The organism is Synergistaceae bacterium (assembly GCA_021372895.1).
Lineage (GTDB): Bacteria > Synergistota > Synergistia > Synergistales > Synergistaceae > JAJFTP01.
Genome location: JAJFTP010000027.1, coordinates 1 through 57671, shown reverse-complemented (window position 1 = coordinate 57671; position 57671 = coordinate 1). Strand labels below are relative to the sequence as shown.

Genomic DNA, 57671 nt, shown 5'->3' with positions numbered 1-57671 from the left:
GATCGGAGCACAGATCGTAGGCTTTGATGGTGTGGATAAAAGAATAGATGTTTTTGTGACCGCAATTACCTTCAAAGCTAAGGCAGAAGATCTATTCCATCTTGATTTGGCCTATGCTCCACAGTTTTCAACGACGAAAGACCCTGTAATGTACACTGGCATGATACTGGATAACGCTATCAATAAAAACAGGCCGTTGATCACGGCACAGGCTTTGGATACTTTGATGCGATCCGGTGAAAGTTATACACTCATCGACGCGAGGGATGCAGTCCAATATGAAAAAGGCCATATAGAAACAGCAAAGAGCGTCTCCCAGGAAAAACTCAGGAGTGCCACTGATATTCTTGATAAGGAAACTGTTGCGGTAACCTACTGCAACAAGGGGACTACAGGAAACGCTGCCCAGAACATATTGGCTAATAATGGATTTAATAAGGTATATAACCTTTCCGGCGGGTATAAGCAATACATGATAACGCATGAAAAACAAGATTGATTTTAGCTGATATTTGACTGTTAAAATTATCTATGTGCATAATTATATAATTACAATCTTAAATTAAACTATGAAGGTCTGATTATTATGATGGAACGGAGTAAAAAACAAAAAATAAAGGTAACAAAGGATGGACCATATATTGTCTTTGGAAATGTGCCGCTGTATGAGACAATAATAACCCCTACCGGGGATGGCGGTTATGAATTTCAGGATGGGCGCAAACTGCCACAGTCTGAGGAATATGCACTGTGCCGCTGCGGAAAATCAAAAAACGCACCATTTTGCGACGGGACCCATAAGAAGGCAGGATTCGTCGGTACGGAAACAGCAGAAAATACAAAATACGAAGACAGGGCAGAATTGCTTGAAGGTTTTGCAATTGATTTGCTGGATGATAATCGGTGTGCCTTTGCCCGTTTCTGTCACAGAAATAAAGGAAATGCATGGGAACTGACGGAGAACTCATACGATCAGGAAAATAAAGAAGAAGCAATAAAAGCAGCCTCTGATTGCCCTTCCGGCAGGCTTACTTCTGTAGACAAAAAAGGCAAAATGATCGAGCCTGTATATGAGCCAGCCATTGATATCATACAGGATCCGGAAGAAGGAGTAAGCGGGGGGATTTTTGTAAAAGGCAATATTCCGATCGAATCATCGGATGGCTTCGAATATGAGATCAGAAACAGAGTAGTCCTCTGCCGCTGCGGAGAATCAGACAACAAACCGTTCTGCAATGCGACCCATGTTTCAATAAAATTCATCGACAAGCATATATAAATATAGATCACACCTGAATATGAATAGGCGCTCCGGCGGGTCTTTCCGGAGCGCCTATTCAGCTGCACATGTCGCTACTCGACATCAATAGCTATAGTAGTGGTGCCTGGTTTTTCTTCTTTCGGGACAGTGATGCGCAACAGCCCGTTTTCCAGCTTTGCTTTTATTCCCTCATTCTTTGCGTCTGCCAAATAAATTGACCTGCTCATTGAAACCTGCCGTCTCTCTCTGTGGATGAAATTCTTATTTTTCTCTTCGGTTTTCTCATCCCTTGTGACAGAAATCAACAGCTTACCCTCATCGAGCGCAACGTTGATGTCTTTTTTGTCCACTCCTGGCATTTCAGCTTCTATTAGATACTCATTGTCGTTATCCTGCACATCGACCTTGAATGTGTCATTCGCAAGACTCCGCCTAAATGGCCAATCGTTAGAAAAAAAGTCATCAAGCACGTTGTAAAAGTCACCAAAACCGGTACTTGCCGCAACATCCTTGCTTCTCCTGTTGAAGGGTACTAATCCAACCATGATCAACAACTCCTTTTCAATAGTTTTTTCGTTTTTTTTGTTAGCACTCATGACCCTTGAGTGCTAAATAATATTTAGCATATGTTTTCATATTTGTCAAGGAGGGGAGAAAATATTTTTTTGTTTTTTTATTGCGGTTAAAAATTAGGCAAGACTAACGAAAATGTAAAAGCCTGGGCAATGATATAATTGCGCTATGACAAAAATGAAACGGTTCATGGTTTTCATATCGGCGACACTTTTAGTGCTGATAATTTCCAATATCTATGTCTGCTTTAAATATCTGATGCTGCTTGATTACTTTATGGTTCCGATGCCAAAGTGGGGCACTATGGCAGTTTTTTCCCTTTCAGCCGCAGTATTCCTCTCTTCTATATTTTTTCAGTCATGGCTGTCAGAGCACCGGATGATCGATTGCCTTGCGGCTTATACAGGGGCAATGTATCTTGGAATGCTTACCTATTCTCTCCTCCTTTTTTTGGCAGCAGATATTGTGGGTATAATGCTTAATTTTTCCCCTGACACCGGACCTCTGATAAGTTTTTTTCATAGATGTTACGCAGGGGGAATACCGGTCCCGGCAATAGCTGCCGCAATAACTGGTTATGGTTTTTATAACGCCCGGAATTTTGTCGTCAAGAACTATGAAATCACTATAAACAAACAATCTCAGCTTGATTCGCTTAATATCGTTATGATATCCGACCTGCACCTAGGTTCGTCGATAAAGAAGGGCGAGATTGATAAATTGAGGATAAAGATAAAATCTTTGGAGCCTGATATTATATTTATCTGCGGAGACATGTTTGACCATGGGTCGCATGCAGACCTTATTGACTATGCAGTTAAATGTCTGGGCAGTATCAAAGCTTCTCTCGGGACTTTTTTTGTAACTGGCAATCATGAAGATTACCTAGGAGGGATCCAGCAGACTCTGTCTTATTTCAAGGGTTCTAAGATCAGAGTCCTTGCCGATGAGACAGTTGCGGCCGCAGGAATTTACATAACAGGAAGAAAAGACAGAAGATCCTCAACTCGTGCTCCGCTGTCAAAGCTACTTGCTTTCGCAGATAAAAATAAACCGCTCATACTGCTTGACCACCAGCCCAATGATATCCTAGAAGCGGAAAGGTGCGGCGTGGACCTCCAATTATCAGGACATACACATAATGGGCAGATATTTCCATTTAACTTTCTGGTTGGTATGGCAAACGTGGCAACTTACGGTCTGATTGCCTCAGGCAGTTATAATGCGGTTATAAGTTCAGGCTGCGGTACATGGAAATTCCCCGTCCGCACAGGGAGTCATTCTGAAATAGTCAATGTGAGGCTTCATTTTGGGGAACATATCAAGAAATAGATCATATACACCTGAGTAAAAAAATTTTAACCACGTGCAGGACTATAGCCGGAATATTAATCGAATTTCCTAAATCCGTATATTTTTTCCATTTGTCTTCTGGCGCAGATAGAAAAAATGTGATAATATGCTTCATGTTGCCGATATTTGGCATGTAAGGCGGACATAGCTCAGTTGGTAGAGCATCAGCTTCCCAAGCTGAGGGTCGCGGGTCCGAATCCCGTTGTCCGCTCCAGAATTTCTTACGGACTTGCGGGTCATCTCGCAGGTCCGTTTTTTTCAAAGCAGATCAGGGACTACTGATCCGGCTAAACACGCGCAGTTAGGTATGATCTGCCGTAACTACTTAATTTTACCAATTTCACAGAAAGTTACATACTTTATAGACTATAATAGCTGTATATTCAGTCAACCTATGATAGAATATTACGGCTATTGTCATTACAAGGCAAATTTTGAAAGGGGTAGTAAAATTGAAAACAGAAGTCGTTTCTCAGGAAAAGAATGTTATCGTCTTCAAGGCAGAAATCGACACCGAGCAGGTGAACAGTGCCATTGAGAAGACGTATAAGAACCTTTCCATGAGGTCAAACATAAAGGGTTTCCGCAAAGGGCACGTTCCACGCAAGGCCATAGACCTCTATTTCAGCAAAAAAGACATATATGCCGAGGCCATGGAGAACATTATCCCTGATGTCATAGAAAAAATAGTCGAGGATTATGACCTTAAGCTTATTGCAGAACCAAATATCAAACCATCCGGGATAGAAGCGGGTAAGCCGTTAAATATCGAAGTAACTTTTGAAGTTACTCCGGAAGTAGTACTCCCTGAACTCGAATCCGTCGAAGCAGAGAAGACTATATACGTTCCGACGGAAAAGATGCTCGAAGATAATATAATGCGTCTGCTGGATACACACAGCGAACTTGTCCCCACCTACGAGGAACGGGAAATTACCAAGGATGATTATGTCTCCGTCAAATACAGCTCAAGTATAATAGAAAAAGACGGCAGCATAAAAACTGTTGAAGATGGAGAAAAAACAGAGATCGATCTCGGACATGAGGACATGCGTCCTGAATTGAGAGAAGCCATCGTGGGGAAAAGACCGGGGGATACCGCCGTTGCGGAATTCCTTGTTGAAGATGACATGGAAAACAAGGAAATTGCAGGAAAGAAGATGCGCTACGATATAGAGATACTGGGGATCATGAATAGGAAGGTCCCTGACCTCACTGACGAGACGGTCACTGAGATCACCCAGTCCAGGCACAAAACAGTCGACGAGTTCAAGGCTGCCATAATGGAGCAGTTAAACGCAGCGGCAGAGAGAGAAAGCAATGAAAGCCTCAAAAATTCAGCTGTTTCCAAAATTTGCGATCTTGCGGAAGTAGAAATCCCCGAGTCTCTTATCAAGAGCCAGAAAGATTCTATAAGGGCTCTTCAGGCAGAGAGAATAAAAAGAGAATCCGGCTTGACTTTCGATGAATTCCTTGAAAAGAGCGGCATGGATAAGGATAGCTACGAGACAGAACTGGATACGGCTGCAAGACAGATAGTAAAACGCTCTCTGGTGCTTGAGGCTATAGCAGAGGCTAATGACATAGAGTGGACACAAGATGAGCTTAATGCGGAAATACAGCGCATAGCCATTACATCTCGCATCGATCCCAAGAGATTCAGAGATTATGTCTACAATGACCGCGAGCGTCTTTTTGAAATTGCAGAAAAGATACGCAACCGAAAGACCATGGATTTCATTATAACCAAGGTCAAGTTTGCGGAAGTGGCGGAAAAGGACCAGGAAGAGACGGCAGAAAAAGCAGCCGATTAACGTTGCTTGTGCCTTTCTGAAATGAGGTTATGGGATAAAATTTTGAGGGAGGAATATTATGTCTTACCTTATTCCTATGGTAATTGAACAGACCGGAAGAGGAGAACGTTCTTACGACATTTACAGCAGGCTTCTTAAGGACAGGATCATCTTCCTGGGAACGGCAATAGACGATAATGTCGCAAACGTAGTTGTGGCACAGCTTCTTTTTTTAGAGAGCGAGGACCCCGAGAAGGATGTTTATCTGTACATAAACAGCCCTGGGGGAGTCGTAACTGCAGGACTTGCCATATATGATACTATGCAGTACATAAAGCCCCCTGTATCAACTATATGCACAGGACAGGCAGCCAGCATGGCAGCCGTGCTTCTTGCGGCAGGCGAGGAAGGAAAACGTATAGCGTTGCCAAACTCGCGCGTTATGATCCACCAGCCTCTCGGCGGAGCGCAAGGGCAAGCTTCGGATATAGAGATACAGGCAAAAGAAATATTAAAGACACGAAAGGCGCTGAACGATATCCTCTCAAAACACACGAAGCAGCCAATTGAGAGGATAGAGGCTGACACTGACCGGGATTTCTTCATGTCAGCGGACGAAGCCATAAAATACGGAATAGTGGACAAGGTAATTGAAAAACGTTAATGCAGCCTTAGGGGATTCCGTCAGGAATCCCCTAATTTCAACAAAATAAAGTTCCAAGGAAAACGTGATAAGATCGAGGTGTATTTAAATGTATGAGCAGAACTCCCGACGCGGAGACAATAATAACAAGCGGGCCCCTCGCTGTTCTTTCTGCGGGAAGACTCAGGCAGAAGTCTCAAAACTTATAGCCGGACCGGCGAACATATTTATTTGTTCGGACTGCATCCAGCTTTGTAATGTCATACTTAAAGATGAAATTATTGAACCCAGATTTGAGCGTAGTCCAGACAAGAGGATTGAGCCGGATTATTCTTCACTGCCAATAATAGAAGAACTGCCCAAGCCAACAGACATCAAGCAATTTCTAGACCAGTATGTGATAGGACAGGATCAGGCAAAGAAAGTACTGTCTGTCGCAGTCTATAATCATTATCAGCGCATTATGAACCCTGCGACAGACGACGATGATGTTGAACTGCCAAAAAGCAACGTCCTTCTGGTTGGTCCTACCGGAAGCGGCAAGACCCTGCTGGCTCAAACGCTTGCAAGGAGGCTCAACGTACCTTTTGCAATGGCTGACGCAACAACGCTCACGGAAGCCGGGTATGTCGGGGAAGATGTAGAGAATATCCTGCTCAGGCTCCTGCAGGCGGCAAATTTTGATATAAGCGCAGCCCAGCGCGGGATAATATACATTGACGAGATAGATAAGATATCACGTAAATCTGAATCGGTCTCCATTACAAGGGATGTCTCCGGTGAAGGGGTCCAGCAGGCACTTCTGAAAATAATAGAAGGCACTGTTGCAAACGTCCCACCAAAGGGTGGCCGCAAACATCCGAACCAGGATATGATAGCGATCGACACCAGCAACATATTGTTCATCTGCGGCGGGGCTTTCGACGGATTAGAGAAGATCATCGCGCAGAGGACAAATGAAAAGCTGCTGGGCTTCGGAGGCGACATCACTGTAAACGTCAAGAAACGCGATTCCTATGAACTGCTCAAACAGATGCAGCCGGATGACCTCAGAGCCTATGGATTTATACCGGAATTCATCGGGCGACTGCCGGTGCTGGTAGCTCTGGAATCTCTTACAGAGGATGCACTGGTCCGCATATTGAACGAACCGCGTAACGCACCATTGAAACAGTACAAGAAGCTCTTTGCGCTGGAAGGGATAGATCTTGAATTTACCGATGATGCAGTACTTGCGATCGCGAAAAAAGCATCCAAGCTCAACACAGGAGCACGCGGACTCAGGACGATACTTGAGTCTCTGATGCTTGACATGCAGTACGAGCTCCCTGAAAAATCTGCTGAAATTGGCAGGCTTACGGTGACAATGGAAGTCGTCGAAGGAAATGAAAAACCCAAACAGACGATCAGGCTTGGAAAAGAGGCCGTTTAATGTTCCTGTACCCTGTAGTCCCTGTTCGCGATATTGTTCTGTTTCCGGGGGTCATTACGCCTCTTTTTGTAAACAGGCCGCGCTCTGTACGTGCAGTTGAGGAGGCCAACGCAAAGGGGCGCCTCCTATTTATCACTGCGCAGCGCGACCCTGGATTAAATGATCCGGAGCCCGATGACTTGTATACAATAGGAACTCTCTGTAAAATACTTCAGACTGTGCGCCTTCCTGACGGTACGATAAAAGCCGTGCTGGAAGGCGGATGGCGCTGTAAGGCTGTGCATTTTATCTCAAATGATAATTTTCTGGAGGCTGAGACCGAAAAAATTCCATCCATGAATTCTGCACAGACAAATAAAACTGAGGCTCTCCGCAGAAGTGTTTTTTCTGAATTTGAAACATATGTGAGCCTTCACCCTAAAATGCCGGACGAGGTTTCAAAAGCAATAGAGGACATACTTGACCCTGACGTCTTTGCCGACATAACCGCGTCGCACTGCTATCTTAAAATAGCAGATAAACAGGATATACTGGAAACGGCAGATGTTGTTGAACGCCTGCGCAAACTGCTTTCTATGCTTATGTACGAAAATGAGCTTCTTGCGATGGAGCGGGATATACATGAAAGAGTCCGTAGTGAGATGGATAGGGGACAGCGCCAGTACTATCTCAGAGAACAACTTAAGGTTATTCAACAAGAGCTTGGTGACGACAACCCTTTATCGGACATAGAAGAGTTGCGGAGCAAAGCTAAAGAGGCAGGCATGCCGGAGGAAACAGAACAAAAGGTCCTTCGTGAGATCGACCGCTATTCTCGCATGGCTCCAATTTCTCCGGAAGCTACCGTTGCCAGGACATATATAGAATGGCTTATCGAACTTCCTTGGCAGAACTCATCAGAAGATCACCTTGACCTGAAAGACGCCCGCAGGATACTCGAAGAAGACCATTACGGACTTGAAGAAGTCAAGGAGCGTATATTGGAGTTTCTTGCGGTCAAGAAACTTGCGGCAAATAATATGCGTGCACAGGTAATATGTTTTGTAGGTCCTCCGGGAGTAGGCAAGACGTCGCTTGGAAAATCTATTGCCAGGACTATGGGCAGAAAATTTGTCAACATGTCTCTGGGCGGACTTCGCGACGAGGCTGAAATACGCGGGCACCGGCGCACTTACGTAGGTGCTTTGCCGGGAAGGATAATACAGAAGATAAAGCAGGCTGGAACAAACAACCCTATACTGCTTATGGATGAAGTGGATAAAATCGGGAATGACTTCAGGGGGGATCCGGCAGCTGCGCTGCTGGAGGTCCTTGACCCTGAACAGAACTTCAGCTTTACTGACAATTTTTTGGAAGTACCCTTTGACCTGAGCAAGGTAATGTTTATTACGACGGCCAACAGTACAGCCACGATTCCGAGGCCGCTCCTTGACAGGATGGAAATTATCTCTCTGCCCGGGTATGTTGCAGAGGAAAAGGTGAAAATAGCCAGAAAACATCTTCTCCCGCGCATTCTTATAGAACACGGACTGACAGAACAGGATATAAAGATCCCTGATGCGGTCCTGAAGACAGTTATCAGCTCCTATACAATGGAAGCAGGAGTTCGCGACCTTGACAGGCAACTATCGAAGATTGCGAGGAAAATAGCTGCAAAGATGATGGAGAACGGTCGATCAGTGATAACCGAAAAACCTCAGATCATCACAAAGGAAACGCTAAAATCCATGCTCGGCGCACCCAAACTGCACAAAACGCGCATTCCAAAAGAAAACCCGATCGGGACGTCTCTCGGTCTTGCATGGACAGAGGCAGGAGGAGCGGTGATACTTATCGAGTCTGCCGTAATGGCCGGCAACGGACAGGTCTCATACACAGGCAACCTTGGAGACATCATGCAGGAATCAGCCCAGACGGCTCTGGCATATCTCCGCTCAAACGCTGAAAATTACAACCTTACGGAGTTTGAATGGCAGAAAAAAGACATACACATACACATACCTGAAGGTGCTGTTCCCAAGGACGGACCGTCTGCCGGGATAACGCTTGCCCTGTCTCTCTGCTCGTCGCTTACGGGACGTCCTGTTGACATCTCCTATGCAATGACCGGAGAGATGACACTGCACGGCGATGTTCTTCCAATTGGAGGGGTAAGAGAAAAAATCCTTGCGGCAAAGCGCCTTGGTATTAAAAAACTTATACTGCCCGAAGACAACAAGGCCGACGTAGAGGAACTCAACGCCTGGATGACCAGCGGCATGGATCTGCACTATGTCTCGAGGATCACAAAAGTATTTGAGCTTGCTCTGAGACCCGGGAAATAGATATGTGCGCGTGGAAATCAGAGCTTTACTGCACCGCTTTCAATAAACAGCAGCTTCCTCCGACGGCAAATAGCGAGGTCGTATTTGTCGGACGTTCGAACGTGGGCAAATCGACCCTGATAAACGCCCTCCTTGAAAAAAAAGTTGCAAAGATAAGTTCAAAACCCGGCAAGACAAGAAGCATAAACTTCTACAATGTTGAGACAGACAAACGGACATTCTGCCTTGTCGATCTTCCCGGGTATGGCTACGCCTCCAGAGGCCTTGATGAACGAAAGACATGGTGGAAGCTGATAGACGACTATTTTAACTCTGACCGCAACATATCCTTTGTGATCCACCTTATGGATTTCAGACACGGTCCTCTGTCCAACGACAATGAATTGACTGACTGGCTTGACAATATGGGGCTCCCAAGGCTTGTGGTTTTTACAAAAGGGGATAAAATTTCTCCAGGCAGGAGAAAAGGGCTTTATCAGCAGCACATGTTGACCGGCATAGACTCAGTGCTTCCGCCGTTTATCACCTCAGGTGTCAATGACAGGGAGATGGAGGCGCTTCGCCGCAGCATAACAGAAATTATTGATGAGATGGCTCGCATCGATAAATAAAAATTGGATCGCACGTCGTTCAACACCCGGTTTTTGGCCGGTATATCAATCATAGCCCGCATACCCGAGGAGCCGGAACGGCCGGACTGTCGGGATGGGTATATAGATTTGGATGCAGCCACCAGGTAGTATCCAACGAGGAGGAAGACCGGATGGATTCCGAAAAAACAGTTTTAGGCAAGAGCTACGACCCTGTACCAATTGAGGACAAATGGTATATGAGATGGATCGAGAAGGGGCTTTTTAAAGCAGACCCGGATTCCCCCAAACCGCCGTTTTCAATTGTGATCCCGCCGCCCAACGTAACCGGCTCCCTGCATGTCGGACATGCGCTTGACAATACGCTTCAGGATATCCTCTGCAGGACAAAAAGGATGCAGGGCTACAGCGTGCTATGGCTGCCCGGAACAGATCATGCCGGCATCGCGACTCAGAATGTAGTTGAGCGTTCACTTGCAGCGGAAGGCATTTCCCGCCATGACCTCGGCCGTGAAGATTTCGTGAAAAGAGTTTGGAAGTGGAAAGAACAGTACGGAAGCACCATCATCAACCAATTAAAAAAACTTGGCGCATCCTGCGACTGGGACAGAGAACGCTTCACTATGGACGAAGGCCTTTCCGTGGCTGTCCGCAAAATATTTGTCGACCTCTACAAAAAAGGTCTGATTTACAGGGGCAAGTATCTTATCAACTGGTGCCCGAGGTGCCACACTGCACTCTCCGACCTTGAGGTCGAACATCATGAGACGGAAGGCAAGTTTTATGAAGTTGCGTACAAGTTCGCAGACGGCAAAGGACAGCTCACCGTAATGACGACGCGCCCTGAGACAATTCTCGGAGACACTGCGATAGCGATACATCCAAGGGATGAGAAAAACCTCCGCCTGGTTGGCAGGAATGTCATCGTTCCCATAACAGGCAGGATCATTCCCGTCATCGAAGACAACATGGTGGATCCTGAATTCGGTACGGGCTGCGTAAAAATTACCCCCGCACATGACCCTAATGACTTCCTGGTCGGACAGAGACACAACCTTGAACAGATACAGGTCATTGACGACAACGGCACAATGACGCCGGAATCAGGCAAATATACCGGACTGGACCGTTTTGAGGCACGTAAATGCATCGTAGGGGATCTTGAGAAAGAGGGCTCTTTGATCAGCGTTAAGGAAATAACGCACTCTGTCGGAGAATGTTATCGCTGTCACACGGTCATTGAACCGTATCTTTCGGAACAGTGGTTTGTCCATACGCGCCCGCTTGCGGACGCAGGAGTTGCAGCGGTACAGGCCGGAGATATCCGTTTTGTGCCTGATCAGTGGACTAACGTATATTATCAGTGGATGGAGAACATCAGGGACTGGTGCATCTCGCGGCAGCTCTGGTGGGGTCATCGCATCCCGGCATGGTACTGTGACAAATGCGGAGAGATCATCGTTGAAACGGAGGCCCCGGGATCATGCCCGAAGTGCGGCAACACAGAGCTGAGGCAGGATGAAGACGTACTGGACACATGGTTCTCCAGTGCATTGTGGCCCTTCTCGACCATGGGCTGGCCGGAGAATACCAAACTGCTGCAAAAGTACTACCCGACCTCCGTCCTCGTAACCGGTTTTGACATTATTTTCTTCTGGGTAGCCAGGATGATAATGTTCGGGCTTGAAGGGATGAATGGAAAAGTTCCGTTCCGAGACGTTTATATCCATGCTCTTGTGCGGGATGAAAAGGGACAGAAGATGAGCAAATCACGCGGTAACGTCATAGACCCCCTGACGATAGTCAGGGACTACGGTGCGGATGCATTACGGCTCACGCTTGCGGCTCTCACAGTGCAGGGACGAGATATCTTCCTCTCAACGGAGAGGATAGCCACATACCGTCTATTTATGAATAAGCTGTGGAACGCCAGCCGCTTTGCCCTTATGAATCTTGAGGACGCGGAGATGGGACAGCAGTGGGAAGAGGCCGAACTGCGCATACAGGACAAGTGGATACTGAACAGAATATCCCAGGTTTCTGCCGAGATGACGCGTCTTCTGGACGGATATTTCTTCGGCGAATCAGCGAGGCTTATGTACGACTTCACATGGGGCGAACTCTGCGACTGGTATCTTGAACTGTCGAAACCGGCCCTGAGAGGTGAAGAGGGCGATGCAAGGCGCAGAACGACACAGGCAGTACTGCTTGCGGTATTTGAGGATGTGCTGAAATTACTACATCCGTACATACCGTTCGTGACTGAAGAACTTTGGCAGGCATTCCCGTTCGGAGGGGACATTATAGAGCACAGCTCGTGGCCCGAACCACGCCTTGCCGAAATAGACGAGAGGCTCATATCAGACATGGGCTTTATTCAGGACATAGTACGCTCAGTGCGTAACCTGCGCGCAGAGGCCAGGATCACTCCTCAGATTGTTATTCCAAGAGTAGTGCTCTCAGTTCATAACGCTGATAAGCTCGGCATCCTTAAATCATCTGAAGCTCAGATACTCCTACTGACCAAGGTCGAGTCACTCCTGCTGACCGGAGACGGATCAGTCAAACCGGAGCACAGCCTGACTGCGGTTCTCGATGATATCCAAATCTATCTGCCAGTCGGAGATCTGCTTGATGTAGATAAAGAAGTCCTGAGGCTAAAGAACGATCTCGAAAAACTGGAAAAAGATATCGATAAGAGCAGAGCAAAACTTTCGAACGCCCAGTTTGTCGAAAGAGCGCCTGAAGAGGTCATTACCAAGGAAAAGGCCAATCTTGCATTTAATGAGGCAAAGAGAGACCGGATCATAGAAAACCTTGATAGCCTTACAGAGTAGCGATGCATATTCAAAAATATTTTGAAGAAATAGAAAGTGAACTTCAATCACTGGCAAGTCCCGGGATACGCCCCGGGCTTGCCAGGCTTTCCAAGCTGCTGTCGCTCGCAGGGGATCCTGAACGCGCGTTCCCCGCCGTCCATGTCGTCGGCACAAACGGGAAAGGCTCAACAGCCGCGACCATCGCCTCCATTCTCAGAGAATCCGGGTACAGGACCGCTCTCTATACGAGTCCGCATCTTGTTTCGTTTGGAGAAAGGCTTGAAGTTGATGGAATTTATGTTTCGCCTGAAAAATGGTATGCATGCATTTCAAAAATAAAAAAAATGATAACCGAATGCACTTTCTTTGCTGATAATAATCCGACATATTTTGAGCTCATAACGGCAGTTTCGTTTATGATCATCGCCGAGGAGAATGTAGACATAGCGGTAGTGGAGGCCGGGCTTGGCGGCAGGCTGGACGCGACAAATATCCTTAAGAATGTCTTTTTGACACTTATTACGCCAATCGGCATGGATCATACGGAATACCTGGGAGATACGATACAGGAGATAGCACACGAGAAATTCTCCGTAATTCGCAAAAACACTCCTGCTATATTTGCCGGAGGAAATACCGAATTAGAGGCATACTTCCTGGAAATGGCTGCAAAACGCGGCGCATACGCGCTGCTGATGCCGGAATCGTGCAACATATGCGAAGTCGAGACATCACTGAACGGGACTGCGTTTACTTTAAAAACGCAAAAGAGAACAAGCACAAGATATATAACGCCGCTTATAGGGCACTATCAGGCAGAGAATGCGGCGCTCGCCATTATGGGTGCGTGCGTGCTCAAGGATAAATTTCCTGCGTTGACTGAAGCTTCAATAATGGCGGGAGTCAAAAAAACGTCATGGCAAGGCCGGCTTGAAAAGCTGGCGGATGATCCTGTGCTTCTTGTTGACGGGGCCCATAATCCGCATGCAATGAAACGCCTCGTCGAAACACTTTTGATAATATCGATAAAGGGCGGTTTAAATATTGTACTTGCAATGATGAAAGACAAAGATATACGTATGTCATTAGAGATACTAAAACAGCTCGATCCGCTTATTTACTGCACTCAGGTTCCCGATATGGAGCGCTCCATGAAAGCAGACGGACTCTGCGCTCTGGTTCAGGAATGCGGGCTAAGGACTGCAGGAGTCTGGCTTGACCCCATCGATGCCGTCAACAACGCACTTTTAACCTCTTCTGTCTCCGTATGCTGCGGCAGTCTTTACCTTGTTGGTTACATAAAGGCCCGCATCGATGGAATTCGAGGGCTTTAATTCTTACAATAAAAACGGGCAATTTGTCATAGACCTGGTATTGCCTGACGAAATAAGGGATGTATTTTTTGCGTCATTGTACGGCAGGGGATGGATCAACGACGCCGCAGAGGGTGATCCACTCAAGGTATGGGATTTTATGTCACATAATTTTAATAACGTTAATTTAGTTGCGCCTCATCAGGTACATGGAACTGATATAATACCTGCGGAGCGTAGATATTCCATTCCTTTGAGACCTGAAGCCGATGGCGTTTTTTTAAATGGATCCTCAGATTGTTTTGCCAGTCTGCGTTTTGCAGACTGCGTACCGGCAGTCATTGCCGGAATCACACCTGAACCGTGGATGCTGCTGCTGCATTCAGGATTTTCCGGAACTGTGAAGAATATTATTTCCTCCGGGATATCGGCAGTCATAAAACACTTTGATACAAACCCGGCAGGCAGGATGTGGGCATGGATAGGTCCGTGTATATGTAAAAAATGCTATAGCCGCAGAAAAGAAGATCCTAACACCGCAAGAGCGGTAGAATCGTTCTCCGTGTCCAATACATTTGAAAGCAGCGGGCTGGTTCATTTCGACATACAAAATCAGATAAGAGACCAGCTGATAGAGAGCAATATTGCGAAAGACAGCATCTATATGTATAAAAGCTGCACTCTATGCAATCGTGATATTTTCTACTCATATCGCGGAGGGGACGAGAAAAACAGGATTTTCCTTCTGGCCGGGAATGCCACAAAATGCCGTAAATAAGTGACAATGCTTTAAGGCTGAGTGAGATATATTCCATGCGCGAGGTGAAATAATAATGGACAATATAAAAGTCGGCGTTATTGGAGTCGGCCATCTTGGAATGCACCATGCAAGAGTTTATACAGAGATATTTGGCACACATTTAGTCGGAGTTATGGATATCAATGAAGAGAGAGCCCATGCGGTTGCAGACCAACTCGGGGTGGCTGCGTTCAGCGATATTGAATGCTTCGTCAGGGAGACAAGGCCCGATGCGTTGAGTATAGTGGTACCCACAAGTCTGCATTTCCAGATCGCTAAGACAGCGATGGAGCAGGGGATACATGTTCTCATAGAAAAACCTGTTACGACAAGTGTCGATGAGGCGGAAAAGCTTCTCCGCCTTGCTGTGAAAAGGGATCTGATCCTGCAGGTCGGGCATATTGAACGTTTCAACAGTGCGGTCCAGCATGTAAGGGAATTTATAAACGATCCGTATTTTATACAGACACAAAGGATAGGGCCGTTTTCTCCCCGCATCGGCGATGTCGGCGTGGTTCTTGACCTTATGATCCACGACATAGATATAATTCTCTCAATGATAAATTCAGAGCTTGTATCGATTTCTGCCATGGGACGCTGCATCCGCACAGACCACGAAGACATAGCTTCCGCACAGCTTACTTTCGCAAACGGCGCAATGGCACAGATACTGGTAAGCAGGGTCTCGGAAAAGCGCATGCGCCAGATGGAAATAACTGAGGCCGAGCGTTATATAACAGTCAACTACGAGACACAGGATATTTCAGTACAGAGAAGCGTAAGAAACAGCACTGGAAATATCGTTGAAATTATGGAACATCCGGTATTTCCGAAGACAGAACCTCTAAAAATGGAGCTGCAGCACTTTGTCTCCTGTGTAAGGGAAGGCAGACAGCCAATGGTAGGCATAAAGGATGGTAAACGCGCACTGGAAGTATGTGTTGCCGCCCTCAGGCAGATACATGAGGAAAAGGCTGACTCAAATGCACTGTTTTCGGCAATTTAGACAAATAACAAATGACATTCAGGGCAACAAGAGTTATCATCTAGAGAGGATGTTTCTCCTCTCTTTTTTATTGTCATAGAGAACATTCCTAAATGAAAGGGTGTTTCTTCTTTGTTCGAATTTTTAAAAACAGTCCCACCTGTGAATCTTCAGGCTATTGTCGCGCTGGCTCTGTTTGGAGTATCGCTTTTTCTTGCTCGCATGGTAGTTAATATCCAGTCGGGAAAGTGGCCTGGAAGCCCTCTTTTTGTAATATACTTGAGATGTCTGTTGGGCTTTACATTCGCTGCATCGATAGGGCTGGGTTTTTATTGTTTTGCCGGCATTGACATCATTTTTAATAAATAATCAAGGAGAGCTGATGTATGCATAATTTGCTTAGCCGTGGCTTTGACGGAGATTTCAGAGCGATCGGCCGTCTGATCAGTCTGATAGAAGCTGACTCTCCTATCGCCAAGGACATTATGAAGCAAGTATACCCGAGGACCGGCAAAACGCAGGTGATCGGAATTACCGGAAGCCCTGGCGCAGGTAAAAGCACCTTTGTGGACAGGTTAATTTCTCAATTCAAGTCCGATGGTAAAAAAATCGGAGTTATAGCGATAGACCCCTCAAGTCCATTTACAGGCGGAGCTATATTGGGTGACCGGCTGCGCATGCAGAGCCATACTTTGGACAGTGGTGTCTTTATCCGCAGTATGGGTTCAAGAGGACATCTTGGAGGAATAAGCCGCGCAACTCACGAAGCTGCCCTTATACTTGACTCGTGCGGTTTTGATGTGGTTCTGATAGAGACAGTCGGAGTTGGTCAGTCAGAGGTAGACATCATAAAGATCGCCGACACTGTCTGTCTTGTGCTCGTTCCGGGAATGGGCGATGACGTACAGATAATGAAGGCGGGAATCATGGAGATAGCCGATGTTTTCGTAATAAATAAGGCTGATAAAGATGGAGCGGACAAGGTAGCTTCAGATGTACAGCTTATGCTGAAGATGCTTGGGGAAAAAGACTGGATACCTCCTGTCTGCCTTGTCTCATCGCAGAAAAACACAGGAGTCGGCGAGGCAAAAGAAGCTCTGGACAGACACTGGGATTACCTGCATTCCACCGAGGAAGGCAAGAGGCGCCGCTATTCTCAGCTTGAGATGGAGGTAGAAGATGTTCTCAGGGAAGAGATATCGCGAATCGTCGAAAAAACATGGAACAAACGCAAGTCGGCTGGCATCTTCGATGAACTCGCCGAACGCAGGATTGATCCATACACGCTTGCCAATGAGATAATTACAAAGATAATAAAAGACCATAACACCGTTTGATGATCAATGAGAACTATTAATCAAGTTTGGAGGAATTTAAATTATGAAGATCGCCGTCGGCGCCGACCATGCCGGATTCAGCCTCAAGGAAGAAATAAAAGAATATCTTAAAAGCAGCGGGCACGAAGTTATTGACTGCGGAACATCATCATGCAGCCAAAGCGTGGACTACCCTGACAATGGGATCCTGACTGCTGAAGCAGTCGCTAAACACGAAGCAGACAGAGGGATGCTCTTCTGCGGCACAGGCATAGGTATGAGTATAATTGCAAACAAGGTGAAAGGGATCAGGGCAGCCCTCTGTCACGACCATTTTACCGCCGCAATGAGCCGCAGACACAATGACTCGAATGTGCTTGTCATCGGCAGCAGAGTAACAGGATCAGGACTTGCAAAGGACATAATAGACACATGGATAAGCGAGGAATTTGAAGGTGGCCGCCATAAATTGAGGCTTGATAAAATAACGGCCTATGAACAGGAGCACCCATCAGATTTACAGCGGTCTTCATGCGCTTCCGGCCTGAGCGAGGGACGCACTATAGTCATAGACCATCCTCTCGTCCTGCACAAACTTGGTCTTATGCGCAATAAGGATACATCATCAAAGGATTTCAGGGATCTCGTACAGGAAGTTGCGGGACTCATGGTCTATGAGATAACAAGGCATCTTTCCCTCGAAGAGATGGAGATAGAGACTCCAATTGCAAGGACAAAGGTTTTCACTCTTTCAGGCAAAAAACTAGCAATCGTACCAGTTCTGAGAGCAGGGCTCGGGATGGTCGAAGGCATACTCAAACTCATACCTAATGCAAAAGTTGGTCATATTGGCCTTTACAGAGACCCTGTGACACTTAAACCCGTGGATTACTATTGTAAACTGCCCAATGACATATCTGAACGGGATATTTTCGTAGTCGACCCGATGCTTGCGACAGGCGGCTCAGCTGCCGCTGCAGTCAGCCATATCAAGAACAAATGCGGCAAAAGGATATCACTTGTCTCTCTGCTCGCTGCGCCTGAGGGGATAGCAAAATTCCATGGAGAACATCCGGACGTCGATATTTATACAGCCGCAATAGACAGCCATCTGAACGAGCACGGATATATCGTGCCTGGCCTCGGCGACGCCGGAGACAGACTTTTTGGTACAAAATAGCTGTGACTCTCTAGGGGTACGATAGTGCTTCCGATGTACCTTTTTACCCTTGTAATGTTTTTATGGGGGCTTATAGCGACTCCGGTCTCGATCGGCCTGGCACAAAAGTTCAGGCTCCTTGATATACCCGGAGGAAGGAAGAGACACCGCAGCATTATGCCGCGAGGTGCAGGGATTGTTTTATGGAGCGGATATCTTCTCTGGGCCCTCTTCACAGGTAATCCAGGAGTTGAAGTCCCTTATGTGGCCACAGGTGCAACTGTTGTCTTTATCATAGGCTATATGGACGACATGCATCCTCTGCCGCCGCTTTTCAGGCTCTTCTTCCATCTCGCCGCAGCTGCGTGGGTGGCGTATCCGCTTCCGATACCTTTGTGGCAGAGGATGCTTTTTATCCTGTGGATATCAGGCACCACCAATGCCTACAACCTGATAGACGGAATGGATGGTCTATGCCTGACTGTGACGCTCATAACTTCAATTGTGGCTCTGTATGCCGGAAATGCAGGTGTCTGGATGCCGGTAGCCGGTCTCGTATTCGGTGTTCTGCTCTGGAATTTTCCACAGCCAAGGACATTTCTGGGGGATGGGGGAAGCACTCTTCTCGGCTACATCTGCGCATCACATCTTGCATGGAGCATATTCCCAGACATTTTCGGCAACAGCTTTGTTCATCTTGTCCTGATACTCCTTCTGATAGGAGGAGTGCCGGTCATAGACACTCTCGTGGCAATGACACGCAGGGTGCTTACTAAAAAATCACCTCTCTCCCCTGACAGGGGGCATGCACATCACAAACTGCAGGATGCCGGATTATCAAAGTTAAGCACCCTTGCGGTTCTGGGTTCGTTACATTTTTTTCTGATGGTCTGCGGGCTCCGCCTCATGGGAGTACGGATATTTAATTTGTTTTGATCAGTGACAGACGGAGGACATAAAAATGGATAAAAAAGTTATCGTATGCGTATTAGGCACACGGCCCGAGGCAATAAAAATGGCTCCGGTCGTCATTGCATTGCGCGACCAGAACTATTTCGACACGAAGATTCTGGCCACAGGCCAGCACGCGGCAATGCTTGATCAGGCGCTCGGACACTTTAAGCTTAATGCTGACCTCAATTTACACATCATGAAGGACCGCCAGACACTTGATCATATAACTTCATCAGTCCTGACAGGTGCCGGTGAGTATTTTGACAGCTTATCTCCCGCCGCTGTACTTGTACACGGGGATACAACCACTACATTTGCCGCCGCCCTTGCGGCGTTTTACAGAAGGATCCCGATAGGACACGTCGAAGCAGGACTGCGCAGCGGTAACATGCACCTGCCTTTCCCAGAAGAAATGAACCGAATACTTACCGATAGGATAACAGACTTTTCATTCGCACCTACAGTTCTGGCTAAGGAAAACCTGCTGCGCGAGGGAACGCCGGAAAAGAACATTATTGTTACCGGCAATACGGTAATAGACGCGCTCTTTTATACTATAAGCAGTATAACTAAACCTGAATGTGAAGAATTGCGCAGGCTGCCGGAGAATGCCCCGTTTCTCCTCGTTACGGCACATAGGAGGGAATCATGGGGGCAGCCTCTCGAAAATATCTGCTCCGCAATGAGTGAACTTCTGGACAGCTACCCTGAGTTGTGGATGGTCGTACCGATGCACAAAAATCCGGCGGTAAGGGAGATAATCAGGAGGCATCTCGAACATAGAAAACAGGTTATTCTTTGTGACCCGCTTGATTATCCTGATTTTGTCTGGGCTATGAATAAATCCAAGTTTATACTGAGCGACAGCGGAGGAGTGCAGGAAGAGGCATCCTCAATAAAAAAACCGGTACTAATACTCCGCGATGTCACTGAGCGCCCCGAAGCAGTCGAACACGGCAGCGGCATACTTGTAGGAGTGGACAGGGATAGGATAATTTCACAGGCAAAAGAACTCATGCAGGACAGTGAAAATATCATTAGAATAGAAAAAAAATGTATGGATCAACCTTTCGGCGATGGCAAAGCATCAATAAAGATAGCAGAGGCACTGAAAGAATATTTTGAAGGGTAGGGGATTATTCCTGCCTCGCACAGCAGACAGGAGTGAAATCAATTGCAGGATAAAATGCTAATCAGGGGCGGGAAACCATTAAATGGCACTGTGGATGTACAGGGGGCTAAAAATGCAGCTCTGCCTGTCATGGCTGCATCAATTCTTCTCAGAGGACAGAGTCTTACTATTGAGAAAGTTCCCGACCTGTATGACATCCACACGATGTGTGACCTATTAGGTCATTTAGGAGCTAAAATAGCCTTTCAAAACAACCGTATGACAATAGATGTCCCTGAAGAACTAAGATGGGAGGCTCCTGCAGACATTGTCCGCAAAATGAGAGCTTCTTCTCTTGTCCTGGGACCGCTGGTTGCAAGATGCGGGAAGGCGGTGCTCCCTCTTCCCGGCGGTTGTGTCCTCGGCAGCAGGCCTATCGATTTTCATCTTAAGGGACTCGCTAAGATGGGTGCCGTGATCGACCTGAACCACGGATCTGTTTATGCCACCTTTGCCGATCGCCTTAAGGGAACTACAATTACCCTTGATTTTCCGTCCGTTGGCGCGACCGAAAACCTTATGATGGCCGCTGCTCTGGCTGATGGAGTGACCAATATTGAAAACGCCGCTCAGGAACCTGAGATAGTCAATCTAGCAGAGGTGCTTAGACTGATGGGCGCCCCTATCAAAGGGGCCGGCACTCCTAATATCAGAATTACTGGACAGAAATCTCTACACTCCGCACAGTGCGAAATAATACCGGACCGCATCGAGGCCTCAACGTACCTTATAGCCGGAGTCATAACAAAGGGTTCTGTCACTGTGCGCGGCATCGACCCATCGTATATGGAGGCGATACTTTCAAAGCTCAAAGAGAGCGGAGTCTCAATAGATATATTCAACAACGAGATAACCGCCAAATGGGTCGCACCTCTTAAGGGTATATCTGTAAAGACCATGCCGCATCCGGGCTTCCCTACTGATACACAGCCGCAGCTTATGGCAGCTCTGTCCCTGGCAAACGGGACAAGCGTAATCAACGAAAGTATATTTGACTCCAGACTGCTTCACATCAACGAATTTAAAAAAATGGGAGCAAAGATAGAGGTACAGGAAAATACCGCAATAATAACCGGTGTAAGCAAGATCACCGGCACAGAAGTTCATTCGTCCAACCTGCGCGCCGGAGCGGCTCTGATACTTATGGGGCTTGCCGCAGAGGGAGAGACTCTCGTATGTGACCTTCAGCATGTTTGGCGCGGCTACGAAGGCCTTTTTGATAAAATGAGATCCTTAGGCGCGGATATTGAGATGGTTGATTAGCCATGCTTTGTATTTGAGGCAGAGATGACCGAATCTACAGTATTTATTCCGGGCGTAAAAACCTTCGCCTTTATAGGTGCGGCAGGAACAGGCAAGAGTCAAAGAGCACAGCTTGTCTCCTCTATGGTCGATGCCGATTATATAATTGACGATGGGCTGGTGATAAGCAAGGGCAGCATCGTATGCGGCAAAAGTGCAAAATCAGAACGAAATCAGGTCAGCGCTATCAGGAGGGCCCTGTTTGAGTTCGAAGATCACAGAAAGGAAGTCGCAGCTTTTTTCCGTGAGAATTCTCCCTGTTCAGTTATGATAATCTCAACATCAGACAACATGGTCGAACGCATAATTCACAACCTTGGCCTGCAGGAGCCCTCGAAAATCATCAGGATAGAAGAAGTGGCAACACCGGAAGAGATAGCAAAGGCACGCCGTGAACGTTTCAGCAAAAGACAGCATGTAATACCGGTATCTCACGTTCTGGTCAGAAAAAACTTTGCAGGAAAATTAGCCGGACAGCTGCGTGTTTTCTGGAAGTCAAAAGATAACCGTGAAGGGGAAAAAACGATAGTCAGGCCCCCGTTTAGCTTTTACGGTGATGTACACATAGAGCCCGAAGCTATCAAGCAGCTTGTAAACTTCATAGCAACAAGGACCGCTCAGGTCGCAAAGGTCACAGAAGTTAACGTCAGCCCCGAGCGAGAAGAAAATATTTCTATAGAGGTAAGGCTGGCCGTTACTCTCGGCGAAAAACAGCTCCTTAACATCGCACAGCTGGTCAAGAATAGAATTGCCGTCAGCGTGCGCTATTTTACCGGACTTGATGTAAAAAAAGTAGATGTTATTATTGAGGAAGTGCTTATATGAATAATGATACGGATAAACTGTTGGAGTTGTCACCGGAAGAGAGAGAGCACGCTCTGGATGTGCTATGGAAGCACGCATACCTTAATGCTCAGTCGTGCAAAAGCTGCCGACTTTCCGAGACAAGGACAAAGGTCGTATTCGGGGACGGCAACCCACATAGCAGGCTCCTTTTTATAGGGGAGGGGCCAGGTGCAGATGAGGACGATCAGGGGCTTCCGTTCGTAGGAAGGGCCGGGCAACTCCTTACTCAGATACTTGGTGCGGTTGGGATCGACAGGAAAGACGTCTATATTACCAATATTGTTAAGTGCAGGCCACCGGAAAACAGGGTCCCTACGCCGGAGGAAATGATGATTTGTGATCAGCATCTGCAGACACAGATATTGCTCATAAACCCGGCCCTTATCGTTCTACTTGGCAATACACCGGCAAGATGGATACTGAAGACAAGCGAGGGCATAACAAAGATTCGCGGCAAGTGGTTTGAATGGCACGGCATTCCCGTAATGCCCATGTTCCATCCAAGTTATCTTCTGCGCAACGCATCCTCCAAAGAGGGAAGCCCCAAGCACCTGACATGGCTTGACATCCAGGAAGTCAAGAGACAATGGGATTCTGTCAAAAATAAAGGGAAAACAGATGGGCTCCGATTTGGCTGATATTATGGATCGTAAACCGATACAGCATATCGGGATCGTGATGGACGGCAACGGGCGCTGGGCAAAATCCAGGGGACTTCCCAGAATAATGGGGCATCACGAAGGTGTTCGCGCTGTAGAAAGAACTATACGCGCAGCAAAAGACCTAGGCATACCGTATATCTCTCTATATGCCTTCTCAACGGAAAACTGGAAGCGCCCAAAGGGCGAGGTTATGGGTCTTATGGGACTTTTCAGATATTATATGAGGTCAAAACTTCGAGATCTTGACAGAGAAAACACCAGAGTTCGCTTTGCAGGTCAGATTTCAGCACTGCCTCAGGATATACAGGAAATACTGGCGGAGGCAGAAGAAAAAACAAAAGATAACACTGCGCTGCAGCTAATAATCTGCCTCAACTATGGCGGACGCCAGGAAATACTTGACGCGGTGAACCGTATTATAGAAGACGGCATTGAAGCTGCGATCACTGAAGATATACTGAGGAGATATCTTTATCTGCCTGACATCCCGGATCCGGACCTTCTGATAAGGACCAGCGGGGAGATCAGGATGAGTAATTTTTGGGTCTGGCAGGGCTCATACAGTGAATACTATTTTATAGACAAGTATTGGCCGGATTTCGGCAAGGCCGATCTGGAGCATGCCATTTCAGATTATTTGGGGAGGGAAAGGCGTTATGGAAAAGCTTAAATTGTTTTTAAATTCAAGTCCTGACCTGCCGCTCAGAACTTTCAGCAGTGTTTTTATCGTACTTGTTGTAATTGGAGGCATACTGACAGGCGGGTATATATGGAGTTTGATTGTCTTCGTGATCGCCATATTCTCTCTCTGGGAGTTTTACAAGCTGCTTTCTACAAAACATGATATCTCCCCGTGGCTTATAATGCTTTCGGGAGCATTCATACTATTCGGATCCGCTTTGGACATGAGCCTGACATCTATCCTCTGCACTATATCCATGATTATATTTACCGCTCTTTTCCTCGAAGTGATACGGCGCCAGGTAAGCTCTGAAAGTTTTGCATTGCAGAACATGGGTGCGACGATAGCGGGAATAGCTTATGTCATACTGCCATGGTCCTTTATGATACTGATCCGTACCCGTGAACTTGGCTCGCTTTTTCTTATAACGCTCTTCTGCTGCACATGGAGCTGCGATGTTGCGGCATATTTTGTGGGCAGTCACTACGGCAGGCATCTTCTCTGTGACAAGGTCAGTCCCAAAAAGACCTGGGAGGGCTTCATGGGCGGCGCCGCCGCCAGCTTTCTCTGCGGAGGAGTACTGGCTCTGGTGTTTTCATTTCCTCCCCTCCCGCTCCTTTTGATGGGTCTTCTCTGCGGAATAGCCGGGCAGTTGGGAGATCTCGGAGAGTCTGTGCTGAAACGCGAAGCCGAAGTTAAGGACACAGGCTATATCATTCCCGGACATGGCGGTCTGCTGGATCGTTTTGACAGCATTCTTGTCAACGGGACATTGGCATTTGTAATATTCGAGATAATCGGATAACAGGATGGATAGACCGGAACGCATAAGGATCGCTTTAATAGGTGCGACAGGAAGCGTCGGCGGCGCTGTCCTGGATGTTTGTGCGCGTTTTCCGGAACGTTTTGAGGTCGTTGCATTGGCAGCCCGATCCAATAAAAACAGGCTTCTCGAATTGGCGCACAGGCATGGTTCGAAAAAACTCTGCCTTACAGACCCTCAGGGCGGGAAATTCAGCGAAAATGGATTTGAATGCCTTTCCGGCATAGAGGGGTTTTCCATCCTTGCCGCAGACGATGAAATTGATCACGTGATATTCGCATCATCCGGCGTTTCCGCTATCAAAGCCCTCCAGACGGCCTTGAAAGCGGACAAGGATGTCTCTCTTGCTAACAAGGAAAGCATCGTCGTTGCAGGACCATGGATAATGCCGCTGATAAAGCATCAGAATCAGTTACGCCCCGTTGACAGCGAACACAGCGCAGTCTGGCAATGCCTGCGCGAAGACCCGCATCGTGAAATCAGCAAAATATGGCTGACCGCTTCCGGAGGTCCGTTCAGAGAATACACCGGCGAGCAGCTTGGATCTGTAAAGCCATCCGCCGCGCTGAGACATCCTGTCTGGAAAATGGGAGCCAAAATAACGATAGACAGTGCCACGCTGATGAACAAAGGTATAGAATGCATAGAGGCCATGCGGCTTTTCAACCTGCCTTCAGAGAAAGTCAGCGCGCTCATCCACCACGGATCACAGGTACACGGGATGGTGCTGTTCTGCGACGGGACAATGAAAATGCTGCTCTCACCTGCAGATATGAGGCTGCCTGCAGCTGCCGCCATGGCATGGCCTGACAGGCTAGACCTTATGGAGCATGGATTTGATTACATACACCCTGACAAATGGGATCTGGAATTCAAAGAGATAGATGGTTCCCGGTTCCCCTGCTTTGAAACGGCGCGCAGGGCAGGCAGTATGGGCGGCGCATATCCTTCTTTGCTCGTCGGAGCAGATGAAACGGCCGTAGCAAATTTCCTTGACGAAAACATCCCTTTCACCGCTATTTCAAAGATAGTGGAGGAGACAATGGGTAAATGGCAAGGCAGAGCGCCCGAGACACTTGACGATGCAATCGCGCTTGTAAAAGATGGAGAGCGGCTCGCTGCTGAGCTGTGTAAAAAATGGAGGCACACTTCTTGATAAGTATCATCTCATTTCTGATCGTAATAGGAATATGTGTTATCTCGCATGAAGGCGGCCATTTTATTGCCGCAAAATGGCGGGATGTTTTCGTCCACGAATTTTCATTCGGTATGGGGCCCTCTTTATGGAGCAAAACAAGGGGGGAGACATTGTGGTCTTTCAGGGCATTTCCGATTGGCGGATTTGTAAGGCTCGAAGGGGAAGATGCGTCCGACAGCGAAGACCAAAAGAAGAAAAGCATAGATCCATCACGCTCTCTGAGTGCTAAAAAACCGTGGGAACGGCTTGTGATAATAGCGGCCGGGGCATTTGTCAATATTATGTTGGCATGGCTGCTCACAACAGCATATCTGACAGGCTACGGCATATATGATCTGGAAAAACCTGTGATAGGCACAATAATGGACAAAACTCCTGCACAGGCCGCTGGGCTGCAGAGCGGTGACAGGATCAGCTCGATCAATGGCATAAAGTTAGAAAAATGGTCCGATATAAGAAAAATCATACAAGACAATAAAATAACTGGCGACAGGTTCAATATTACAGTCGTACGCGGAGGAAAAGAAATCAATTACACCGTTGATATCCCGTTAAGCAAAAAACAGGGCGGCAGGTTTTTAGGCATACAGCCCGCTCTAATAAGATATCCGCTTAGCGAGGCCCTCACAAAAGCTTTCAGTTATTCATGGCAGATGGGGGTGGAGATACTTCGCGGTCTCTGGATGATATTGACGATGCAGATACGCTCCGATGTCATAGGCCCTGTCGGGATAGCCATAATAGCCGGAGATGCCTTCAAACAGGGGTTCTGGTCTTTTATTGCATTTCTGGGCGTAATAAACCTGAATCTGGGATTGCTTAACCTGCTGCCCTTCCCGGCCCTTGACGGAGGAAGGCTTGTCTTTATCCTGATTGAGATGATCACAGGAAAAAATGTCCCTGAAAAGTGGGAAACCAGGGTGCATTACGCTGGCTTCATCATACTGATAACGCTCATAATACTTGTGACAGGCAAAGATATAATAAGACTTTTTCATTAGGCGGCGTGAGTGATGGGAAGCAGAAAAATCATCAATATTGACGGACTTGTGATAGGAGGCATTTCCCCTGTAAGGGTCGAGAGTATGCTTAAGACGCCGCTCAGCGATCTTCCCGGGTGCATTTCTGAAATAGAGGAACTGGACAAAGAAGGCTGTGAGCTTGCAAGAGTATCTCTGCCTGATCTGTCTCTTTGTGATAATTTCAAAAAGCTTATAAAAACCGCACACATCACACTTATGGCCGATATACATTTTAACCACAGGCTGGCTCTTGCAGCACTGGATGCCGGCTGTAGATCGATCCGTATCAACCCTGGAAATATGGACAGCCACACACGCACCTTGGATGTGATAAAAGCTGCCCAATATAACGGTGCGGTGATAAGGATCGGGGCAAACGGAGGTTCACTGAACAACAGGCAGATCAAAGAAGCGGGCGGCGACAGGGCGGCAGCGCTTGTCCTTGCAGTTGACGAACAGATCAGGGTGCTTCTTGACAACGATTTCGACAAAATCATAATCTCAGCAAAGTCAAGCTCAGTACCTGAAACACTACTGGCCAATACAATACTGTCCGGCAAATATCCATTCCCGATCCATATAGGTATTACAGAGGCAGGGGGAGGCCTTTCAGGCGTAGTAAAAGGTTCAGCCGGCATAACACTTCTGCTTGCGCAGGGTATAGGTGATACCATGCGCGTAAGCCTGACTGCCCCGGGGACAGATGAGGTCAAAGTAGGTTACCATATCCTCAGGGCTCTTGGCATCAGACAAAGAGGATACAACCTGATAAGCTGCCCCACTTGCGGGAGGAAAAGGGTGGACGTGGCTGAACTTTCCCAAATAGTGTCGAAACTTCTCCCCGAAGGGATCAAAGACGGGCTTACGATCGCAATAATGGGGTGCGAGGTAAACGGTCCGCGCGAAGCAGCAGGGGCAGATCTTGGGATAGCCGGGACTCCGGATGGCTTTGTGATGTTCCGACGCGGCAGGCCGGTATATACCGGCAGTATGGAAAATATGAGAGCAGAGCTATTAAAAATACTGGATACTTTATAAAAAAACAATGATGATCTTCGGAGAGAAAACTCGCCGGAGATCATTTTATATGAACTATTGGAATCTTGGAGTTTATTTATATTTGTGCTATAATTTTTCTGTTATTTGACATCAACACTTTAACTAGTATATATAACTATCGTAACCGCAACGTTCCACATTACTCGCCATGCGCCAGATATTAGAAAGTAAATCTTTTCTAACCAACTTATGGGGGTGTAAATATGTACCAGGAAAAGCCGTTTTGTATATTCTCTGAAACAGGTCCGCTGAAACAGGTCATGCTTCACCGTCCCGGAAAAGAACTTGACCGCCTTACTATCAACAACATGGATGAACTGCTTTTTGACGATTTGATCTGGCTCCAACAGGCACAAAAGGAGCATGACAACTTCGCTGACATTCTGAGAAAAGAGGGCTGCGAGGTACTTTACTTCCAGGAATGCCTCGCCGAGGTCATCGAAGACATGGAGATCCGAACATCGCTTATTAAAGATGTATTTTCTTTCGAATGCCTTGACAGGCGGATATCGGAAGGCCTGGCAGCAGCTTTTATGGAACTTCCGTCAGATGAATTAGCTTCTCACCTCATCGCAGGATACAGCAAGAAAGAAGCAGCCGAGATCTGCAGCCCTGCGCTCAGCCTCATGTCACATATTGAAACAGGCGGAGAGTTTGTCATCCGCCCGATTCCCAACCTTTATTTTCAGAGAGATCCGGCAATAACTGTCGGCAACGGAATAATCATAGGCCAGATGACCTTCGAAGCACGCCGCAGAGAGCCTCTTTACTGGAAATACATAACAAATTATCATCCAAGGTTCAAGGGCATGAAGATACTTTTTGGAGACAAACCGGATGAAGTATGGCCGCATAAAGTTGAAGGCGGCGACCTTCATGTTTTTTCAGAAACAGCAATGGCAATAGGCGTAAGCCAAAGAACAGCCCCGACTACAGTGCAGAGGATAGGACGAAATCTTGCCCAAAATACTCCCATCAGAAGGATCTTCGCTTTTGAGATACCAAAGGAACGTTACTGTATGCATTTAGACACTGTCTTTACAATGGTCGATAAGGACGCTTTCACAATATTCCCGACAGTTATCGATGTCCTTAAGGTCTGGCAGTTGGATTATAACGACGACGGGACCCTTGCCTCGCTTAAACAGGTCAAGAGATGGAAGGAAGCCATCGCTGAAACGCTTGGTTTCGATAAGATACGTGTCATTGAGATGAAGGGGAAAGACCAGGCGGAAACTGACCGCGAACAATGGCACGACGGCTGCAACACATTAGCCATAGCGCCAGGCAAGGTCATAACATATAACCGCAACGTCATGTCCAACAAACTTCTTATGGACAACGGAATAGAGGTTATTGAACTTGACGGCGCTGAGCTTGGGCGGGGAAGAGGCGGTCCAAGATGCATGTCTATGCCCCTTAACAGGCACTCGGTAAAATAGCTGATTTATAATTTTATATATAGAGTTACATTTTCAACAATTTTAAACAAAAATTCCAAGGGGGAATTAATATGGCAGTGAATCTTCGCAACCGTAACCTGATATCTCTTAAACACCATACGCCGCAGGAAATCGAGTATTTGCTTGACCTTTCAACAGACCTGAAAAACAAAAAGCGCGCCGGCATAAAGGGCAACCTTCTTAGTGGTAAGAATGTAGCGCTGATTTTTGAAAAACCATCAACACGCACACGCTGTGCATTCACGGTTGCCGCGATCGATGAAGGCGGCCACCCGGAATATCTTGGAAAAAACGACATCCAGCTTGGGCACAAGGAAGACGTAAAGGACACGGCAAGGGTGCTGGGGCGCATGTTTGACGGTATCGAGTTTCGCGGGTTCAGCCAGAAAGTAGTGGAGGACCTTGCAAAATATGCCGGCGTTCCGGTATGGAACGGCCTTACGGACGATTACCATCCCACACAGGTTCTTGCGGACTTCCTTACAGTACGAGAGAACTTCGGACGCCTCAAGGGGATCAGGTTTGTATATGTCGGAGACGGACGCAACAACGTTGCAAATTCTCTTATGATCGGAGCGGCAAAGATGGGGATGCATTTCGTGATCGGAGCGCCAAAATCACTTTTCCCCGATCCTGCGCTGCTTGAAGAGTGCAAAAAGATCGCTGCCGACTGCGAGTCAGGAGCAACCATCACTATTACTGATGATCCAAGGGCTGCAGTCAAAAATGCCGATGTAATCTACACAGACGTCTGGGCTTCAATGGGTGAAGAAGAAAAGCTTGCAGAGCGCAAGGCCATACTGCAGCCTTACCAGGTCAATATGGATCTTATCAAAGCCACCGAAAATGATAATGTCATATTCCTGCACTGCCTGCCCGCGGTCAAGGGCTACGAGGTCACGGAAGAAGTGTTCGAATCACGTTTTGCAAGACAGTTTGACGAGGCCGAGAACCGCATGCACACCATCAAAGCAACTATGGTGGCAAGCATAGGTAATCTCTAACTTCTGATAAGATAACCGTAAGCGTCAAATATCCCGGACCCGGACATCATCCAAGGGTCCGGGATATTATTGCCTGCACTAAAGACAAGCCGCTTGGCTGAGGCTCGATAGAACCAAAAGCCGTAGCTATCCCATAAGTTACGGAGGAGTTTGAACGTTTAATATTATTTGGGACATGTATGGATGGTTTGACGCACTTTATAGTTGATATTTAACATATTGACAAACATCTATGTGTGATATATATTTGCGTTCGGATAAGGTCAAGTCAGAAAAAATATGTATCTGAGCATAAACTTTCTTCAGTGGAAGTGTTGTATGTTATGACGGATTGCTGCAACCGGTATCAGACTCTTTCTGCATCTCTGACCATTAAGGACATCATTGGCTCATGGAAGGCAAGATGGGGTATCTGCAGGATGGATTACTCAATTGAAGCCGGACTTTATGCCATGGGATGTCCTGATGGAGATTCTCCTGTCCTGGTAACTTCCAATTATAAAATGACCGTAGACAGGGTAAGGAAAAACCTTGCCGGAAGGGACATATGGCTCCTTGTTCTGGATACAGAGGGAATAAACGTCTGGTGCGCTGCAGGCGAAGGGACATTCGGTACCGATGAACTTGTCTCCCGCATAGATAAGACAGGACTTAAGGAGAAAGTGACACACAGGGAACTTATACTGCCGCAGCTTGGCGCTACCGGCGTTTCTGCCCACGAAGTAAGAAAAAGGAGTGGTTTCAAAGTCATATACGGACCTGTAAGGTCAGAAGACATTCCCTATTTCCTCGATAACGCAATGACGGTAAAGCAATCCATGCGGAAAGTCCGGTTTTCACTTCTTGACAGGCTTGTCCTGACACCGATGGAGATCGTAATTGCAATGGGATCGATGCTAAAGGTATTTGGAGCGATGGCGGTTCTTTCTGCTTTAGGTATCCTGCCTGTTGAAAGGGCAGATTATCTTGGACCGCTTGGTTCCGTCTTCATGGGCGCTTTTGTATCTCCGCTCCTTCTTCCCTGGATACCGGGAAGGGCTTTTTCCTTTAAAGGAATGATAACAGGGCTTATATGGGCCATATCGGCAGTCCTGTTTTTATTTTCCAAGGGCGGTGCTAATTGGCTGCAGCTCATTTCTTATCTGCTTATACTGCCGTCGCTGTCCGCTTTTTTTACAATGAACTTTACCGGCTCGTCGACCTATACGTCGCTGTCGGGAGTGGAAAAAGAGATGAAGACCGCGCTTCCCCTTATTGTGGCCGCCATCTCTGCGGGAGTACTGATGAGGATAGTTTCATTTTTAATTTCATAAAGGTAAGGGGAAGGGCAAATGGGGCTTAAGTATCTAAAGAATGTTGCAACATTAAAACTTGACACGGACAAATGCATCGGGTGCGGAATGTGCGAGATCGTCTGTCCGCATGCTGTCTTCACCGTAAAAAACAACAAGGCATGGATCAACGACATAGACATGTGCATGGAATGCGGCGCATGCTCGATGAATTGCCCTGTCTCCGCAATCACAGTGAAAAGCGGAGTAGGCTGTGCTTACGCTGTGCTCATGGGGATGTTTAACGGGAATAAAGACAGAGAAGGTCCATCCTGCGGAGGTTCAGGCTGCTGCTGATAGTATTGAATGGATAATGCAGGCATGGATCGCCGCTCTACATTTAATTAATGTTTCGAACCAGGGATATGGATGTTTTTTTGGGACTGTTTGTCATGCTGTGCATACCCATGCATCTGTCATAACTCATAAATTTATGACTTATAGGTTATCTTTGTGTTAAAATATAGCTCGTGTAAAATGACAGATCACCATACAAAAGAGAGGCGTTATAATTTGTCCATCTATCGTGATCCCAAAAAAATCTCAATTTATCTTGAATCATGGATCATGGAACATATCTCCGGTGCATCTGCGAAGGGTGCCGTGCTTGGAATAAGCGGGGGAATAGATTCAGCTGTTTTAGCCGGACTCTTGTGCAGGGCTGTCGGCCCGGAAAACGTAATAGGCATTATAATGCCGTGTCACAGTCTGCCCATTGATGAAGAATATGCGAGGCTGCTTGTTCCCGCCTTTGGGTTAAAAACTTATAAAGTGGATCTTACCGAAACCTTTGACTCCATATTGGCGGCGATAAAATCTGAGAAGTTGACCCTTGATGCTCTTCCGGCAGCGAATATAAAACCAAGACTGCGCATGACAACGCTTTACGCGATCGCTCAGCAGAACGGCTGTTTAGTCTGCGGAGGCGGCAACAAAGATGAAATCATGTACGGATATTTCACAAAATATGGTGATTCAGGCGTTGACCTGCTGCCTATGGCAGATCTGCTTAAGGGCGAAGTACGCGCTTTGGCTGAATATCTTGGCGTCCCGCGGGAAATAATCGACAGGCCTCCGACAGCAGGCCTTTGGGCAGGACAGACGGACGAGGCTGAAATGGGGCTTACATATGAAGACCTTGATAAATATTTAGCAACAGGTGTCGCCACAGAAGAAGTCAAGGCCAAAATAGACGCGGCAATAACGAGATCTGAACATAAGCGCATATTTTCTCCCATGGCAGTACTTCCAAAAGAACTCTGATATTTTTGTAAAGTCGCTCCAGATAGTTTCCAGCTGTTTATTCCATATATATTTTATGAGGTGATTTTTTTGTCAGGACATTCAAAATGGGCAAACATCAAACATCGCAAGGCAGCCCAGGATTCAAAAAAAGGTGTGGCTTTCCAGAGACTCGTTAAAAATGTCATAGCCGCGGCAAAAGCAGGAGGCGGCGACCCGAATGCAAACTTCAGGCTCAAGGTCGCTATTGACAGAGCGAGAGCCGGGAACGTACCAGTCGACAATATCGAACGCGGGATCAAACGCGGTACAGGCGAGCTCGACGGGGCAGTTTATGAAGAAGTGCTCTACGAGGGGTATGGCCCAAACGGAGTTGCGGTAATGGTTCAGGCTATGACAGACAACCGTAACCGCACTGCTCCCGAGATGCGTTCCCTTTTTGCCAAGGCCGGCGGTGCTATTGGCGAACTTGGCTGTGTGGCATGGAATTTTGACAGAAAGGGTATCATAGAAATAACAGGAGAAGGCTTGGATGAAGACGAGCTTCTTATAGCCGCTATCGACGCAGGGGCAGACGATATGACACCTGAAGATGGAGGGTTTGAGATCACATGCGATCCGACAGTGCTTACCGGTGTCGCCGAAGCATTAAAAAATGCAGGATACAACGTAGAGTCAATGGAAATTGCGCTTGTACCCAAAAATACGGTCACAATAACCAATAAATCTGTAGCGGAGAAACTTCTTGCCATGATCGAACGTTTTGAGGAGCATGACGATGTTCAGGCTGTATACTCAAACTTCGAGATACCGGACGAGATACTTGCTCAGATCGACTAAAGACGGATTGAACATAATAAGGGCACTTGGAATTGATCCCGGCCTTGGAACACTGGGCTACGGCGTTGTATCACAGCAGGGAGACAGGCTGGTTTGTGAGTCTTACGGTATAATAAAGACGCCGAAGGAACTTTCTCTGACGCAGAGGCTCGCTCTCTTATATGAGGAGCTTAAAAAAAAGGCAGAAGAATATCCTCCGGATATAATAGCAGTGGAAAAACTTTTCTTCGGACGCAACACATCAACTGCAGAAATGGTATGGCAGGCGAGGGGAGTAGTACTGCTTCTGGTTGCACAACTCGGCCACACCCCCTATGAGTTTAAGCCATCAGAGGTCAAGATGGCGGTATGCGGCTATGGATCTGCGGAAAAAGGACAGGTACAGGGCATGGTTGCGCATCTGCTTGGCCTGCAGAAGAATCCGACTCCGGATGATGCGGCCGATGCACTTGCCATAGCTATTGCGGGACTTTCAATGGCAGCCTATGACAGAAACATTATGAAGGGCAAATGACTATGATCAACTCTCTTCGCGGTATCGTACTATCCATAGGTGAAGACTGCATTGTTCTTGATGTCGCAGGCTTCGGTCTTGAGGTGTTCATTACACGCTCACTGCTTGAACATGCAGTCATTGATGAAGAGCTTGTCTGCTATGCATACCTTCAAATAAGCGATTCAGGGCTTTCTATGTTCGGTTTCTCAACCGAACTCGAGCGGACACTTTTCCTTGAGCTTCTTCAGGTCAAGACAGTCGGTGGAAAATTAGCCATAACCCTTTTGCGGCATTTTGATGCGGAACAGGTGCTTATGGCTATAATGTCAGGCAGCGCCGCAATGCTCTCTGTCCCGGGGCTCGGTGCAAAGAGGGCGGAGCGGATCTGTTTTGAACTTAAAAATAAAATTGAAAAAAAGTTTTCTGGAATGTTAGACTCCGGAACGTCTGTGTCCTTCGGTGCCACCCTTGACAGCTTTGTCATGGAGGCGCTGACCGGGCTCGGTTTCTCTCAGGGTGAATCAGCCCGTGCGATATCTTTATCTAAGGCTGACAGCGAAACAGATAAAGCCTGGACTGAGGAGAGCCTTCTCAAGGCGTCGCTTGGTATACTTCAGCGTCGCTGACGTGATGCGTGATGTGAGGATATAATGGCTGAAAAAACAGATAAACTCATAGAGACTATAAAACAGGAAAGGGAAGAGGAAATTTTAACCCTGCGTCCGCAGGCTCTTGATGACTTTATTGGGCAGACAAGCTTAAAGGACAAGCTGACTATATACATGGCTGCCGCCATACAAAGGGAGGAGCCGCTTGACCACACTCTGTTCTACGGACCTCCGGGACTTGGCAAAACGACACTCGCGGGAATAATCGCAAAAGAGATGAAGGGAAGCCTTCGTGTAACGACCGGTCCGGCCCTTGAACGCGCCGGAGACCTGGCAGCAATACTTTCAAATATCCAGCCAAACGACGTTCTCTTTATTGACGAGATACACAGGATGTCCGCAAACATCGAGGAGATCCTATATCCTGCAATGGAGGATTTTGCCCTATCCATCATAGTGGGCAAGGGACCGCTTGCCCGCAGCATCAGACTGTCCCTGCCCAAATTTACGCTGATAGGAGCTACTACAAGGCTTGGACTCCTCACATCTCCGCTGCGTGCAAGATTTGGCATTATAGAACAGCTCAGTCTCTACTCACCTGAAGAGCTGACTCTGATCGTTAAGCGCGGAGCAAATGTTTTGAACGTCAATATAGCTGACTGTGCCGCTCAGGAGATCGGACTCCGTTCGCGCGGGACGCCGCGGGTCGCGCTGCGTCTTTTAAGAAGAGTAAGGGACGTTTCAGAAGTAAAAAAAACCGCCCAGGTAAAAAGAGATCTGGCATGCTACGCACTGGATATGTTGGGAGTTGACGGTGAAGGGCTCGACGAAGGAGACAGGAAGTTCCTCAGAGCGCTTGTGGAACTGTTCGACGGCGGTCCTGTAGGACTGTCTACCCTTGCCGCAGCACTCAACGAAGACGCACAGACGATCGAGGATATATATGAACCATACCTGATACAAAAGGGACTGCTCGAACGAACTCCTCGCGGCAGAAAAGCGACCAGAAACACATGGGATTATCTTGGCATACCGGTATCTCCGCACTTTATCCAGTATCAGCAGACACAGCTTTTGGGAGAGGAAGATTTATAATTATGCAACAGATAGGCAGGATGCTTCTTTTTATAGGTATAATCCTTGCCCTTGCCGGTATTGTACTGATACTTGCAGGCAAGCTGGATCTGCCTTTCGGCCATTTGCCCGGGGACATAACATATCAGAAAAAGAACATCACCGTTTTTGCCCCGTTAGGTACCATGCTGGTTATAAGTATCATTATTACATTGGTGCTGAATATCATTTCAAGGTGGAGACGTTGAAAAGTACATTTTTATCCGCTCTTTTTATTGTTTTTATAATGTCATTTATATCTCCTGTCCATGCGGCCTCAGGGAATATCTCTGTGCTGCTTGCGGACGGATGCATAAACGGTACCATATCCGGAACTGAAATAAGCATAACTGACGCATTGGGAATACAGGACCGGTTATCAGGAAACTGCAATGTTAACGTAAGCGGGAACAGGATAATTATTGGTCCTTCCGCTTATGCTATGCCGGTGAAACTCTCGTCCGCATCTCCTATCGCATGGAACGGAACAAAATATTACGGAGACCTTTTATTTAAAATTGCACCGGATGGTTTTTCAGTTGGCAACGACATAGATATAGAACTATATCTGCTGGGTGTAGTTAAAGGTGAGATGAGCGACAAATGGCCTATGGAGGCCCTCAAAGCTCAGGCTGTTATTGCCAGGACATATGTTCTCTCCGCATGCGGCAAACACAGTGGCTATGATGTATGCGCCACTAATCACTGCCAGGTCTACAAAGGAATAAACGGTGATGCAAAAAGCATAGAGGAAGCTGTTAATAGCACCAGGGGTATGATATTGAGATGGCAGGGGGCTCCGGCCTCTGTTTTTTACCACTCAGACAGCGGCGGGATGACAACAGCCGCAGCGCGCGTCTGGGGATCAGACATCCCATACCTCAGGGGCAGTCTCGAGCCTGTCTCATACAGCGGACCCAATACTACATGGCATTCGACTATACCAATGTCCTTTATAGAGTCCAGGTTAAAGGGATCCGGAATAAATGTCGGGACGATCCTGTCCATAACACCGCTCAGCAGAGATGAGAGCGGACGCATCCTTACAATAGAGGTAGGGGGGACCAATGGCACTCAGAATATGACAGGCCACAGGTTCAGGACTGTTGTCGGCGCCGACAAGATAAAAAGCACTTTGTTTGAGTTCAGCCGGCGTTCGAGCTACAGCCCGACACAGCAGCCACAGACAAAAACACAAATTCAGACAAAAACTCCTCCGTCTCGTCCGGCGAAAATCGATCTGCGCAGCATTCCTGAGGATCCGGAGGAAAAGCTTGTCTGGCTGACAAAACATAAGGTTTTTACAACGCAGGAATTAATGGAAATGCTTTCAAACCCGGCTAAAATAGACAGTTACATCGAAACAGGCATAGCGAGAGCGGAGGGACGTCTCCCTATGCCTTATGCAACAGTTGGATCATATCCTGTTCAGGGGACATTTGATCCCAATAAAATACCGGAGTATGAACCGTCAAGCTTTTCTATGGAATCAGGAACGGGAAGCATTGTAGACTTGTACGGGAGGGGCTCTGGGCATGGGGTAGGGCTTTCGCAATGGGGAGCAAAGACACTTGCCGAAAGAGGATGGGACTACAGACAGATCCTTGAACATTACTTCCCCGGAACCACGATCGGACAGTGAGGCTAAAACAATGACAGAGATCGATCTAAGCAGGACCTCAGCTTACAACTACGACCTGCCAAAGGAACAGATAGCACAGGATCCGGTCGAACCGCGGGATTCATCCCGTCTTATGATCGTACACAGAGGATCATCGAAGCTCGAGCACCGTATATTCCATAACATAACAGAGTACCTGCGGGCCGGTGACCTGCTTGTATTGAATGATACAAGGGTCCTGCCTGCACGCGTCTGCGGCACAAAAAAAAATGGCGGCGCAAGGGTGGAAATCTTCTTTTTGCGGCCTGCAGGTGACGGCACAAATAAATGGGTCGCGCTTGTGCGTCCGGGAAGAAAGCTGAAAAAGGGTACCGCTGTCTCCCTTGCCGCAGATACGGATATTATCATTGACGAATATCTTGAAGACGGACTGAGAAAAATATCTTTCCCTGAGAATTCGGACCCATTCGATATTATCCATAAGTTCGGAGAAACCCCTCTGCCGCATTACATAACCGCGACGCATTCAGAACCTGAGAGATACCAGACAGTCTATGCAAAGATGGACAAAGAAAATTCCGTAGCCGCACCGACTGCCGGCCTTCATTTCACAAATGGACTTCTGGAGCAGATGGGTTCCAATGGAATAGAACGTACATTCGTTACCCTGCAGGTCGGGCTCGGAACATTCCGACCAGTCAAGACCGATATAATATCGGAACACATAATGCACAGCGAATTCTGTGAAATTCCTGCCGATACGGCAAAAAAAATCAATGATACAAAGGAACGCGGCGGGAGGATAATTGCTGTCGGGACTACGGTCGTACGCACTCTTGAATCATTCGTAAAGGAGTATGGTGAAGTAAGACCGGGCATGCTCGATACACGGCTTTTCATAACGCCCGGTTTTAAATTCCGTGTGATTGACGGACTGATAACAAATTTCCACCTGCCAAAGAGTACTCTTTTAATGTTGGTATCAGCCTTTGGCGGCTACGGTACAATGATGGCAGCATATAAAGAGGCGGTGGAGAAGCGCTATCGCTTTTTCTCCTTCGGAGATGCGATGTTGATCATATAAAGCAATAACACATTGCATTTATTTGAGAGACAAAAAACTAGGGCTCGTTTTCTTTCACACAAACCCTAGTTTTTGAGTTCATTACAGTCGATGTTTAAAATATTCTTTCCGCCAGCTTATGTACTTCCGTAACCGAGGTACTGCCGGCATGATAGGCCAGAACAGTCGGGGTTTCTCCGTCAAGGACGAGGAAATCCGCCTGTTTTCCGAGCTCAAGGCTTCCGACCTTATTCTGCCTCTTGATCGCATAGGCCGCGTTGAGCGTCGAAGCTGCAAGCGCCTCTTCTACCGACATATTCATGTTCATGACCCCAAGCCCAAAGATAAACGGCACAGATTCACAGAAACATGAGCCAGGATTGCAATCCGTGGCAAGCGCAACAGGAACATCCCAGTCTATCATGTCCCTGCCTCTGGCATAGGGCTTCTTCAGACTGTAAGCCGTTGCAGGCAGAAGAACCGCTATTGAGCCAGCCTTGCCCATTGCCCTGAGGTTTTCCTCGCTTGCGGCAAGAAGATGTTCCGCAGACGTAACCTTAAGTTCCGCCGCAAGCCCGGCTCCTCCGAGATCGTTTACTTCATCAGCGTGTATCTTTGTGTCAAATCCGGCAGCTTTTGCTGCTTTGAGTAATTTCCTGCTCTGATCTACCGAGAAGACACCCTCTTCACAGAATACGTCACAAAACTCTGCTATCCCCTGAGCTTTGACTTCAGGCAGCATCTCGTTGATAAGAACATCGATAAATTCATCGGCCCTGTTTTTATAATCTTCAGGAACCGCATGTGCTCCCATAAACGTCGGAGCTATGTCAAGCGGCGTCTCACGGCCGATGCGCCTGATCACTCTCAGCATTTTGAGTTCAAGCTCAAGTTCAAGACCATATCCGCTCTTTATCTCCATAGTCGTGGTTCCTTTGGAAAGCGCGGACATCGCAAGCTCCTTAGTATGGCAGAAAAGCTCTTCTTCGGTGACAGACTTGACCGCATTGACAGAAGAGAGTATCCCGCCGCCCTTTTTAAGTATTTCAAGATAGGGCAGTCCTGCAAGCCTCATACCGAACTCATCCTCCCGCCTCTTTGCAAAACAGAGATGGGTATGCGGATCTACAAATCCGGGTATAACACAGGCGCCGTCAAAATTGTGCTCTTCATTGACAGATGCTTGGGCAAGTCCCTTAAGCACATCCTCTTCGTCTCCTATTTTCTCGATAAAGCCGTTACGGACAAGCATAGCTCCGCGCTTTATCTCAGTTATTTTCCCCTGTTCTGCTCCCCTGAGCGGGTGACCTGGATCTACAGGAGTAAATATTCTGGCATTCCTGTATAGTTTTACGGTCATTCCGCCCTCTCTCCCATTAGTTCGAGGAGCTGAAGTTCAAGAACCTGGGCCGGGTCAAAACCAGCTATCTGGAGGTAGTAGGCTGCGCTCTCCAGTATCGCGTTTACAGGGATCATCCCATATACTTCAGTCTCGATAACATTTACACCCCAGCGCTTTGCTTCCATGCGGATCATTTCAAGCACGCGATAGAGTGAGTTCTTTTCGTAATCTACAAGGTTCATGCTGACCTGTGTAATGCCGCGCTCCTCAAGAGCAAGCCCTATGCCTTTGACGTGGCAGAAACCGCCTGACGACGCCCTTACTGTCCCGGCAATCTTTTTAGCTATGTCTATATTGTCGGTATCAAGGTTGACGTTAAAGGCTACCAGAAATTTCCGTGCGCCGATTACCGTTCCGCCTGCTGTAGGGTGTAGTCCGGGACCGCCGACATCCGGCATGCGCTCCGCGTTAGTCTTTGCCTCATCCTTAAGGACCTCGTACTGTCCCTTGCGGATAACTTCAAGACGTTTCCTTTCCGGTTTTAATGCCGCATCCTCGTAAAAATAGACCGGAATGCCGCATTCTTTAAAGTAGCGTTCTCCAAAATCATGGGCAAGCCGAATGCACTCTTCCATAGTGATACCTTTGATCGGCGTAAACGGTATCACATCAACGGCACCGATCCTTGGGTGAGCTCCCTGGTGAGTGTTCATATCTATGTGCTTAAGGGCAGTTTTAGCCGCTTCAATAAGAGCATCCTGTATTGGGACCGGGGCTCCTACGAGACTGATGACGAGTCTGTTGTGGTCTTCGTCGGCACGATGATCCAACAGGTATACGCCGCTCTTACCCTTAAAACAGCTTACTATTGCGTCAATAACGTCCTGACGTCTTCCCTCGCTGAAATTTGGTACACATTCGATCAGCTGCATTGCCATATCTTTTGCCTCCTTAATTAATGGGTAATTAATGGATTTCTTATCTTTTTGTCTCGATGCTGTCTCTGCTATATTCTAACAGTTTTTGACAATATTGTTAGGCATCTGCATATATACGTTCGCCGAAACCTGCTTATGTTTATATTTTGTCCTATTTGAGCTCTCCTATTTCTGATTCAACGGCGTCAAGGATCGTCCCATTCTTTACCAGGTCGAGCGATTTCAGCATGAGCGGCTGCATGTACTGATCCTTTTCGTAGAAGGGGATCTCATTACGAATTGCCTTATACGCCGCAGACGTTCCTTTCCCGGGTTTTAGAGGGGCTCTGAAATCTATTCCCTGTGCCGCATTAAGCATTTCTATTGCTATCACCCTTGTTGTGTTGTTGAGTATGGTAAGCCCCTTTCTGGCACTGTAAGCCCCCATTGAGACATGATCCTCCTGTCCGGCCGAAGTCGGAATTGAGTCGACGCATGACGGATGGGCGAGTACTTTATTCTCAGACACGATTGCAGCGGCGGTGTACTGCGGGATCATGAAGCCGCTGTTTACTCCGCTGTCAGAGACAAGGAACGGGGGCAGGTCCGACATCTTATGGTCCACAAGGCGCGCGATACGGCGCTCTGAGATATCGGCTATCTCTGCCAGGGCAATACCGAAAAAATCCATGGCCATTGCCATCGGCTGTCCGTGGAAGTTTCCGCCGCTGATCGCCTCGCCGTCCTTATGGAAGATTATCGGGTTGTCGGTAACAGAGTTGATCTCTATATTTACCTTGTCAAAAACATAACCAACCGCATCCCTGCTTGCTCCATGCACCTGAGGCAGACAGCGGAGAGAGTAGGCATCCTGCACCCTGTCTTTTTTATAGGCTTCTATTATTTCGCTGCCTTCAGTTAAGCGGCGTATATTCTCTGCGACAACACCCTGTCCTACCTGAGGACGGAGATCGTGTGTCCTGCGGTCAAAAGCGTAAGGAACTGCATGTAGCGCTTCAACAGAGAGTGCTGCGGCAATGTCGGCATTTTTCATAAGCTTGATCGCATCATATAAACAAAGAGAGGCAATTCCTGTCATGACTGTCGTTCCGTTGTTAAGGGCAAGACCTTCCTTTGGCATAAGTTCCACAGGTTTCATGCCAACGATTTTAAGAGCTTCTGTCGTAGGCATTTTCTTCCCCTGGTAGACAACATCACCAAGACCGATAAGCGTTATCGCAAGGTGTGAAAGCGGGCAAAGGTCTCCGCTTGCGCCGACAGACCCCTGACAGGGAATGACAGGGTGGATCCCAAGGTTAAGATATTCAACGAGCTGCGACAGCGTTGCAAGGCTGATGCCGGAATAGCCGCGCGCAAGCGTATTTATGCGCAGGAGCATTACGGCTCTGACATAATCCTCAGGCAGAGCCTCGCCAAAACCGCACGCATGGCTCATAAGCAGGTTTTCCTGAAGCTGACGGCTCTTGTCACGGGGGATAACTACCGTGGCAAGGTCTCCAAATCCAGTCGTGATACCATAAACAACGCGGCCTTCGTTTACCCAGTCAAGAACAGAAGCCGCGCATTCGGCTACATCTTTCTTTGCCTGAGGATCAAGTTCCACCTTATATCCTTTCCTTGCAACGTTGACTATGTCCTGGATCGTCAGTGATTTCCCGTCAAGAACTACTACATTATGCCCCATGTTTATTTCCTCCCCGATATTGTGAAATATTTGTTCTTTTGCCAGGCCGGTGCTATAATTTATTTCAAACGTGTAATACTTGTGCTTTTCAAAAATAGACATACTTTTACTACTTTAATACTTTCCAATCTTAAATCTTTGCGCTACAATAAGTATAGTCGCTAAACATAGAGAGTCAAGAAGTTTATGTAGAAATTATTATGAATGGAGTGACAGCTTATGTATGATCCAAAAACTGGCGAGGCATTGGAGATTTGTCTGGAATTCCCTGAAGGACTGCCGCCAAAGGCAGAATTCGAGCCGGGAATAAGAAGAGCTCCGAACAGGGGACAGGTACTTAATGACAAGGAGACGGTCCTGGCACTGAAGAACGCCCTCCGTTACATACCCGAAAAGTACCACAAGGAAATTGCACCGGAATTCCTTGAGGAATACAGGGAGCACGGGCGTATCTACGGTTATCGTTTCCGTCCGCAGGGACGTCTTTACGGCAAGCCGATCGATGAGTATAAGGGGCGGTGCACAGAGGGCAAAGCATTTCAGGTTATGATAGACAACAATCTCGATTTTGAGGTTGCTCTCTATCCTTACGAACTGGTCACCTACGGGGAGACAGGACAGGTCTGCCAAAACTGGATGCAGTATCGGCTTATAAAGAAATATCTGGAGATACTGACAGAGGATCAGACACTCGTAGTTCAGTCCGGACATCCGCTGGGCCTCTTCCGTTCAAATCCATCCGCACCAAGAGTAATACTAACCAATGGACTTATGGTGGGCATGTTTGATAATCCCAAGGATTTTGCAAGGGCAGCGGCACTGGGCGTGGCCAACTACGGGCAGATGACGGCCGGTGGCTGGATGTACATCGGTCCGCAAGGCATAGTCCACGGAACCTATAATACCCTGCTCAACGCAGGCAGAAAAAAATTCCATCTTCCTGAAGGCAAAGGACTGGCGGGACACCTGTTTGTCTCTTCAGGACTGGGAGGAATGAGCGGCGCACAGCCCAAGGCCGCCGAAATAGCAGGTGCCGCCGCAATAATAGCGGAAGTGGATCCTTCTCGTATCGATACACGCCACAGTCAGGGCTGGATCAGCAAAAGGACAAAGGACCTCTCTGAAGCATTCAAATGGGCACAGGAGGCAATGGACGCCGGCGAGCCGCTTTCTATAGCTTATGAGGGAAATATAGTCGACCTGCTCCAGTATGCGCTCGATAAAGACATAAAGATAGAACTGCTCTCCGACCAGACATCATGTCACGCTGCCTATGACGGAGGTTACTGCCCGCAGGGGATCACATTCGAAGAGCGTACAAGACTGCTCAGTGAGGACAAGGAACAGTTCTGCAAGCTAGTAGACAAAACACTCAGAAAACACTTCGAACTCATCAAGGCCCTTGTTGAAAAAGGAACATATTTCTTCGACTATGGCAACTCATTTATGCGCGCGGTATTTGACGCCGGCGTTACAGAGATAGCAAAGAACGGGAAAGATACATACGAAGGGTTTATTTTCCCGTCCTACGTGGAAGATATAATGGGACCGCTGCTCTTCGACTATGGATATGGGCCGTTCCGCTGGTGCTGCTTAAGCCGTGATCCGGAAGACCTCCGGAAGACAGACAAGGCCGCCATGGACTGTATCGACCGGAACCGCAGATTCCAGGATTACGACAACTGGGCATGGATCCGCGACGCAGACAAGAACAAACTCGTCGTAGGAACACAGTGCCGTATCCTCTATCAGGATGAAGAGGGAAGGATGAAGATCGCCCTTAAGTTTAACGAAATGGTCCGCACAGGACTCATAGGACCTGTAATGATAGGCAGGGACCACCACGACGTATCAGGGACAGACTCTCCGTTCCGCGAAACATCTAACATCAAAGACGGAAGCAATGTTATGGCTGATATGGCGATCCACTGCTTCGCCGGAAACTGCGCACGCGGTATGAGCATGGTCACTCTCCATAACGGCGGAGGAGTCGGGACAGGCAAGGCTATCAACGGCGGATTCGGACTTGTGCTTGACGGCAGCCAGAGGATCGACAATATAATCAGATCTTCTATGAGCTGGGACGTTATAAGCGGCGTTGCAAGGCGCGCCTGGGCAAGAAACGAGCATGCACTCTCAACAATTGCAGAGTTCAACAAGAAGCGCAGCGACGGGCATGTAACAGTTCCGTTCATTGCTGATGAAGAATATCTTACCAAACTTGTAGAAAGTAAATAGGGGAAAAACAATGGAATTTGAAAAAATGGAAATACGAGCATTCCTTGATGAGCTTGCTTCAAACTCACCTGCACCGGGCGGCGGGAGCGTTGCGGCTCTATGCGGTGCGCTTGGCTCGGCACTCGTCTCAATGGTTGCAAATCTTACCGTGGGCAAGGAAAAATACAAGGACAACTGGGCCGTTATGGAAGAAACCGTGGCAAAAAGCGAGCCGCTGCGCGCCAAGTTTGTGGATCTCATGAACAAGGATACAGAATCCTTTAACATTTTCATGGCGGCGATGAAGATGCCAAAGGCAACAGATGAGGAGAAGGCAGCACGTAAAAAGGCAATTGGCAATGCCTCACAGCTTGCTACGGAAGTTCCGCTCCGTACGCTTGAGGCTTGTGCAGAGGTAGCGGAGCTAGCGCTCCTCGCGGCGAGACATGGCAACCCAAACACTGTAAGCGATGCCGGAAGCGCAGCTCTTCTTGCCGAAGCAGCAGGAAAAGCGGCAGCATATAATGTCCGTATCAACATGCCTGGACTGTCCGATGAAACCTTCATGGAGAACTGCAAAACCAGAATGTATAAGGCCCTCGACGCTATCAGCCATAACTCTCTCGAGATCGCAGACCTTATGGAGCAGATCCTCGGATAGTAAACCACAAAAAACTAAATGACGACAACGGGCCCCTTTTCGATAGAAGCGGGCCCGTTGTCATTATTCACAAAAAGCCTGCCGCAAGTCTTACTAAGCCGACAGTACAGTTATAGCCCTTTCTGTTCCGGACGATCAAAAGCACTGCCTATATGCGCTGCGTCGCCCATAAGAAGCATACGGAACCCCTTGCCCGGAACAGCTTCAACAACGGTAATACTGCAGTTAGAGACCTGAAAACGCCAGAAGCTTGACAGCGGGGCCCCAAGCCAGTGGCAAAGCAGCACTTTTATTACTGCGTCATGAGATACGAGCAGCACGTCCCCCGTATATCTCTTTGCAATGGCATCTGCCGCTTTGACGGCTCTTTCCTTTACATCTTCTAGACTTTCTCCTCTATCTCCGGGCATCTTTACTGTCTCCGGCTTGGTGTGCCAATCGACCAGAGTTTCAGTCCATTCCCGCGCTATTTCGTCTGCAAGGCGGCCTTCCCAGTCACCGTGGTTTATCTCGGTGAACCCTTCATCCACAATAAAATCATTATAATCGGAGAGCTCAGCAATTTTTTTTGCGGTTGCCTCAGCACGGGCAAGCGGGCTTGTGATTATAGCTTCAAATTTATGTCCTGCCAGCCTTTTTGCAAGGAGTTCCGCCTGCTCTAGACCCTTTACATTGAGCTCAACGTCCATCTGCCCCTGAAAACGCCCATCGGCGTTCCATGATGTCTCACCATGGCGGATCACGAAAAACTTCACCTTATTTTACCTCAGAGAAGTCGATAAATGTAAGCCAAAGCATATCACCGGTCTTTTCAAGTTTCTGTTTTAACGTATCATTAAGAGTCCCGTCGATTTCAAGCGCGCCTAAAGCAAGCCCGCTGTTATCCTTGCGCCCAAGTGCAAAGTTTGCGATGTTGACCTTGGCGTCTCCCAGCAGATTGCCAACCTTGCCGATAACCCCTGGCCTGTCATGGTTCTGAAAAAGCAGCAGTTTGCCGGTAGGGACAAAATCGACCCAGTAGTCGTTGACCTTGACTATGCGCATACGTCCCTCTTCTGTTATAGTACCTATAAGCGAAATTTTACACTTTTCCGCATCCAATGTGACTTCAATGGTATTTTTATATGTCTTGGGCTCGCCGATACTTTCTTCTACCGTAAGACCGCTGTCCTTTGCAAGCAGGGGAGCCAGCATATATGTAACCTCAGACCCGCGGCTTACTTCCAATAGCCCCTTTAAAAATCCTATGCTGAAGGAAGAGAGACGGTTTGGAAGAGGCTCGTCCTCCGCAAATAGATCCCCGCGAAGCATAATATGGCAGTTCTGCACGGCGCCGCATTCAACTTCAGCAAGCTTTGCGCCGAGCACACCCATTCTGCGCGACAATTCGAGATACGCCTTCTGTGCCTTATTGAGTTTCTGTTCTATAAACGGAAGGTTTACCGCATGTTCATATTGCTCGCCGCGAAGGGCGGCGATCATGTTTGTCGCCGCAATTCTTGCCACCTCTGCCTGGGCTTCTTCTGTGCTTGCGCCGAGGTGCGGCGTGATCACTATCCTGTCTTCAATATCTCCGGCAAGGAACGGATGGCCTTCCACAAGTGGCTCAGAAGTGTAGACATCGAATGCTATGCCTGCGAGACGCCCTTCCCTTACTGCATCGGCCGCGGCCTTTTCATCGATCAAGCCGCCGCGCGCGCAGTTGATAAGGTAGGCCCCGTGCTTGAAGGCACGCAACATTTTTTCATCGATCAAGTTTGCCGTATCTGTTGTAAGCGGGATGTGAAGTGTTACGATATCAGCAACGGATAGGGCGTCTGAAAGGTCTTCCCGAAGAGGGATGCCAAGAGATTCAGCTTTTTTCCTCGGAGTATACGGGTCATAGGCTGAGACCTCCATTCCAAACGCGCGGCAGCGCTGAGCAACGGCTATGCCTATCCTGCCAAGCCCTATTACAAGTATTTTTTTCCCGCTCAGTTGATGCCCTGAGAAACGTTTTTTATCCCATTTTCCGCTCCTGAGCGAAGCAAACGCCTGGGGCACTTTTCGCACGAGGGCAAGCATCAGGGCCATAGTAAACTCTGCGGCGGCAAGTGTATTTCCCGTCGGCGCATTTATCACGACAACACCCTTGCGGCTTGCCACAGGGACATCCACGTTATCGACGCCTACGCCTGCCCTTGCGATGACCTTAAGCTTTGTCGCAGCGTTCAAAGCTTCTTCATCCATTTTTGTGCCGCTCCTTGTAAGCACGGCATCCACATCCGGCAGTTTTTTAAGGAAATCTTCCCGGCTGATGCCGACAGCTTCCATCAATTCTATGTCCGGCGCTTCCCGCAGCATTGCGAGTCCGGCCTCGCCAAGAGGCTCCGCAACAAGAACTTTCCATTTGACCTGTTCAGCCATAACGTTTATGCCTCCTTGATCCATATCTTCCATGCATCGGCAAGAAAGTCCGCCTTTACCGTGCCGGAAAGATCCGCCGCCCCGTAAAGAGCACCGAGTATGATGCAGAGTTCGGGCCAGCCCCAGTTGTTGTAATGCGCCACCCTGATAAGCTGTCCCTTATATTTCCCCTGCCCGCCGGCTGTTTCTATGCCCATCGCGCGAAGTTTTTTGCGTATTGCTTCCGTATCTCCCCTGGGGAATCTGAACGCTGTAACGCCTGGGGAACGCGCTTCTTCTTCATCGACAAGAAGCTCAAACCCCAGCCCCTTAAGTCCGGCCGCAAGGGCACTTGCATAGCGCTTATGTGTTTCAAACCAGATACCTGTTCCGACTTCAAGTATCTCTTTCAATGCCTCATCAAGCGCATAATAAAGAGAAATCGGCGGAGTAAACGGATTAGCCGGAGCTTTTGCCTCGAGATCTTTCCTGTGCAGCTTCAGATCATAGCTGTAGCTAGGACAGATATTGCCGTCAAGAGCTGCCCACGCCCTTTTAGAGAGCCACACAAGCCCAAGCCCCGGAGGGGTAAGGAGCCCTTTCTGCGATGCGGTGCCTATCGCATCGATCCCCCATTCCTCGGGGAAACATTCCATTGCGCCGACAGAACTGACTCCGTCAACAAGTACAAGCGGACGATTTTCCTCGGGCAGGGCAGCGATTATATCTTTAATAGGATTTACGACACCCGTTGATGTTTCGTTATGGGTAATCAAAATCGCTTTGCATCCTGGGTTTTTCTTCACGGCTTCCGCCACTGTTGTTGCTTTGACAGCTTCGCCGAACTCGACATCGACATAAACTCCCTGAGCCCCGGTCCTTTCGGCTATCTCACGGAATCTGTTGCCGAATATGCCGCATGAGACCGATATGAATTTATCCCCCTTGCCGAGGAAATTAACGGACATGCACTCCAGTGCGCCGGTGCCAGACGCAGGAAGAATGATTATCGGGCCTTCGCTTTTTAAAAGAGAGTTAAGGTTTTTCTCGATCCTTGCGAAAAGCTCTGAAAAAGCGGGGCAGCGATGTCCGATAAGAGGCTTCGCCCCCGTCCGCAGTACTTCTGCAGGAAGCTCTACCGGGCCAGGTGTTAAAAGGTATCTCGTGTTCATTAATATAAATCCCCCTTTTATAGTGTGTTAAAAAGATAAAAAAAAGACCGGAAAAAAATCTTCCGATCTCCGAAACGCCCCGTTATTTGCTAAAAAAACTATTACTATGTTTCTATTTCAACGGTATACGCTTCGAGACCGGCTATCACAACCGGAGCCGCCACATGAAGAAGTGCCGGAAGAGAGAGACATTGATGAACTTGCATACGTTAGAACCATAAAATCTCTCACTAAAAACACTCCTCTCACGCGTATCCGCTGAATGGTTAACATATATACTCTCAATGCTCTTAAATGTCAAGTTATTTTTTTGACACGCAGCTGACCCGATAAAACGATGCCCTGCGCACCTTACTTATTTGCCGCTGCGTAACCTTTCCGCCAACGGTATGTTCAATGTATAATTATCTGGTATATTTCTACATGCATTTGATTTGAGGACATATCCGGCGGGAGAGATATTTTTGAATAACAGGTTGACCGATAATATCGCATTGATTATGGCATCTGTAATATATTGTTGTTTTTGTTTCGTTATGCCGGTCCTCTGTCCGGATATCTTCAAAGAGGCGGGGAAGAAAACAGAAGTCTCGATAACATCGGGAATGTCGGCTCACAGCGCAGCTATTGCCATCCGGGACGCCGGCGTATCGGATGACCCGCAGGATCTTGTCAGGTGGATGGTCAAATTTGGGATAGACAGATCGATAAAACCTGGAATATATAAACTAAGACCAGGAAACGCCCTGTCAGTGGCAAAACAACTTAAGGACGCGATACCGGAGACACGGACAGTAACGATCATCCCCGGTATGAGATACCACAGTATCTCATATGCGATATTCGGCTCCGGAGATAAAAAGGACAGGCTGGCACAGATACTTGCCAAAGATGACATTTTCCCTGAGGAAATGAGAGGAAAGCTTCCAAAAGAACCGCGGGGCAGGATCATATTTCTTTTGCCAGAAACATACTTCCTCTCTCCCGGAGACGACATCGGTGAGCAGTTTGTCAGGCGCGCATCAAGATTGTGGTTTGAACGGGTCGGCAAAAATATTCCTATGTCCATGGACAGTGACTCACTGTTTAAACGCGGGATCCTGGCCTCACTTGTTGAAAATGAGGCAAAGGTTCCGGAGGATAGGCCGGTGCTTGCAGGTATTTTCCTGAACAGGCTTAATAAAAACATGCGGCTGCAGTCATGTGCTACTGTCATTTACTGCTGGGAGGAGAAAGGGCAGAAAAAAAATCGCCTTACATATAAGGACCTGGAGATAGATTCTCCATACAACACCTATACCAACACAGGCCTCCCTCCGGGCCCCATTTCAGTGCCATCTATAGGATCATGGGAGAGCGCCCTTAATCCCCAAAAGAGTGATTATCTCTTTTTCTTTGCTACTGACAACGGGAGCCATATCTTCAGCCGCACTTACGAGGAACATCTGCGCAGGCAAAAGAAGGAGGCAAATCAGTGATTGAGAGCATCTGCGAAATAAGCCTCACTGTGCCGCAGAAGGATATATACTATATAAGCTGGAACATAGACGCATGCGAGGGACTTGGTTTCCTGCAAACAGATGAGCCGTCGGCGGGAAAGGTAACAGTCTTTACGCCGCTTTGCCTGATAGATGACATGTACTCTTTTATCGACGGGCTCAGAGCCGAGGGCGTCAACGTTGAGATAACCGGTGTAAAAGGATTGAAGGAGAAAACAGATGATTAGAGATCTGATAGACATTATTAACGAGGATATCCGATATTCGCTCAAAAACGGGGCGGATTACGCCGACATATTCATACAGTCAGGGATAGGGCATTCAGTGCATTACGAGGACGGGCGGATAGAAGAATTGTCATCTTCTGACACAGACGGTTCGGGAGCGAGGATAATTATAGGAGACAAGACATATTATTCCCATGCGCATGGCACGTCTTTAAAAAACATTCAAAGCACATTTGCCGGGGCAATGTATTCCGCCACGGGAAAACAACTGCGCGTATCAGAGAACAGCGATGAGCTGATGCCGGAAACAGGGGAAAGGATCTCGCCTCCAGATGTTGATTTTCTCCACAGCCTTGATTCAGGCATCAGAAAACAGTCAAAGTTCATTCGCCAGGCAGCTTTCAGATACAGCATTTCACAGCGAAAAATTTTGGTAATTAAATCTGACGGATCATTCGCAGAGGACGTACGCAACTACTGCAGCTTTGCTGCCCAGGTGATAACGGAGAAGGACGGTGTACTCCAGACAGGCTCTGAGAGACGTTGTATGTCCATCCCGCATGCCGGTTTCTGGTATGATTATGCTCCTGAAAAAACTGTGCAGGCGGCTCTTGATAGAGCCCTTCTTATGCTTGATGCAAAACCGTGCCCTGCCGGAAAAATGAGGGTGCTGCTAGCCGGAGAGGCAGGGGGAACAATAGTGCACGAGGCATGCGGTCATGGATTGGAAGCAGACATAGTCGAAAAAGATTATTCGATTTACAGAGGGAAAAAGGGGGAAAAGGTGGCCAATGAAGTTGTCACTATGGTTGACGATCCTACTATACCTAACCTTTACGGTTCATATAAATATGACGACGAAGGAACTCCGGCGGCGCGTAATGTACTCATCGAAAACGGAGTGCTAAAAAAATATATGACAGACATCTTGTCTGCAAGGACATCGGGGCTTCAGTTGACAGGAAATGGGAGAAGGGAGTCATACAGGAATATCCCGGTGCCGCGGATGAGCAACACTTTCCTTTTGCCGGGCAATTCAGATTTTGATTCTATGTTGGCTCAGACGGGCGATGGGCTTTACGTTAAAAAGATGGGCGGAGGAGAGGTCAACCCGACATCGGGAGATTTTGTCTTCTACGTTTCAGAGGCTTACATTATCAGGAACGGAAAGGTAAAAGACACGGTAAAGGGAGCTATATTGACAGGAAACGGGCCTTCGGCACTTCTGAACATAATCGCACTTGGCAATAACCTGATAATGGAACCGGGGGTATGTGGGAAATCGGGACAGGGAGTGCCGGTAACTGACGGACAGCCTTCAATGCTTATCGATGGACTGACGGTAGGCGGAAGTGAAGCTTAAAATGATGATCGGAAGAAAACAGAGAGAAAAATTAAAAATTGGTATGCGCTCTTCAGTAAAGGGAAAGGGCATACATGCCCAGGCTGAAAAATGGCTGCTGTTTTTCAGCCTTATCGCTCTGTTTGTATCTCTTTATATCGCAGCATCGCTTTATACTCGGTGGACAGGTTCCTTTGGCCTGAAAATTTCAGCCTCTCTCCTGAGCTCAATAGGCGGAGCAGTCATAATCCCGCTCTTATTTACAGCATATATATGCATATCAAAGCTTTTTTCAAAACAGATCCCCAACTTGACAAGACAGGTGCTGGGCACGGCACTTCTTTTTATTCTCGCGGCACTGCTGCTTGGACTGGGTGAAATAACAGGATCAGATAAAGTCACACGTACCTCATGGCTTGCAGCCGGACAATTTGGAACATATACAGCCCAAAATATTTTTTATATGCTGGGCGCCATCGGGACCCTGATGTTCGGGGTCGTCATTCTTTGTTTCGCTTTTATTTTGTATAAAATTCCGGTAATAAAATATATCAAACTGCCCAAAATAGCTTTTTTCGGCAATTGCCGGCATGCTGATAATGAAAATAAACCTGCGGAAGACACTGACAATATAAATTTTGGCGAAATAAATTCCGAAGCACCTAACATCACAGTCTTTGCCGGAACGGACTATTTCGGATCAGCGGCTGATTTTGTGGATAATCCGCCTTCTATCGGCAGGGTCGTCATGCCGGCAGCGCCGATCGATGGGTCCTGCGAAGCTGTTATCCATGACCCTGAGTTCAACCTGGAAAAAACAAACTCAAAGGCTAAGCCGGACAAAGGCATTTTCCCTCCCCCAATTGAAATATTCGGCAGTGAAGAGTCCCATGATGGAGAGGTAGACGAAGAAAAAGCTATGCCTCTCGGGGAAAAGATAGTCAAGACCCTTGAACAGTTTAATATAGAATCCAGACTGGCGGAGATACTCGTCGGCCCGACAGTGATCCAATTTCGCATACAACTTGCACCTGGCATCAAAGTCAGCAGGGTAGCCGCCTTGGCAAATGATATAGCTTTGGCAATGGCAGTCCCAAGCCTGCGCATAGAAGCGCCTATTCCGGGCAAACCATTCGTAGGCATAGAAATACCGAACCCTAAGAGACGAGGTATCCCGCTGCGTACAATTATCGAGGATCCAGCATATAAGGAAAGCGGCGTTATGCTCCCCCTGCCGTTCGGCATCGCAGTCAACGGAGATTCGGTGATTGTTGGACTGGAAGGCCTTCCGCACCTTCTGGTCGCAGGGACAACAGGCTCAGGCAAAAGCGTCTTCATTAATTCATGCATCGCAGGCCTCTGCTCGATGCGCACACCGGAGGAACTGCGCATGATACTGGTAGATCCCAAGCGCGTTGAAATGGCGATCTACGACAGACTGCCTCATCTGCTCACCCCTCCTGTCACCGATACAAAAAAAGCAGTACATGTCCTTGCCTGGGCTATAAGGGAAATGGAGACACGTTACGCTTCATTCGCAAAAGCCAGAGTAAGAAACATGGAGGGATTTAACAAAAAAGCTATTCCCAAGGACAGACTGCCTAATATAGTAATAGTGGTCGATGAACTTGCTGATCTGATGATGACTGCGCCAAAAGAAGTGGAAGAGTACATCTGCAGGCTGGCACAGATGGCACGTGCAACCGGGATACACCTTATACTGGCTACACAGAGACCATCCGTGAACGTTATAACCGGTTTGATCAAGGCAAATATTCCTGCAAGGGTCGCGTTCACACTTCCAAGCAATGCGGATTCACGCACGATACTCGACTGCGCGGGGGCGGAAAAACTTTTAGGCAAGGGAGATATGCTCTTCCTTTCGACGAAGTATCCCAAACCGATAAGGATACAGTCTCCGTGGATAGATGAAAAGGTCCTCAGCGGCTGGCTGGAATATTTGACAAACCTTTTTGGAGAGCCGGATTTTATTGATATCGACAGCCAGAACGGACCGTCTGGGCATACAGAGAACATAGCCTTTGACGACGACATGCTTGAGGACGCAATAGAGACAGTCATGACAACTGGAATAGCATCGGCCAGCGGGCTTCAGCGCCGTTTGAGAGTAGGGTTTTCGCGTGCTTCCAGGCTTATCGATATGATGGAACAAATCGGGATAGTAGGTCCGGCCGATGGATCCAAGCCAAGAGAGATACTAGTGGATGAAGAAGAGGCTCAGGAATTACTAAACAACACAAAAAACTGCTTCTGAGACAGCCTCTTTGTATCGAATGATAAAAACAAGGTGAAAAAAGGCCGTTATTAAACGGCCCTCTGTACTTTACCGGAACGGAGGCACTTCGTGCAGATATGAAGCTTTCGGGTCTCTCCGCCGCCAACATCAACGCGTATATTCTGAATATTAATCAACCAACGGCGCCTGGTGTGGCGGTTAGAGTGGCTGACGGCATTTCCAGTCACCGGTCCACGACCGCAGCAATCACAGAACTTGGACAATTTGTTTTCCCCCCTTGCGTACCTTGAAACAATCAACCTATGCATTGTATCATAGGATATGAAAAAGTTGCAACTATCCCGATTGGAGGTTTTTAAATGAACTTCAGCGAAAAGATGAGTGAACTCGATAAAATCCTTAGAAAACTGGAAGGTGAAGCTATACCTCTTGAAGAGGCATTGGCTGAATTTGAGCGCGGGATCGGCCTGGTCAAAGAGTGCCGCTCATTCCTCGACGAAGCGCATCAGAAAGTGACAATGTTGACAGAGACAGGAGAAATACCATTCGACAGTCAGGTATCCGGTAAAGGCGAAAATAAATAATGGATAAGATGGACATAAAACATATCAAAGAGGTCCTCGAAGATTATCGCATATTTTTTGAGAAATACCTTGCCGTTTCACTTGATCTGCGCAGAGCAGGCGTGCCTCAGAAGCTCCACGAATCCATGGAGTATTCCCTGAACGCAGGAGGGAAAAGGCTGCGTCCCGTGCTGTGCCTGGCCACGGCGGAACGCTGCGGCTGCGCTCGCTCAGATGCTCTTCCAATGGCTCTCGGACTTGAGATGCTGCACACCGCGACCCTCATACACGACGACCTCCCATGTATGGACGACGACAATATGAGACGCGGGAAGCCTTCCAACCATACGGTATTTGGAGAAACGCTTGCAGTTCTTGCCGGCGACGCGCTTATCGCACAATCAGTGGAATATCCGCTCGTTAATTCAAAGCACATACAGCCGCACAGGCTTATAAGGGCAATGCAGATATTCAGCGGCGCAATCGGTCCGTCAGGGGTATGCGGCGGACAGGCGCTGGATATGGACACTTCCGCATCTGATGAAGACCCTGATTATGTACGCCACACAGCCGCACTTAAAACAGGAGCTCTCATACGCGCAGCAATACTTTCAGGGGCTGCGCTTGGCACCGATGATGAAGAAATACTGCAATGCTATTATGATTACGGCACGCATATGGGCTCGGCATTCCAGATCGTGGACGATATACTGGATGTCACGGGCACCGCGGAGGAACTAGGCAAAACACCTGGCAAGGATACAGAACATGGGAAAATTACCCACGTCTCGGTTTATGGACTTGACAAAGCACGTCAGATGGCTCAACGTGAATCTATGCTTGCGAAAGAAGCAATTATAAAAATTCTGCCGACAGATGATTTTCTTCCAAACCTGCCGGATTACCTCGTAGGTCGGACATATTAGATCAATAAGAAATATAGCTTGAAGGTATGGTGAAACGGCATGAGCCTTATTGAATCGGTAAGGGATTTCAGGGGACTGCGCGGCCTCTCGCAAAGGCATATTGAGACGCTTTGCACAGAACTCAGACAAATGATACTGGAAGTAACACTTAAAAACGGCGGGCATCTCAGCTCGTCTCTTGGTGCTGTGGAACTTATAGTAGCGCTTCTGCGCGAATTTGATCCCGATAAGGATAAAATTATCTTTGATGTGGGGCATCAGGCATACGCTTATAAGATACTAACCAAGCGCCTTGACAGTTTTGACTCCCTTCGGAAGAAGGGGGGGATAGCCGGCTTTCCGCGTATGGATGAGAGCCCTTATGATTTCTTTACCACAGGGCACAGCAGCACCTCAATTTCAGCGGCGATGGGTTACGCAAAAGCCCGTGACCTGAGGGGCGATAAGCATGAGGTGATCGCCGTAATAGGTGACGGCGCATTAATAAACGGGGTATCATTTGAAGCACTCAACTGTGTGGAGAGTGCGGATACAAAAATCATCATAATCCTAAATGACAACAAAATGTGTATAAACAAGCAAATAGGCGGAATGGCAAAGCATCTTGCCCGCCTCTCCGTCAACCCCTCATACCGAAAGCTAAAAGAATTTATAAAAGAGCAGTGCCGTACCATGAAGCGCGGAGATTCTATAGAATCTACGCTCAGCAAGATAAAATCCAAACTCAAATCACTCCTGCTCCCTACAAATATTTTTGAAGAGATGGACATCAGTTATTGGGGGCCGTTTGACGGCCATAACGTACAGGAGATGGAGGACGCATTCCATTTAGCCAGAAGTTATGACAAATCTCTGCTTATACATGTTATAACTAAAAAAGGCATGGGCTGCAGGGAAACGGAGACACATCCCTCTTTTTTTCATGGTATCAGCCCCAATTCATCCCTTAATGACGCAGACATTGCATCAAAACCTTCAGCGCCGAGCTGGAGCTCGGCAATGGCCGGCTGCATTCACAACATAGCTTGCGCGGATCCAAGGGTCGTCGTCTGCACAGCTGCAATGGCGGATGGGACAAAGCTAAACGGTTTCTCCAGAAATTTTCCTGACCGTTTTTTTGATGTCGGCATATCAGAGGAACACCTTCTTATTTACGCAGCCGGAATGGCCGCAGGCGGGATGCGTCCGGTCGTCTGTATATATTCGACATTTTTGCAACGTGCGATAGACCAGATCACCCATGATATTTGCCTGCCTAAACTGCCCGTATTGATAGGGGTAGACAGGGCGGGCTTTGTAGGCGAAGACGGAGAGACGCACCATGGACTGCTTGATCTGCCATGGCTCAGGGCGATCCCGGAGATAACGATCGCCGCGCCGCGCGACACAATAGACCTCGAGTTCTTTGTAAGAGGCTGGCTTGAACGGGGAATACCGATGGCCATAAGATATCCAAGGGGAGCCGCGCCGTCCTCCCTCGGACGCGGCGCAGGAAATAATGATCCGGAAGAATGGGGCAGGCTTGAAATACTTCACAAAGGAAGCGTTATCTGTCTCATAGGAATAGGCAGCACGACAGAGCTTATGCTAAAGGCTGC

54 protein-coding genes and 1 tRNA gene (1 of these 55 running past the window's edge) are annotated in these 57671 nt (G+C 47.8%); 47 read left to right on the top strand and 8 right to left on the bottom strand.

Annotation, left to right across the window (positions count from 1 at the left end; translation table 11 throughout):
- Together LLF78_02785 and LLF78_02780 are read left to right on the top strand one after the other, a co-directional pair.
- Positions 1–499, top strand: the 3' portion of a protein-coding gene (locus LLF78_02785; GenBank protein MCE5201427.1) for an FAD-dependent oxidoreductase. 1148 nt of this gene lie to the left of the window's left edge; 499 of the gene's 1647 nt are visible here — the last part of the coding sequence; the start codon falls outside the window, past its left edge; it ends in the stop codon at positions 497–499.
- Between the two features lie 87 nt (positions 500–586).
- Positions 587–1279, top strand: coding sequence for a CDGSH iron-sulfur domain-containing protein (locus tag LLF78_02780; GenBank protein ID MCE5201426.1), 693 nt, complete (start codon positions 587–589; stop codon positions 1277–1279).
- A 74-nt stretch (positions 1280–1353) separates the two neighbouring features.
- On the opposite strand, the gene LLF78_02775 is transcribed toward LLF78_02780, so the two are convergent.
- Positions 1354–1806 carry an Hsp20/alpha crystallin family protein gene (locus tag LLF78_02775; protein ID MCE5201425.1) on the bottom strand — a complete coding sequence of 151 codons (453 nt, stop codon included), beginning with the start codon at positions 1804–1806 and terminating at the stop codon, positions 1354–1356.
- Between the two features lie 196 nt (positions 1807–2002).
- Between LLF78_02775 and LLF78_02770 the strand changes: the two genes are divergently transcribed.
- From LLF78_02770 to queA, 36 genes are all read left to right on the top strand, one after another.
- A complete protein-coding gene (locus tag LLF78_02770; protein ID MCE5201424.1) occupies positions 2003–3166 on the top strand; it encodes a metallophosphoesterase in 1164 nt (387 codons plus the stop codon).
- Positions 3167–3325: 159 nt separating this feature from the next.
- Positions 3326–3401 (top strand) — tRNA-Gly (locus LLF78_02765).
- Positions 3402–3639: 238 nt separating this feature from the next.
- Positions 3640–5001 carry a trigger factor gene (gene tig / locus LLF78_02760; GenBank protein ID MCE5201423.1) on the top strand — a complete coding sequence of 454 codons (1362 nt, stop codon included), beginning with the start codon at positions 3640–3642 and terminating at the stop codon, positions 4999–5001.
- A gap of 58 nt (positions 5002–5059) precedes the next feature.
- Positions 5060–5644, top strand: a complete 585-nt coding sequence (gene clpP / locus LLF78_02755) for an ATP-dependent Clp endopeptidase proteolytic subunit ClpP (GenBank protein MCE5201422.1) — start codon at positions 5060–5062, stop codon at positions 5642–5644.
- Between the two features lie 88 nt (positions 5645–5732).
- Entirely contained in the window at positions 5733–7055 is a 1323-nt protein-coding gene (gene clpX / locus LLF78_02750; protein MCE5201421.1) for an ATP-dependent Clp protease ATP-binding subunit ClpX, read from the top strand.
- On the top strand, positions 7055–9379 hold the full coding sequence (gene lon / locus LLF78_02745; GenBank protein MCE5201420.1) for an endopeptidase La: 2325 nt from the start codon (positions 7055–7057) through the stop codon (positions 9377–9379). Before clpX ends, lon begins: the two co-directional genes overlap by 1 nt.
- 2 nt (positions 9380–9381) lie before the next feature.
- Complete coding sequence (gene yihA / locus LLF78_02740; protein ID MCE5201419.1) at positions 9382–9990, top strand: ribosome biogenesis GTP-binding protein YihA/YsxC; 609 nt, start codon at positions 9382–9384, stop codon at positions 9988–9990.
- 152 nt (positions 9991–10142) lie between these two features.
- Positions 10143–12806, top strand: coding sequence for a valine--tRNA ligase (locus tag LLF78_02735; protein ID MCE5201418.1), 2664 nt, complete (start codon positions 10143–10145; stop codon positions 12804–12806).
- Positions 12807–12808: 2 nt separating this feature from the next.
- Positions 12809–14122 (top strand): bifunctional folylpolyglutamate synthase/dihydrofolate synthase, encoded by a 1314-nt coding sequence (locus LLF78_02730; GenBank protein MCE5201417.1) that lies wholly within the window; start codon positions 12809–12811, stop codon positions 14120–14122.
- Entirely contained in the window at positions 14103–14879 is a 777-nt protein-coding gene (locus LLF78_02725) for a polyphenol oxidase family protein (GenBank protein MCE5201416.1), read from the top strand. Before LLF78_02730 ends, LLF78_02725 begins: the two co-directional genes overlap by 20 nt.
- 55 nt (positions 14880–14934) lie before the next feature.
- On the top strand, positions 14935–15906 hold the full coding sequence (locus tag LLF78_02720; GenBank protein MCE5201415.1) for a Gfo/Idh/MocA family oxidoreductase: 972 nt from the start codon (positions 14935–14937) through the stop codon (positions 15904–15906).
- Positions 15907–16017: 111 nt separating this feature from the next.
- Complete coding sequence (locus LLF78_02715) at positions 16018–16254, top strand: flagellar biosynthesis protein FliR (protein MCE5201414.1); 237 nt, start codon at positions 16018–16020, stop codon at positions 16252–16254.
- Between the two features lie 17 nt (positions 16255–16271).
- Positions 16272–17222 (top strand): methylmalonyl Co-A mutase-associated GTPase MeaB, encoded by a 951-nt coding sequence (gene meaB / locus LLF78_02710; protein ID MCE5201413.1) that lies wholly within the window; start codon positions 16272–16274, stop codon positions 17220–17222.
- Between the two features lie 43 nt (positions 17223–17265).
- On the top strand, positions 17266–18381 hold the full coding sequence (gene upp / locus LLF78_02705) for a uracil phosphoribosyltransferase (protein MCE5201412.1): 1116 nt from the start codon (positions 17266–17268) through the stop codon (positions 18379–18381).
- 33 nt (positions 18382–18414) lie between these two features.
- Positions 18415–19296, top strand: a complete 882-nt coding sequence (locus LLF78_02700; protein MCE5201411.1) for an undecaprenyl/decaprenyl-phosphate alpha-N-acetylglucosaminyl 1-phosphate transferase — start codon at positions 18415–18417, stop codon at positions 19294–19296.
- 25 nt (positions 19297–19321) lie between these two features.
- Positions 19322–20446 carry a UDP-N-acetylglucosamine 2-epimerase (non-hydrolyzing) gene (gene wecB, locus LLF78_02695; GenBank protein ID MCE5201410.1) on the top strand — a complete coding sequence of 375 codons (1125 nt, stop codon included), beginning with the start codon at positions 19322–19324 and terminating at the stop codon, positions 20444–20446.
- Positions 20447–20488: 42 nt separating this feature from the next.
- Positions 20489–21748 carry a UDP-N-acetylglucosamine 1-carboxyvinyltransferase gene (gene murA / locus LLF78_02690; GenBank protein MCE5201409.1) on the top strand — a complete coding sequence of 420 codons (1260 nt, stop codon included), beginning with the start codon at positions 20489–20491 and terminating at the stop codon, positions 21746–21748.
- Between the two features lie 24 nt (positions 21749–21772).
- Positions 21773–22612, top strand: a complete 840-nt coding sequence (locus tag LLF78_02685; protein MCE5201408.1) for a hypothetical protein — start codon at positions 21773–21775, stop codon at positions 22610–22612.
- A complete protein-coding gene (locus tag LLF78_02680) occupies positions 22609–23271 on the top strand; it encodes a uracil-DNA glycosylase (protein ID MCE5201407.1) in 663 nt (220 codons plus the stop codon). The genes LLF78_02685 and LLF78_02680 overlap by 4 nt, the downstream gene beginning before the upstream one ends.
- 4 nt (positions 23272–23275) lie before the next feature.
- Positions 23276–23965 (top strand): di-trans,poly-cis-decaprenylcistransferase, encoded by a 690-nt coding sequence (gene uppS / locus LLF78_02675; protein MCE5201406.1) that lies wholly within the window; start codon positions 23276–23278, stop codon positions 23963–23965.
- Positions 23952–24782, top strand: coding sequence for a phosphatidate cytidylyltransferase (locus LLF78_02670; protein MCE5201405.1), 831 nt, complete (start codon positions 23952–23954; stop codon positions 24780–24782). The genes uppS and LLF78_02670 overlap by 14 nt, the downstream gene beginning before the upstream one ends.
- A gap of 4 nt (positions 24783–24786) precedes the next feature.
- Complete coding sequence (locus tag LLF78_02665) at positions 24787–25956, top strand: 1-deoxy-D-xylulose-5-phosphate reductoisomerase (protein ID MCE5201404.1); 1170 nt, start codon at positions 24787–24789, stop codon at positions 25954–25956.
- Positions 25953–26999, top strand: coding sequence for an RIP metalloprotease RseP (gene rseP, locus LLF78_02660; GenBank protein ID MCE5201403.1), 1047 nt, complete (start codon positions 25953–25955; stop codon positions 26997–26999). The genes LLF78_02665 and rseP overlap by 4 nt, the downstream gene beginning before the upstream one ends.
- Before the next feature lie 12 nt (positions 27000–27011).
- Positions 27012–28058: a (E)-4-hydroxy-3-methylbut-2-enyl-diphosphate synthase gene (gene ispG, locus LLF78_02655; protein ID MCE5201402.1), complete on the top strand. Its 1047-nt coding sequence runs from the start codon at positions 27012–27014 to the stop codon at positions 28056–28058.
- A gap of 224 nt (positions 28059–28282) precedes the next feature.
- Entirely contained in the window at positions 28283–29521 is a 1239-nt protein-coding gene (locus LLF78_02650) for an arginine deiminase (protein MCE5201401.1), read from the top strand.
- A 71-nt stretch (positions 29522–29592) separates the two neighbouring features.
- The gene (argF, locus tag LLF78_02645) at positions 29593–30546 is read left to right on the top strand and encodes an ornithine carbamoyltransferase (protein MCE5201400.1); all 954 of its coding nucleotides are present in this window, start codon (positions 29593–29595) and stop codon (positions 30544–30546) included.
- 323 nt (positions 30547–30869) lie between these two features.
- A complete protein-coding gene (locus LLF78_02640; GenBank protein ID MCE5201399.1) occupies positions 30870–31859 on the top strand; it encodes a hypothetical protein in 990 nt (329 codons plus the stop codon).
- Between the two features lie 18 nt (positions 31860–31877).
- Positions 31878–32174, top strand: coding sequence for a 4Fe-4S binding protein (locus tag LLF78_02635; GenBank protein MCE5201398.1), 297 nt, complete (start codon positions 31878–31880; stop codon positions 32172–32174).
- A 216-nt stretch (positions 32175–32390) separates the two neighbouring features.
- Positions 32391–33140: an NAD(+) synthase gene (gene nadE / locus LLF78_02630; GenBank protein MCE5201397.1), complete on the top strand. Its 750-nt coding sequence runs from the start codon at positions 32391–32393 to the stop codon at positions 33138–33140.
- Positions 33141–33209: 69 nt separating this feature from the next.
- Positions 33210–33959 (top strand): YebC/PmpR family DNA-binding transcriptional regulator, encoded by a 750-nt coding sequence (locus tag LLF78_02625; protein ID MCE5201396.1) that lies wholly within the window; start codon positions 33210–33212, stop codon positions 33957–33959.
- On the top strand, positions 33943–34473 hold the full coding sequence (gene ruvC / locus LLF78_02620) for a crossover junction endodeoxyribonuclease RuvC (GenBank protein ID MCE5201395.1): 531 nt from the start codon (positions 33943–33945) through the stop codon (positions 34471–34473). The genes LLF78_02625 and ruvC overlap by 17 nt, the downstream gene beginning before the upstream one ends.
- Positions 34474–34475: 2 nt before the next feature.
- Positions 34476–35081 carry a Holliday junction branch migration protein RuvA gene (locus LLF78_02615; GenBank protein MCE5201394.1) on the top strand — a complete coding sequence of 202 codons (606 nt, stop codon included), beginning with the start codon at positions 34476–34478 and terminating at the stop codon, positions 35079–35081.
- 24 nt (positions 35082–35105) lie between these two features.
- On the top strand, positions 35106–36158 hold the full coding sequence (gene ruvB, locus LLF78_02610; protein MCE5201393.1) for a Holliday junction branch migration DNA helicase RuvB: 1053 nt from the start codon (positions 35106–35108) through the stop codon (positions 36156–36158).
- A gap of 2 nt (positions 36159–36160) precedes the next feature.
- Positions 36161–36385 carry a DUF2905 domain-containing protein gene (locus LLF78_02605; GenBank protein MCE5201392.1) on the top strand — a complete coding sequence of 75 codons (225 nt, stop codon included), beginning with the start codon at positions 36161–36163 and terminating at the stop codon, positions 36383–36385.
- Positions 36382–37818 carry a SpoIID/LytB domain-containing protein gene (locus tag LLF78_02600; GenBank protein MCE5201391.1) on the top strand — a complete coding sequence of 479 codons (1437 nt, stop codon included), beginning with the start codon at positions 36382–36384 and terminating at the stop codon, positions 37816–37818. The genes LLF78_02605 and LLF78_02600 overlap by 4 nt, the downstream gene beginning before the upstream one ends.
- 10 nt (positions 37819–37828) lie before the next feature.
- The gene (gene queA, locus LLF78_02595; protein MCE5201390.1) at positions 37829–38881 is read left to right on the top strand and encodes a tRNA preQ1(34) S-adenosylmethionine ribosyltransferase-isomerase QueA; all 1053 of its coding nucleotides are present in this window, start codon (positions 37829–37831) and stop codon (positions 38879–38881) included.
- 94 nt (positions 38882–38975) lie between these two features.
- On the opposite strand, the gene hutI is transcribed toward queA, so the two are convergent.
- The 3 genes from hutI to hutH all read right to left on the bottom strand — a co-directional run bounded on the left by hutI (position 38976) and on the right by hutH (position 42824).
- Positions 38976–40220: an imidazolonepropionase gene (hutI, locus tag LLF78_02590; protein ID MCE5201389.1), complete on the bottom strand. Its 1245-nt coding sequence runs from the start codon at positions 40218–40220 to the stop codon at positions 38976–38978.
- Positions 40217–41140 (bottom strand): glutamate formimidoyltransferase, encoded by a 924-nt coding sequence (gene ftcD, locus LLF78_02585; GenBank protein MCE5201388.1) that lies wholly within the window; start codon positions 41138–41140, stop codon positions 40217–40219. The genes hutI and ftcD overlap by 4 nt, the downstream gene beginning before the upstream one ends.
- A gap of 151 nt (positions 41141–41291) precedes the next feature.
- Positions 41292–42824: a histidine ammonia-lyase gene (gene hutH / locus LLF78_02580; protein MCE5201387.1), complete on the bottom strand. Its 1533-nt coding sequence runs from the start codon at positions 42822–42824 to the stop codon at positions 41292–41294.
- Between the two features lie 219 nt (positions 42825–43043).
- On the opposite strand from hutH, the gene LLF78_02575 reads away from it, so the two are divergent.
- Together LLF78_02575 and LLF78_02570 are read left to right on the top strand one after the other, a co-directional pair.
- Complete coding sequence (locus LLF78_02575) at positions 43044–45062, top strand: urocanate hydratase (protein ID MCE5201386.1); 2019 nt, start codon at positions 43044–43046, stop codon at positions 45060–45062.
- Positions 45063–45072: 10 nt separating this feature from the next.
- A complete protein-coding gene (locus tag LLF78_02570; GenBank protein ID MCE5201385.1) occupies positions 45073–45702 on the top strand; it encodes a cyclodeaminase/cyclohydrolase family protein in 630 nt (209 codons plus the stop codon).
- Between the two features lie 110 nt (positions 45703–45812).
- Here LLF78_02570 and LLF78_02565 read toward each other — a convergent pair whose 3' ends face one another.
- Genes LLF78_02565 through LLF78_02555 form a run of 3 tightly spaced genes read right to left on the bottom strand, consistent with a single transcriptional unit; the run spans position 45813 to position 49259 of the window.
- Positions 45813–46457 carry a histidine phosphatase family protein gene (locus tag LLF78_02565; GenBank protein MCE5201384.1) on the bottom strand — a complete coding sequence of 215 codons (645 nt, stop codon included), beginning with the start codon at positions 46455–46457 and terminating at the stop codon, positions 45813–45815.
- Between the two features lies 1 nt (position 46458).
- Entirely contained in the window at positions 46459–48108 is a 1650-nt protein-coding gene (serA, locus tag LLF78_02560) for a phosphoglycerate dehydrogenase (protein MCE5201383.1), read from the bottom strand.
- A 5-nt stretch (positions 48109–48113) separates the two neighbouring features.
- Positions 48114–49259, bottom strand: a complete 1146-nt coding sequence (locus LLF78_02555) for an alanine--glyoxylate aminotransferase family protein (GenBank protein MCE5201382.1) — start codon at positions 49257–49259, stop codon at positions 48114–48116.
- A gap of 464 nt (positions 49260–49723) precedes the next feature.
- Between LLF78_02555 and mltG the strand changes: the two genes are divergently transcribed.
- The 4 genes from mltG to LLF78_02535 are packed head-to-tail and all read left to right on the top strand — an operon-like array spanning position 49724 to position 54602.
- On the top strand, positions 49724–50737 hold the full coding sequence (mltG, locus tag LLF78_02550; GenBank protein ID MCE5201381.1) for an endolytic transglycosylase MltG: 1014 nt from the start codon (positions 49724–49726) through the stop codon (positions 50735–50737).
- A complete protein-coding gene (locus LLF78_02545) occupies positions 50734–50985 on the top strand; it encodes a DUF4911 domain-containing protein (protein MCE5201380.1) in 252 nt (83 codons plus the stop codon). The genes mltG and LLF78_02545 overlap by 4 nt, the downstream gene beginning before the upstream one ends.
- A complete protein-coding gene (locus LLF78_02540) occupies positions 50978–52348 on the top strand; it encodes a TldD/PmbA family protein (protein ID MCE5201379.1) in 1371 nt (456 codons plus the stop codon). The genes LLF78_02545 and LLF78_02540 overlap by 8 nt, the downstream gene beginning before the upstream one ends.
- Entirely contained in the window at positions 52338–54602 is a 2265-nt protein-coding gene (locus LLF78_02535; GenBank protein MCE5201378.1) for a DNA translocase FtsK, read from the top strand. Before LLF78_02540 ends, LLF78_02535 begins: the two co-directional genes overlap by 11 nt.
- Before the next feature lie 50 nt (positions 54603–54652).
- Here LLF78_02535 and rpmB read toward each other — a convergent pair whose 3' ends face one another.
- Positions 54653–54847 carry a 50S ribosomal protein L28 gene (gene rpmB, locus LLF78_02530; GenBank protein MCE5201377.1) on the bottom strand — a complete coding sequence of 65 codons (195 nt, stop codon included), beginning with the start codon at positions 54845–54847 and terminating at the stop codon, positions 54653–54655.
- 96 nt (positions 54848–54943) lie between these two features.
- On the opposite strand from rpmB, the gene xseB reads away from it, so the two are divergent.
- From xseB to dxs, 3 genes are all read left to right on the top strand, one after another.
- A complete protein-coding gene (xseB, locus tag LLF78_02525) occupies positions 54944–55168 on the top strand; it encodes an exodeoxyribonuclease VII small subunit (GenBank protein MCE5201376.1) in 225 nt (74 codons plus the stop codon).
- Positions 55168–56073, top strand: a complete 906-nt coding sequence (locus LLF78_02520) for a polyprenyl synthetase family protein (GenBank protein ID MCE5201375.1) — start codon at positions 55168–55170, stop codon at positions 56071–56073. Before xseB ends, LLF78_02520 begins: the two co-directional genes overlap by 1 nt.
- 39 nt (positions 56074–56112) lie before the next feature.
- Positions 56113–57671 (top strand): 1-deoxy-D-xylulose-5-phosphate synthase (dxs, locus tag LLF78_02515; GenBank protein ID MCE5201374.1); only part of this gene is annotated, 1559 nt, incomplete at its 3' end.

Coding starts and splice junctions, on each gene's coding strand:
- LLF78_02780 (MCE5201426.1), top strand. CDS start 587: ATGATGGAACGGAGTAAAAAACAAAAAATAAAGGTAACAAAGGATGGA.
- LLF78_02775 (MCE5201425.1), bottom strand. CDS start 1,806: ATGGTTGGATTAGTACCCTTCAACAGGAGAAGCAAGGATGTTGCGGCA.
- LLF78_02770 (MCE5201424.1), top strand. CDS start 2,003: ATGACAAAAATGAAACGGTTCATGGTTTTCATATCGGCGACACTTTTA.
- clpP (MCE5201422.1), top strand. CDS start 5,060: ATGTCTTACCTTATTCCTATGGTAATTGAACAGACCGGAAGAGGAGAA.
- clpX (MCE5201421.1), top strand. CDS start 5,733: ATGTATGAGCAGAACTCCCGACGCGGAGACAATAATAACAAGCGGGCC.
- lon (MCE5201420.1), top strand. CDS start 7,055: ATGTTCCTGTACCCTGTAGTCCCTGTTCGCGATATTGTTCTGTTTCCG.
- yihA (MCE5201419.1), top strand. CDS start 9,382: ATGTGCGCGTGGAAATCAGAGCTTTACTGCACCGCTTTCAATAAACAG.
- LLF78_02735 (MCE5201418.1), top strand. CDS start 10,143: ATGGATTCCGAAAAAACAGTTTTAGGCAAGAGCTACGACCCTGTACCA.
- LLF78_02730 (MCE5201417.1), top strand. CDS start 12,809: ATGCATATTCAAAAATATTTTGAAGAAATAGAAAGTGAACTTCAATCA.
- LLF78_02725 (MCE5201416.1), top strand. CDS start 14,103: ATGGAATTCGAGGGCTTTAATTCTTACAATAAAAACGGGCAATTTGTC.
- LLF78_02720 (MCE5201415.1), top strand. CDS start 14,935: ATGGACAATATAAAAGTCGGCGTTATTGGAGTCGGCCATCTTGGAATG.
- meaB (MCE5201413.1), top strand. CDS start 16,272: ATGCATAATTTGCTTAGCCGTGGCTTTGACGGAGATTTCAGAGCGATC.
- upp (MCE5201412.1), top strand. CDS start 17,266: ATGAAGATCGCCGTCGGCGCCGACCATGCCGGATTCAGCCTCAAGGAA.
- LLF78_02700 (MCE5201411.1), top strand. CDS start 18,415: ATGTACCTTTTTACCCTTGTAATGTTTTTATGGGGGCTTATAGCGACT.
- wecB (MCE5201410.1), top strand. CDS start 19,322: ATGGATAAAAAAGTTATCGTATGCGTATTAGGCACACGGCCCGAGGCA.
- LLF78_02685 (MCE5201408.1), top strand. CDS start 21,773: ATGACCGAATCTACAGTATTTATTCCGGGCGTAAAAACCTTCGCCTTT.
- LLF78_02680 (MCE5201407.1), top strand. CDS start 22,609: ATGAATAATGATACGGATAAACTGTTGGAGTTGTCACCGGAAGAGAGA.
- uppS (MCE5201406.1), top strand. CDS start 23,276: ATGGATCGTAAACCGATACAGCATATCGGGATCGTGATGGACGGCAAC.
- LLF78_02670 (MCE5201405.1), top strand. CDS start 23,952: ATGGAAAAGCTTAAATTGTTTTTAAATTCAAGTCCTGACCTGCCGCTC.
- LLF78_02665 (MCE5201404.1), top strand. CDS start 24,787: ATGGATAGACCGGAACGCATAAGGATCGCTTTAATAGGTGCGACAGGA.
- ispG (MCE5201402.1), top strand. CDS start 27,012: ATGGGAAGCAGAAAAATCATCAATATTGACGGACTTGTGATAGGAGGC.
- LLF78_02650 (MCE5201401.1), top strand. CDS start 28,283: ATGTACCAGGAAAAGCCGTTTTGTATATTCTCTGAAACAGGTCCGCTG.
- argF (MCE5201400.1), top strand. CDS start 29,593: ATGGCAGTGAATCTTCGCAACCGTAACCTGATATCTCTTAAACACCAT.
- LLF78_02640 (MCE5201399.1), top strand. CDS start 30,870: ATGACGGATTGCTGCAACCGGTATCAGACTCTTTCTGCATCTCTGACC.
- LLF78_02635 (MCE5201398.1), top strand. CDS start 31,878: ATGGGGCTTAAGTATCTAAAGAATGTTGCAACATTAAAACTTGACACG.
- LLF78_02615 (MCE5201394.1), top strand. CDS start 34,476: ATGATCAACTCTCTTCGCGGTATCGTACTATCCATAGGTGAAGACTGC.
- ruvB (MCE5201393.1), top strand. CDS start 35,106: ATGGCTGAAAAAACAGATAAACTCATAGAGACTATAAAACAGGAAAGG.
- LLF78_02605 (MCE5201392.1), top strand. CDS start 36,161: ATGCAACAGATAGGCAGGATGCTTCTTTTTATAGGTATAATCCTTGCC.
- queA (MCE5201390.1), top strand. CDS start 37,829: ATGACAGAGATCGATCTAAGCAGGACCTCAGCTTACAACTACGACCTG.
- hutI (MCE5201389.1), bottom strand. CDS start 40,220: ATGACCGTAAAACTATACAGGAATGCCAGAATATTTACTCCTGTAGAT.
- ftcD (MCE5201388.1), bottom strand. CDS start 41,140: ATGGCAATGCAGCTGATCGAATGTGTACCAAATTTCAGCGAGGGAAGA.
- hutH (MCE5201387.1), bottom strand. CDS start 42,824: ATGGGGCATAATGTAGTAGTTCTTGACGGGAAATCACTGACGATCCAG.
- LLF78_02575 (MCE5201386.1), top strand. CDS start 43,044: ATGTATGATCCAAAAACTGGCGAGGCATTGGAGATTTGTCTGGAATTC.
- LLF78_02570 (MCE5201385.1), top strand. CDS start 45,073: ATGGAATTTGAAAAAATGGAAATACGAGCATTCCTTGATGAGCTTGCT.
- serA (MCE5201383.1), bottom strand. CDS start 48,108: ATGGCTGAACAGGTCAAATGGAAAGTTCTTGTTGCGGAGCCTCTTGGC.
- LLF78_02555 (MCE5201382.1), bottom strand. CDS start 49,259: ATGAACACGAGATACCTTTTAACACCTGGCCCGGTAGAGCTTCCTGCA.
- LLF78_02540 (MCE5201379.1), top strand. CDS start 50,978: ATGATTAGAGATCTGATAGACATTATTAACGAGGATATCCGATATTCG.
- xseB (MCE5201376.1), top strand. CDS start 54,944: ATGAACTTCAGCGAAAAGATGAGTGAACTCGATAAAATCCTTAGAAAA.
- LLF78_02520 (MCE5201375.1), top strand. CDS start 55,168: ATGGATAAGATGGACATAAAACATATCAAAGAGGTCCTCGAAGATTAT.